Below are 57,671 nucleotides of genomic sequence, written 5' to 3'. Positions count from 1 at the left end.
TCTTAAGATTATGAATAAAATTGGTATCTCTACATTACATTCTTATAGGGCTGCACAAATTTTTGAAATCTTAGGATTAAATAAAACTTTTTCGACTAAATATTTCCCATACACGCCATCTCGAATTGAAGGAATTGGTTTGATGGAGATTGAAAAAGAAGTTAAGAAAAGATACCAAAAAGCATTTCCAAATTCTAAAATTGCAAATTTATTGCCATTAGAAATTGGAGGTATTTACAGATGGAGAAGATCAGGTGAAAAACACATGTTTAATCCAACTACAATTGCAAAATTACAACAGGCAGTTCGTTTAAACAGTCCTGAAAGTTACAAAGAATACTCGGATATGGTCAATGAGCAAAGCTCAAACCTTATGACAATTAGAGGAATGTTTGAATTTAATAATTTAGATCCAATTTCTATTGATGAAGTAGAACCTTGGACAGAAATTGTAAAAAAATTCAAAACAGGAGCAATGTCTTATGGATCTATTAGTAGAGAAGCACATGAGAATTTAGCGATTGCAATGAATAGAATTGGCGGAAAAAGTAATTCGGGAGAAGGAGGAGAAGATCCTAAACGTTTCCAGAAAGAAATTAATGGAGATTCTAGAAATAGTGCTATTAAGCAAGTGGCTTCAGGAAGATTTGGTGTATCTATCAATTATCTGACAAATGCTAAAGAGATTCAAATAAAAATGGCTCAAGGCGCAAAACCTGGAGAAGGAGGACAATTACCAGGTGAAAAAGTAGTGCCTTGGATTGCTGAAACTAGAAATTCAACACCTTATGTTGGGCTTATTTCTCCACCACCTCACCATGATATTTATTCTATAGAAGATTTATCTCAATTAATTTTCGATTTAAAAAATGCCAATCGTGAAGCACGTGTAAACGTAAAATTAGTTTCAGAAGTAGGAGTTGGAACAATCGCTGCCGGAGTTGCAAAAGCAAAAGCCGATGTGATCTTGATTTCTGGTTACGATGGAGGAACTGGTGCTGCACCATTAACATCTTTACAACATACAGGTATTCCTTGGGAACTTGGTTTGGCGGAAGCACAGCAAACATTAATCTTAAATGATTTAAGAAGTCGTGTAGTTTTAGAGTGTGATGGTCAGTTAAAAACAGGTCGTGACGTAGCTATTGCAGCTTTATTAGGAGCAGAAGAATTTGGTTTTGCGACAGCACCACTTGTAGCTTCTGGTTGTATCATGATGAGAGCTTGTCACTTAAATACATGTCCAGTAGGTATTGCTACACAGGATCCTGAATTAAGAAAAAATTTCAAGGGAACGCCAGAGCATGTAATCAACTTCATGTATTTTATTGCCGAAGAGTTAAGAGAAATCATGGCACAATTAGGATTCAGAACTTTAAAAGAAATGGTAGGTCAATCACAAAAATTAAATGTGAACAAAGCTATCAAACATTATAAAGCAAATGGATTGGATTTGTCTTCGATACTTTACAAACCGGAGAAAGCTAAAACGGTTCCGAATCACAATACGACTACACAAGATCACGCATTAGAAAACGTATTGGATTTTGCAATTATAAAAGAAGCAATTCCGTCTATTTATAGAAAAGAAAAAACAAGAGTTACTTTTAAAATTAAGAATACAGACCGTTCTGTTGGTGCAATTTTAAGTAATGAAATTTCAAAAATATATGGTGCTCAAGGATTACCTGAAGACACTATATTAGTTGATTTTGAAGGTTCAGCAGGACAAAGTTTCGGAGCATTTGCTACCAATGGATTGTCATTTAAAATTCACGGAAACTGTAATGATTATTTAGGAAAAGGACTTTCTGGAGGAAAACTGATTATTAAAGTTCCACCAACTGCTACTTTCAAACCCGAAGAGAATATTATTATTGGTAACGTTGCTCTTTACGGAGCTATTACTGGTGAAGCATACATTAATGGTATGGCCGGAGAACGTTTTTGTGTGAGAAATTCTGGAGCAACAGCAGTTGTAGAAGGAATTGGAGATCACGGTTGCGAATACATGACCGGAGGAACTGTTGTTATTTTGGGTAAAACCGGAAGAAATTTTGCTGCGGGTATGAGTGGTGGTGTTGCTTACGTTTACGACAAGAATAAAAAATTCGATTCTACTTTATGTAACATGGAAATGGTTGCATTCGATCCTATGGAAGTGGATGATTTTATCAAGTTAAGACGTTTGATAAAAAACCATTCGTTGTACACAAATAGCCCATTGGCAAAAAGACTTTTGGCAGACTGGGAAAACGAACAGGAACATTTCATCAAAGTAATGCCTACAGATTACAAAAAGGCATTACAAAGAATAGCAGAAGAAAAGCAAATTGAAGAACTAATAGCTTAATAAAACATCAATTTCAAAAATCAATTTCAATGGCAATGTCTTCCTCATCGTCCTGAGACCTTGGGAGAAGGATTTGGAATTTTAAAAATTGGAATTTAATTAAAATGTCATGGGTAAGATAGGTGGATTTAAAGAATATAATAGAGCAGACGAAAGTAATATTGCTGTTAAGGAACGTGTATCAAACTATAATGAGTTTACGATAACCTTAGAAAAAGATAAGATTAAAGAACAAGGTTCAAGATGTATGGATTGTGGCATTCCGTTTTGCCACAGTGCATGTCCGTTAGGGAATTTAATTCCAGATTTTAACGATATGGTACATCAGGAAGAGTGGGAGAGTGCATTAAAAATTTTGCAATCAACAAATAACTTTCCTGAATTTACAGGTCGTTTATGTCCTGCACCTTGTGAGAAATCATGTGTATTAGGAATTATCAAAGAACCAGTTGCGATTGAGAATATCGAGAAAAATATTATCGAAAGAGGTTTTGCAGAAGGTTGGATTAAACCACAACCTCCAAAAAAGAGAACTGGAAAAACAGTTGCGGTTATTGGTTCTGGTCCTGCAGGTTTAGCAGCAGCACAACAATTAAACAGAGCTGGACACACAGTTACGGTTTTTGAAAGAGACAATGCAATTGGTGGATTATTGCGTTACGGAATTCCTAATTTTAAATTAGAAAAAGGAATTATCGACAGACGTGTAGTAATATTAGAAGCCGAAGGAATTGTTTTTAAAACCAATGTAAATGTTGGAGTTAATTATAGTATCGAAGAATTAAATGCATTCGATTCGATTGTTTTATGTGGTGGAGCTACAGAAAGAAGAAGCTTGCCAACAAAAGGAATCGAAAGCAAAGGAGTTGTTCAGGCAATGGATTTCTTAACACAGCAAACAAAAGTTTTATTTGGCGAAGAAATTCCTAACCAAGTAAAAGCAACTGGCAAGGATGTAATTGTTATAGGAGGAGGAGACACAGGATCAGATTGTATCGGAACTTCAAACAGACATGGAGCAAAATCGGTTACAAATTTTGAAATTTTGCCTAAACCACCAGTTGGAAGAAGTGAAACAACACCTTGGCCTTTTTGGCCGTTGCAACTTAAAACATCATCTTCGCATGAAGAAGGTTGTGACAGAAACTGGTTAATTAATACCAAAGAGTTTCTAGCAAACGAAAAAGGAGAATTAGTAGGTTTAAAAACGGTAGAAGTTGCTTGGAAAATGACTCCGGGACAACGACCAGAACTTATAGAAAAAGAAGGTTCAGAGAAAATATGGCCATGTGATTTAGCATTATTAGCACTTGGATTTACAGGACCAGAAAAAACATTAAGCGATCAATTAGGATTACAGTTGGATATGAGAAGCAATTACAAAGCGACAAATTATCAAACAAATGTTCCACATATCTTTACAGCTGGAGATATGCGTAGAGGACAATCCTTAATCGTTTGGGCAATCTCCGAAGGTCGTGAGGCTGCGAGAGAAGTAGATTTATATTTAATGGGATCTACAAATTTACCAACAAAAGGAAGCGGAGACTTACCAAGTCTATAAACCAGCAAACAACACACTTTTGCTAAGCTGCTAAGGCACTAAGCGACTAAGATTCTAAGTTTTTTACTTAATCACCTTAGTAGCTTAGAATCTTAGCAGCTTTTTTTGCTACGAATTTCTCTGATTAAAGGGTTTTGTTGGTTTGCTACGATCCGAATAATAGCAAATAGGGACCAATTTCACAAATGACGCTTATTAAACAGGTACTTAGTAAAATTCCAAAAATAAAAATTAAAGAAAATTCGAGTCATTTGCGGCAAAAAAATATTATGCATTAAACACTCTGTGGCAAAAAACTTAGTATCTTAGATCCTTAGCAGCTTAGTACCTAAAGAGGATTTTATATAAATTTAAAATAGCGCACAAAATGTTTGATTTTAAACAAATTGTTATAATTTGTTATTATTTTGCATTTTATTGGTGGGTATTCAAAAGAGTAATAAATTTGTCAAAAATAGTTTAACAATGCAATCAAAAGATTTACTGCAATTAGCAGACCAATTTGGAAGTCCATTATATGTGTATGATGCTGAAAAAATCCAATCACAATACAACAGGTTAACTAAAGCGTTCTCTAAAGTAGAGAATCTTAGAATTAACTATGCCATGAAGGCTTTGTCCAATGTTGCAATACTTCAGTTGTTAAAGGATATGGGGTCTGGGTTAGACACAGTATCTATTCAGGAAGTATTACTAGGACTTCACGCTGGATATGAGCCTGAAAGAATATTTTATACACCAAACGGAGTTTCTCTTGAAGAAATTGAAGAAGTTGCTGCAATGGGTGTACAAATAAACATCGACAACCTATCTATTCTGGAGCAATTCGGAACCAAATATCCTAATACACCAGTTTGTATTCGTATCAATCCGCACGTAATGGCAGGAGGAAATACTAATATATCTGTAGGACATATCGATAGTAAATTTGGGATTTCTATTCATCAATTGCCGCATTTAGTGCGTATTGTAGAGAATACCAAAATGCATATCGTAGGTATTCACATGCATACAGGATCAGATATTCTGGATATTGAAGTGTTTTTATACGCTGCCGAAATTTTATTCGACGCTGCTAAAAATTTCAAAAACTTAGAATTCCTGGATTTCGGAAGTGGATTTAAAGTGCCATACAAAAAAGATGATATCGAAACGGATATTGAAGAATTAGGTAAAAAATTATCAAAAAGATTCAATTCGTTTTGTACAGAATACGGAAAAGATTTAACCTTGATTTTCGAACCAGGTAAATTCCTGGTAAGCGAAGCAGGTTTCTTCCTGGCGAAAGTAAATGTTGTAAAGCAAACGACATCTACTGTATTTGCAGGAATCGATAGTGGTTTTAACCACTTGATTCGTCCAATGTTATACGGTTCACAACATCATATCGAAAACATTTCTAACCCTAAAGGAAAAGAGCGTTTCTATTCGGTAGTTGGATATATTTGTGAGACAGATACATTTGCTAATAACCGAAAAATTTCGGAAATTAAAGAAGGTGATATTTTGAGTTTTAGAAATGCAGGAGCATATTGTTTCTCAATGTCTTCTAATTATAATTCAAGATACAAACCAGCCGAAGTTTTATGGATTAAAGGCGAAGGACATTTAATTCGTGCTCATGAAACATTCGAAGATTTATTAAGAAATCAAATCGCGTTGCCACAAGAAGTTGCTGCAACAGTTTAAAATAAAAAAAAGAATGTCAATTTAAAAGATCCCATTCCCGAAAGGTGAATGGGATTTTTTTTTACTCAATATTGTTATTCTAATTGTCAGGTTTAGCGATCCCGAAGCTTCGGGAGAAGTTCACGCAAAGTAACCACAAAGCTTAGAATTGAAATTTAATATTTTGGGCGTGTCCCTCCGGGTCAGGCTTTCGGCTTTATCTTTTGTTCCGTTTCTCTTCACAAAAGGATATCGCCTCTATCCTTCACGCAGTCCTTGTTTTCATAAGAAAAATATAAAATAATTAAAGATTTGTAAGTATTATTTTAATATTTTCGCAAGACAAGTCCAGCGCTTGCAAGACTAAATATATTAGAACTAATTATATAAAACTCAATAGAAAAGAACAATGAAAAAATATTTATTATTTATTAGTATTCTAATTCTGGTTTCTTGTAAGAAGAGCGAAAATATTGAAAAAAACAATACAAGGAATGTGGTTTCACAAGAAGAGAGTAGTACAATTAATAATGCGGTTTCTGACGAGAATGCAGATATTGAAGATAAACAAAATATAGGAGTACCTAAAGAGAGTAGAATAATCAAATCTAAATTTGATACAAAATTACTTTTTGGAATTTGGACTAATGATCCTGAAGGCCCACATGCTGATTTTGATTTAAGTAAAAAATCTTTTTATGTTGTAGATTATGATGGAGATGGAGACATGCCATACCTAATAAATGAAGATTCAATTAAAGTATATTATAATAATTTTATAAGTATTGGAATCATTCAGAATGTAACAAAAGACACCTTAAAAATAGATTGGGACAAAAATGGAATAACTGTTTATTCCAGATGGAAAGGATAAGTAGAGATTTAAAATATTCATCATTATAATTATTAAAAATTAAACCTAAACCAAAAACCAAAAAATGAAATTTGAATTCAATGATTTTTATCAAAATAATAAAAAATATTCATACGTATTTTGTTTGTTATTCGTGCTATTTTTTAATTGCAAAACCAAAGAGAGTAATATCCCAAAAACACACAAGAATCCTACATCAGATACCATAGCATCACAAAGTGATGATTCAATAGATCATAGTAGTGAAGACGAAATTGCTGCCAGGAAAAAATATATAGCTTTCCTAACTGATTTTTTAAATCAAAATGCATCGAAACAATCTATTGATACTTTAAATAATAGAGTAGAAGCTGCAATGGAAATTTACGCTAATTATAATGCACTTAAAGATTCAGAATTTATAGATGTAAACGACAAGTTAGTCAGTTTTATTGAGAGTAAAAATGATTTAAAAATACCTGAAAGTTTTTACACTGCAGGGTTAATGGAATCATATGGTTATTTTAGCATTGCTGATGGACATCCTATAAATCATTTTAAAACAGGAGCGAAATTAGGAAATGTAAATTGTGTAAAATATTTAGCGATAATCTATTTTGAGCGAATCCTAACGAAACATAATGCAACAGAATTATGTGATCCTGTTTGTATGTCTCATCGAGGCAGAAATTATATTGAAGATACCCATTTAGCAAGTTTAAGTAAAAAGGATATCTTAGGATTTACTTCCCCTTCGAATAATGTTTTATTAAAAACAATCAGTGATCACATTAACGCAAAAATGACTGATGAAGAAATATTAAATTATGTTATTCATTTACGAACCTATTCAAATCCTATTTTTAATTTGAATGACATACAAATTAAAGAAGCTTTAGATAATCATAAAGTAGATTCTAAATCATATCAGGGTAGTAAGAGTAATGAGGTGTTTAGAAAAATTTTAGACAATAATTCTAACATTGATATTAGCGACGTTGCAGAGCTCTACACTTTTAATTATCCAGCTTACGATAATGAAGCTGTATTTTTATTTTGGATTACATTAGATTTTGAGAAAAAAAGAATTGTAACCTACAATCAATTTATGGAGGAGTATGATTTACAAGAAAAGTACGGAATCATTGATTTAGGATCTCGAGAATTAATTAACGGTATATTAAAATATTTTATTGATCACGGAGATACTAAAAGTGAAGAATTATTAAAAGAATATGCTAATATTGATAATTCAAATTAAATCTGTAAGAAGGAGTATAAGTATTAAAACATAATTTATTAATAATTACCACCAATGAAAAAAGTATTTTATTTGAGCATCTTATTCTTATCTATTCAAAATTTATGTGCTCAGAATATTATAGATTTCTTTTATTCTATTCCATCACAATACGTAGATAGTCTAAGTTATGTTGAAAGAAAAAATTTGATTAAAAATAAAAGACTAGAAAAATATGATATGCTATACACAGTAGAGTATGATATTAAAAATGGGTATTTGCGGTTGGAACAAAGTTATACAGAAGGACAGTCAGGATATGGGATTTACGAAATAGCATATTGGAATGTGAAAAATAAAAAGTTGATTGCACTTTCTAGTATTTTGGGAAGTAATGGAGGGTTTCATCAACATAATTTTAAATTTTTTGAATACAAAGATGAAAACTTGACCGAAGCAAGAAATGGTTATTTAAAAAGTTACACTTCAAATTTTGAAGTTTTTATAAATAATCTTGTTACTGAATTCACTAAAAAAAATACTAGTCAATCGGTTAAAGAGGATTTGTCAAGTACTCAATTTACAATAGAGCTACCTCGTAAAGGGAAAAATATAAGTGTGTCTTTTAAAGATAACAATATGAGTGATCCGGATTATTTTAATAAAAATTATGCAAAGCATCTAAACTTCAGGGAGAAGGTATATAAATGGAATGATATTAAAGAAGTTTTTGAATAATAATATCGGCTGAAGAGAAATCCCGACTTCGTTGCGTATAAAGCTAAATACTAGATAACAAGAAAAAATAGAAAATTAGGAATATGAAAATTAGAATTTTAATAGTTGCTGCATTCATTTTTATCTCTTGTAAAAAAGAAGAAAAAACGAAAAACGATAAAGTTGAAAGTTTAAAAATTGATACAATACAAAAAACTAAAGAAGTAGAAACCAACAATTCTGATACAATTGTAGTTTCTAAAAAGCATAAAGTAAACAAGATTTCCTGTGATTTAGATGGAGATGGATTGAATGAAACTGTTGAAATTGTAAGAAGTACCAAAAATGAGAAAAGCGGTTTAAGAATCATATTCGGAAATGGAAAAAGAACCGACTATTTAGGAATGGGAAATGATATTCTCGGTCAGGGTTTTGATGAGATAGATTGGGCTGGAATATTTGAAAAAGCTCCCAAAAATGAATTGTATTGGAATAATGTAAATAACGAAGGCGAAATTATGACTGACGAAGAAGTTAATGAAGCCGATAAAATAAAATTATTGAATGACGGAATATTTATTCACGCCGAAGAAAGTTGTGGTGGCGGGGTAATTTATTTAAAAGACGGAAAATACGAATGGATTCAGCAAGAGTAAATTGCTATGATAATACTCAAGTCCTAAGTTTATAAAAAAAACATAAATCATTTTAATTTGAAGTTAAACACAAATATTTTTATCAAAACAAAACGATTGATCTTAAAACCAATTGAAGAAAAATATATCGATGATATTTATGAAAGCTTTACTAGTGAGGTAACTAAGTTTATGCCTTTTAATCCTCAAGGAAATAAAAATGAGATTATTGATTTTGTTCTTAATTCTAAAAAAGGCTTATTAGAAAAAACGGATATAGTATTTGTTGTTCTTGATATTGATGAAAGATTTATGGGTTGCTGTGGAATTCATAATATAAATCCAGAATCGATTGAAGTTGGTTTATGGTTAAAAAAAGAATCTCAAGGGCAAGGTTTTGGAACGGAGATAATTACCGAAATAATTGAGTTTATTGAAGATAATTTTAAGGTTGAATATATTTTATATCCTGTAGACGAAGAAAATATCGCTAGCCGAAAAATACCTGAAAAACTTGGATTTATTCCTTTTAAAACTTACAAAAAAACAAAAACGGATAAGATTGATTTAAATATAATTGAATATAGAAAATATTATAGTTAATAGTAATTCTGTATTTAATCCTTGCTTAATCCCATTTCTTCTGAAATGGGATTTTTGTTTTATGTTAATTTACTTGTTTGGGAGAGAGAATTCTAAGGTTTTCTACACAAACTTGTCTTTTAAAGAAATGACAAGATTGTGGATATTGAACTTAAATATTTAATAATTTGAGCGTCTACCAATGAAAAAGGGGCTATATTCTTTTCTTCGTTTCATTTTGTAAAAGGATGTTACCTTTATGGCTAATACACAATTGTTTTCATGAGAAAAAACGATAGAAATAGGCTCTCACTTGAGGACTTAGAAGACTCAATAAATAAAGTGTCTATTTAATTGTTTGTAAGAAAAAAAAGAATATTTTAGCTTCGTGTAAAAATCAATTTATGATACAAAACTATTCTAGATAGGGGGTATTAAAGTCTTGTTAGTATATATTTTGGGAAACGAAAAAAAATGAAAAAACAATTAATTCTAACATTTGTAATTTTAAGTTTATTTACTCAATGTAAAAAAGAAGCTTTAAAAGACTCAAAAATTGAGCAGGTTTTGGCAGAGAATAATTATGATTTAGGTGGAAGCCTAATATTTGAATTATATTCAGATAGTACTTATAATTTTACTTCAATTGTAAAAAGCCCAAATTATGAAAAAATAGAAAAGTTCAAGGGTTTTTGTGAAGTAAAAAACGATACTTTATATTTTAAGCCATTTGAATTTGAATATACAAACAGTAAGAAAGCTGTAATAAAAAATAACTTTATTGAATTCATAAGCGACAAAAGCTCTTTTAGAATTGAAATAAAAAAGAACTCTTTAAATATTAAAAGTAAAATAGATTTTACAAATTTTGAAGATTATGCGATTTTCACATTCAAGCCAGAAAGTGAAAAATCAGAATATAAGCCTTATGATATTAATCAAAAAGAACTTGAAGAAATAGATAAAATTTTGAGTAAATGTTTTACTGAAAACAAATCTAAACTCAAAAACAAAAATGAATATGTAAAACAATGCGTAATTGTAACAAATATCAATAATGAAAAAGAAGTTTGGGTAAGTTGTTATTGTAAAAACGAATATGATAAGTCAGGTTTCAAATACAGCTTAATTGAAATGAATGATGGTGGAGAATGTAATATTTCAGTAAAAATAAACTTGACAAAAAAACAATATTCAGAATTAAATATTGCAGGTTTAGCGTAGAAAAAAACTGTTAATACTTGCTATAAGGGCTCTCTAGGAGAAGACTCTCAACTTCGTTGAAGTATAACAAAAACTAAAAATGAGTATAGAGAACGCTGAAATATTATTCGAAAATCATTTTAAGATCTATGTTTTGTTTAAAGATAAAATTGTGTTTGAAAGTGAATTAGAAAAGAAAAATATCAAATACTATTGCGACATAGAGAATCAACTAAACTTAGGGAGTGGTATAAGGTATTTTATAAATGAAAATAATCGAGTAAAAGTTGATATAATATTTAAAGAAAATAAAATTATAGCTCATACAGAAACGATAATGGTTTCTGATTATCGAGATGGAAGAAAAGCTACAGCACTTTATTTTAAAGTAGCAGGAATTGTTATCGGGATAATGATTTTGATAATCTTGTTTGAAAAAATGCTAAAATAAATGGAATGTAGAATTTACATAGAAAATGAACTAATTGGAAAAGCTACTTTTGAAATTATTGACAGAAGTATGGGAGTAATTAGTGGTAAATTAATTTGTAACGATAATTATAGAAAATTTCAAAAAACTATTCAAAAGCAAACAGATGAAATAGGGATTTCAAATTCTGATAATTTTAATTACAGAATAATTACAATTAATAATGTCGAAATTAAGGCTGAAGGTGGAATTGGAATTTCTGATTCGGCTCAATTTAAAGAAATCATAATTGAATCTGCTGGAATAAATTTAGATTCATTATAAGAATAAAAAAAAGTACTGGACGAAGTCCCTGCTCTGCGAAGTCTCACGACTTCGTAGTGACAATAATAATAAAACCTCATCATAATGAAAAACATAATAATTCTGTTTTTTCTATTTAGTAATGTTTTAATTGCGCAAGAAAATATATTTCTTGATCCAGATAAAGAGCCAAATTGTGAAGAATTGAAGAACGGAAAATTTGCAAGCATAGGTTATAGTCCAAAAGAATATTATATGATTGTTAAGGACGGAATACAAACAGAATACATTGAAAATGGTCAATATGTTAAATCAAAAATGGAGTTTTTAAATGAGTGTGAATATAAAACTACAATTCTAGAAGTTACAATACCTAATTATTATGCTAAAGTAGGAGATTTTTTGACGACAAAAATATTACAAACACAATGTGAATACATTAAAGTTAAAAGTACAATGTTTGATAAAGATTATGAATTCGTTTATGTCAAGATGAATTAATCAGATAGTAAGGATCTGCAATTACTAAGAGGTGAACATGAAAAATTTAGAAAAAATAAATCTAGTTAAATTAAAACTAAATATAGGTCTAAGTGCTGCGAAAGAATTAATTGATAAATTTAATGATGTCGATTTGGCTATTGAATCTTGGGAAAAACAAATTGAAGACGAACAAAAAGCTAGTCTAGATAAGAAATATGATTCTCTAGAAAAATTCTATTATTTTGAAAATGAATATTGTTATCCGACTTTAACTGATTTTGATAAACCAGAAATACAAGCCTTCACAAATAATTATTGTTCCCAACTTTGGAATAAATATATTTCAGAAAGTCAAAAACATCTTATGCTCATAAATAATCCTGACCAATGGAAAATAAAAAATGAGATTAAAAAAGAATACAATTGGCAAAATGACTGGAACGAAACTAATACTGAAGCTTTCAACGAAATTGTTAAGCCATTAATTGATTGGGAGGAAGATGATGAGGTTATGTTTTTTTGGAATAAATATTCAGGAATAGAATCTAAATGGGGTATAATTTGCAAATATTGGATTTCGTTTTTATACGATGATGAATCAAACATTATTATAAATCCTAAAAATAAAAAAGTAATAATCTTGAGTACAAATGGAAACTTATCTATTGCTGAAAGAGATTAGCTCTCCTCTGGCGCGAGCGTCACGCTCGTGTCTATAATCTATTTCCCGTTTGCTTATCATATCATTTAGGTGACTTATGTTCACGAGCGGGACGCTCGCGTTAGTAAGATTGGGAACATATATTTATAACATGAATTATCAAGGTTAACCTAATCTAAGCTTCATTTTTAATTTGTAATTTTGGCAAATTAAAAAAATAACAAAAAATGAAATTACAAATACGCATTCTGATTTATTCCTTATTATTCTTTACTTATAGTTTTTCAACTTCATTTTTACTGACACTGGGCGAAAAATTAAAAGATCATAGATTTATAACTTTAGGCTGTGGTTTTCTTCTTATCAATTTAATTTTCTCTTTTAGGGTATTAAAATGGACTCCTTTACTAAATATAATATGCTCTGCTGTAATTGCATCTTTGGCCTTATATCTAGCATTGAAGTTTGGTGATTTACGTCTGTTTTCAAAATATGACCCTCATGGGATTAAAACGGCATTAATGGTTTACGCCTTTTTATCTATATTGTTTTGGGAAATTGTGTATCAAATAAAAAGTAGAAGGCAATTAAAATAGAACTATATGTTAGATGTACTTCGATGCATCTCTAGAATACATTGTTGTGTAAAACTAACATAATCTTATATCTAATCTGAATCCGTAGAGGTGCGCAATTGTGCATCTCTATTTTTTTTAATTTAAAAAGTCATAAATTTAGTGTGCGATTAATTTTTTAATAATCGGAATTAAACTCTAATTTTTAAAATGAATCTTATGGAAACTAAAAAAATATGGGCTAATTTGGGAGTAGAAGATTTAGAAAGAACAACCAAATTTTATAGCGATCTGGGCTTTAAACGAAACGGTCACGGTGTATCTGAAGAACTAACAAGTTTTGTTTTTGGAGACGATAATTTTATAATTCATTTTTTTATAAAAGATAGATTTAAGTGGGCTGTTGATGCTGAAATGACTGATTTAAAACTTGGAAATGAAATTATATTTTCACTTTCTGCCGAAAGTAAAGATGAAGTAGATCAATGGCTAAAGAACGTTAAAAAAGCAGGAGGAAGAATTTTTGCCGAACCACAAGATTATGGAAAAGGATATTTCTTTGGTTTTTCTGATCCAGATGGACATAAATTTAATGTTTTATATTGGCCAAAAAAAAAATATAATATATTTTTGATTAAATGCTGAAAGTCAAATTACTACGAGGTTACTATATTGAAAAAAAGCATCTCTAATTTAGCCCCGATGGGAGCGGTATCCTTTTTCTTGCCATCCTGACGGAGGAAGGATCTCAAGAAAAAGATTTAGCGTACAGCGGGAAGTTAGGTTGTTATGAAAATGAAAGTTTTTGCTTCTTAAATTTTAAATCATGATCCTATTTATCTGAATTGATCTAAAACAGATATATTTGCACTTTAAAAAATTAAGGAATGAAAAAGATTATAATACTTTTTTCAATATCGATTTTGGCGTTTTCTTGTGGTGTAAAAACTACTCAATCGTTGTTAAGTGATGGTGATTATGATGGAGCAATAAATCGTGCTGTTGAGGGATTAAGGAATAAAAAGGATTCTAAGGGGAAACAAGATTATGTTTATTTGCTGGAAGAGGCTTTTGCTAAAGCAAAAGAAAGAGATTTACGTAATCTAGATATGATGGCTAAGGAAGCTAATCCTGCTAATATAGAGCGTGTTTATAACACCTACATTCAATTAAATAATCGTCAGGAGAAAATAAGACCTTTGTTGCCATTACAATTAATGAAGCAAGGAAAAAATGCTTATTTCCCGTTTGATAATTATTCGGAACAAATTGTAAGTAGTAAAAATGCGTTGTCAAAATACCTATATGAAAACGCTTCGGTACTTTTAAAATCTAAAAACAAACTGGATTTTAGAAAAGCGTATGATGATTTTGCTTATCTGGAAAGTATAAATCCCGGATATAAGAATACTAAAAAGCTTATGGATGAGGCTTTGTTTAAAGGAACTGATTTTGTTGATGTTTATGCTAAAAACGAAACGAATATGGTTATCCCAAAACAGCTTCAAAATGATTTGCTAGATTTTAGCACGTATGGTTTAAACGATAAATGGACTGTTTACCATAGCGCCAGACAGAAAAATGTTATTTACGATTATAGTTTAGTACTGAATTTTAGAGAGATATTTATTTCGCCAGAGCAGATTAAAGAAAAGGAGTTTATTAAGGAAAGAGAAATTAAAGATGGTGTAAGAACTCTTTTGGATGGTAGAGGAAGACCAGTTAAGGATAGTTTAGGTCGCGAAATAAAAGTGGATAATTATAGAACGCTTCGAGCAAACATATATGAGTTCAGACAATTTAAATCTTGTCAGGTAACTGCAAAGGTTGATTATATTGATTTAAAAGGAAACCAGTTAATACAATCGTTTCCTATAACGAGCGAGTTTATTTTTGATTATACTTATGCAACTTATAGAGGGGATAGAAATGCTTGTGAGGATAGTTATATTGGCTATTTTAATAAACGTGCCGTGCCATTTCCTAATAACGAGCAAATGGTTTATGATACGGGCGAAGATTTAAAAGCCAAACTCAAGGATATCATCGTTCGGAATAGATTTAGATGATAGATACTTTATAAAAGTAAAAAAGAGCAGCAACTAAAATATAGTTGCTGCTCTTTTTTTTATGTATTGGAGTAGGTATGGACACTTTGTGCTGCTGAGGGCATATAGTTTACGCCGAACCAGCAAAGTAATAATACAACAAATGCTAATGCCAAGGTTATTAAAATGGGTTTAATACTATCTGGGTAACGATAACGCATGTGTATATAAATTAAGTATCCTAACCAGGTAAGCATTGCCCAGGTTTCTTTAGGATCCCATGTCCAGTAATGTCCCCAAGCTTCTTTTGCCCATAATGCGCCAAACAATAATCCTAAGGAAAGGAATCCAAAACCGACATATACTAGATTGTTTGCAAGTTGGAGTATAGCATCTTTATAAGTGCCTCTATAATATTCGTATAATCCATAACATGCTACAATAGAAGATGCTGCTAGTAAGGCATAAGAAAAAATGTAAACCAAAACATGAGGAACAAACCAAATACTTTGTAAGGCTGGCATTAAGGCTTTGTTGTAGGTATCTGGATTAAAATAGTTGATGGTTAAAAATACTATTGCCATAACCAAACTATAGTTTAAGAGCCATTTGTATTTCCATCGGGTATAGGTTATTACACCTATAATGGGTAAGAATACGGCATACCAAAGTCTTGTTTCGCCAAGTGTGCGCATAGGTGGTCGCCCCAAGTGTTGCCATAAGTTATAGGTAAATAGTACCATTGCCAAACCACCTAATGTTGCAAAAAGCAGTATAGGTACTGTTTTATTACGTGTGCTTTTTACAACTTGTAAAAGCATGCAGACTAACCAACAAATAATCGCCACAAGGGCATAGTGAGAAAAATAGATCCAATAATTCATTTAAAAAATCTTTATTTATATACAATTTCAAAACATTCATTTAAACATATAATTGCTTAAACTACGGTTCCTCTTCCTTTAAATATTAAATAAACAGCTCCTATTATCATCATGAAAATTCCGGAGTAAACAATAGGTAACCAAGGATCACGTACCAATTCTATGACGCTTAATTTAGACCATTTTCCGAATTTTTCATCATAACTTAATTGGTATACTTTCCATCCGTTTACTTTATAAGGTTTATTGACTTCGATTACTGTTTTATCGTTTTTCTCGTCTTTAACAAAAACATTTACATGCGAACTGTATTTTTTTGCTTCAGGCTGTAACATTACGATTGCTTCTTTATCGTTTAATTGTAAATAGGAATATTCGGTTGCAAAACTTCCGCAGCTAATCCATGCAGTAGTATCTATTGTAGCCGATTTTACTTCGATTAATGCAGCTGGTGTTGCGCCTTCTTCATTTACCTGAAAATAACCATTGCCAGTAAACTTGCTGTTTTCTATATAATTAATGATTTTAATTTTATAGCCCTTATAGTCGTAGCTATCTCCTTTATTAATCATTCTAAGTGCATTTACTCCTTTAGTTTCAATGCTATTGTTTGTAATATCGGCAAATGCAAGTTTTGGGGCAAAGGTTTCCATATCAAAGCTTGTAAGTTCAAATGCAATAGGCATGGGGATCATAACGCCTTTTTCGTTTTCGGCTCCCCATACAAGTTGGTTTTTATATAATTTCATGGTGTAGCGTTGTAAATCTCCGCTGCCTAAAATTCCTGCTGTCATTGCTATAAAAAGTCCCAAATGGTTTAATGTAAAACCCCAGTTTTTCCATTGCCAAGGAGTCATTCTATTAAGGGTTGCGAGACCAAGTGTAATAAGAAAATACAATTGCGCGATAATAAATGGCCAACTTGTTAATACAAATGAGAACCCGAATAAATCAGGTTTTACTCCTTCAACAAAATTTTGTTGAGGAAGCGTTCCCATGATAACAGCTTGTATTAAAACCAAAGTAATTGCACTAACAGATGCTGGAACTGATCTTAGCCATTTTACCCAAGGATGTGTCCTACTGGTAAAATGCAGCAAAAGTAACATGCCAATAAATAAACCACCGATGATATAATTTATAGGTGCTCCAATGGCTTTAATACTAGTTCTGGTTGTTATTTGTAACAAATAACCCGTTAGTAATAATCCGGCAGCGATTATAAAAGATTCTTTATAATCCCAAGGATATTGCCAAAGCTTTCTTTTTGGAATTTTATGTTTTTCAAAATTAACTAATCTCATTCTTTTCTTAATTTGGGACTTTTAATTAAAGAGGGTTGTAAGGTTGATAATAACTTATACAAACCCTCTTTATACTTATTGGTTGTTATTTGGCAGGATTAGAATATAGCAGTTGTTTTTTCTTAGCTTCATCTAGCCATTTAGGTAAAACTGTTTTTTTGAATTCGGTTTTATTGGCTTTCTCTTTGTCCATATCAAGACCTATGAATCTCTGCGCTTTTTCTTTGGTAGAAATATCAGGATATTGCATAGGTGTAGTTTGTCCTAATGAAGCCAATACTTTACTTAATTCAATCCTTGCTTCGGCAGCTTTGTTTAACCCATTTGTAATAACTCTTGCAGTTTCTAATGGTGCATGAAACGACCCTCCGTGAGAAGCTGCTGTAAAATCCCAACGCCATTGTGATTGACGAATTAATTTCAAGATACCTTTCATCTGAGCTTCTGTTGCTCCTTTATCCCAAGCTAGTTTTGCTTCTAGATGTGCTTTTACCAATTGGTCTTCTAGTTCAATACGTATTTGATGAATTTTTTGTTGACGCTCGTTTACGTTTGCAACCAATGTTTTTTCTTCTTCACGGTGACAAACCTGACAAGAATTTGCTACGTTATTAAGTGGAGATTGTATTTTATGATCAGTAAATTTTTGACCTCCTTCGCTTTTATATGGCATATGACAATCTGCGCAAGAAACGCCTCTTTGTCCGTGGATTCCCATTTGATGAATTTCATAATCTGGATGCTGTGCTTTAAGAATTGGTGCTTTACTTAATGCATGGACAAAGTCTGTAAAATCGATATCATCATAATATTTCTCCATATCCTCTACAGTCATACCGTTTTTCCATGGGAATTTTACTTTAACCGCGCCTTCTACAGATTTTTTATCAAAATAATATTCTACGTGGCATTGTGCACAAACTAATGAGCGCATCTCGTTATGTGTAGCTTTGGTAATATCTTTTCCTTGCTCTTTAAAAGCTTCGATTAATGCAGGACGTGTGATTTTTAGATTCATTGTTTTAGAATCGTGACAATCGGCACATCCTATAGGATTTACAATTTCTGGCCCTAAAGATGCCCATGTTTGTTTGTAAAACTCATCTATACCTAGTTTATCCATCATACGGGGCACATCTGGAGATTTACATACCCAGCAACTAGATGGCTGAGGTCCGTCTTGAGGTCCTTTAGGCGCTCCTGTTCTTAAGGAATTGTTGATGTCTTCTATGGCATAAAAATGTCCTCGACCTTGATTGTAATCTTTCGCGAAAGCATAACCTGCCCAAAGAACTACCATACGTGGATCTTCATGTAGCATATCTCTCATTTTTCCGCCACCGTACATACTTGTAAAACTGGTATCGGCAGTTTGGTAATAAGTTTGGAACTCACGAGGATAATTTGCTCCCCAAACTTCATTTCTTGATTCAAATTCACCAACAGGAGCTAATACTTTATTAACAAATAAAGCTTCTGTACGACGTTCCATTACGCTATTAACTAATAAGCCAAGCATAAACACAACTAACATGGTAATGCCAAACATTACCCATCCTAACCATGGTTTGCGTTTTATAATTTCTTTTAGTGGTGCCATAATTATATCTGTATTTAATTGAAAATTTTAATTCTTATTCTATTTTGTTTGATTTGATTCTTTCTTTTTTGCAGTTTTTGTACTATCGGTTTGTTTTTGTAGCCATTCAGGAATAGGAGATTCTAATAAAGGAACTCTGGCATTTGGTACAGACGATAAACTATTTACTCTACCATGAGGAACTTCGCGATGACAATCCCAGCATAGTTTTCCTTCTCCATGTTTTTTGCTTTCCAGAGTTACTCCTGTTGTACTAACATTAGCATTAAGATCACTATGACAACGTTGGCAGTTTTTTTGAACGACATCTGTACCTGCTTCTTTTATATGGATAACTTGTGGCTCTGCTCTCCATGTAAATATGGTTGCATGATAAATACCATCTTTTGCCTTAAAAAAGTATTTATTAAAGGCATTGTTGTGTGGTACATGGCAATCATTGCAATTGGTAACTCTTGCATGGGAGCTATGTTGCCAAGTAGCATAAAAAGGAGTCATTACATGGCAGTTAACACATGTTTTAGGATCGTCTGAGAGGTATGAGACTGCGTTAGATACATATAATAAATAAGCAAATAATCCCATTCCTATACCCACTGCCATTATAACAAAGGGTACCCATTTGCGTGGTGGTAATAAATAATTTAAAATCTTAATCATAATAATATCCCTTAATTGTAGTATTAAAAATATTCAGATATTTGCTACATTATGATGATATTTATCAGATAGTAAATTTTGATGTATATAGAAGTAAATTGTCTTAAAAACAAGGTAATCTAAGGTGTTTTAACAATTTATAAGAATATTGTTTTTTAAGTTTAAGAGATTTAACTGTTGAGGTTGTTTGCAAAGTGTAAAAAGAGTCTATAAATGAATATAAAATAAAGGAGTAAAATGTCTTTAATAGAGGTGTGTGATATAAAAAGTAGCAATTTAGCCGAAGTAATAAAGGGAACTATTGTATAGCAAAAAGGGCTGTATTTATATAAATACAGCCCTTTTTTAGGATTAAGAAAAAAGATTATTTTTTCTCTTTGTCTAAAACTTCTTCCAGAACATTTGCTTCTGTTCCGTTCGGGAACGTTACTTTTATTTTTTGAGCAATTGTTGGTGCAATTTGAGTAATCGTTTTCTTGTTGTATGATTCCCCTTTTTTAATATGCCAACCGTAAAAAATTGCTGGAACGTGTGTGTCATATGTATATGGTGTTCCGTGAGAAGTTCCCGTTCCCATATATTCGATATAACCTGGTTTGTCTAATACAATTAAATCCCCGTTTTGAGTTACATCATATCCTTTTACAATAAAGTTTAAGTAGTAATCATTACCTGTAGCATTTAAAATGTCTTCTTCGGTATATACTCTTTTTACGTAATCCTGAGCCATTAAATAATCTTTGAAAGCCTGTTTAACTTTCACAAAATCAAATTTTTTGTTTTTGATTATTTCTTTATTGAAGAATAAATTGAAGCTAGAATAGTTTAAAACTAAATCCTGACCAAAGGTCTTTACAGAAAAATCGGTTAGATTTTTACGGATATCTTTAGGGCTAATACTATTTACATTGTACTTACGATCTTTAAGATAATTTACATTTTCTGCTCCAGCATGATCAGCTGTTAAGAAAAGCAGGTAATTATCTTTACCAACAGTTTTATCTAAGTAAGCTAAAAAGTCGGCTATAGTTTGATCTAAACGTAAATAAGTATCTTGTAACTCCATAGAACGTGGTCCTAATAAATGCCCAACGTAATCTGTAGATGAGAAACTAACCGTTAAGAAATCTGTAATATTATCTTTTCCTAATTCTTCTTTTTCGATTGCTTTTTTAGCAAATTCGGCTAACAAGTCATTTCCAAATGGAGTAGAACGAATAACTCCAGCATCATTTTTATCATACATTTCTTTTAAGTTGTATGGAAAAACTGGAGCTGCACTATTGTATAATTTTCCTTCGTAAGGATTGTTGTCTGGTAAACTCTCGTTGTAAGTTGCAACTGGTTTATATAAATCCCAACCTTTGTTTATGTATGGTAAAAAATGTTTTTCGCTATTAAATTGTGTAACCCAATCAGGTAGTTTATCTCCATAAAAAGTACTAGAAATAAATGAACCTGTTTTGCTATACCAAAAAGCCCAATTAGCAAAGTGTCCAGCTGGTAAAATTGCACCGCGATCTTTAAGACTTACACCAATTACTTTTCCTTCAAAATTGGTAGCCATTCTTAACTCATCGGTAATAGTTGTGCTCAATAAGTTTTTTGGAGACATTTCGCCTTCTTCCTTTGTACCATCGCCTACAGTTACTACACCAGCATCATCAGTACAGTACATTTGTTTTCCTAATTTTCGGCTAAACCATTCATTACTTACAATTCCGTGTGTTGCAGGAGTTGTTCCTGTGTAAATAGATGCATGTCCAGGAGCAGTGTAAGTAGGCATGTAATTGTAATGCATGTTCTGAAATGTGTATCCATTATTCATAAGCCTTTTGAAACCATTAGGGGTAAAGTCATCTGAGAAGCGATAGAGATATTCCATCTTCATTTGATCCACAACAATTCCAACTACTAGTTTTGGACGCTCTTGTGCATTTATTTGGGTAACGAATACAAATGCTAAAAATAAAATAAGTCTTTTCATGTTTTAATATCTAATTTTAAACAAAAATACAGATTCGAATTCAAAAAGAATTCAGAATTGGGATTGAAAACACAAAAATGGTTTCACTTTAACATAATGGCATAAAAAAAATCCTAAGTGTGAGCTTAGGATTTTTTGTTTTTACCGAAGTTGAATTTTACTTTTTCAACTACTTGTATTTTTGGAGTAGACTTACTATTATTCTTTTTAAAAGGCTTTTTTGCACCAGTTCCAGATTTAGATGGCCTTTGATCTCCTCTGGCACTTTCTTCATCTTTTGGTTTAGCTTTAAATTCTGGTCTTTCCTTTGTGCTATCTTTAGCAGGAATTTCAGCTTTGTGTTTAGCTAAAACCTCATTAGGGTTTTTAGGATTTTCTTTTGTTCCTCTTAAATGAATTACCAATCCGTTTAAGAAGTTACGCAATACCTGATCGCCACACTCCATATAGTTCTCATGGTCTTCGGCTCTAAAAAAAGCGCCCAACTCTGATTTTGAAATTCTAAAATCTACCAATTCTAATATTTCAACTATTTGGTCGTCACGGAGCATTAAGGCTACGCGTAGTTTTTTTAGGATATCGTTATTTGTCATCGTTTAATTTTTTACAAAGGTACGTTTTAAAAGTAATTCAATAGTCACTTTCCTTATATTGAAATTACGATTAATATAAGATAACTCCCGTTCCGTTACCTTCGGCATATTTTATTTCTCCATTTTGTATCATAACACCACTTGCAATATCTTTTTCTAATAGCAAAGCACCGTCCATATCTACATAATCGAGTTCTGGTAATAAATGAGCAATTGCAGAAATTCCAACAGTAGATTCGGTCATACAACCTATCATTGTTTTTAATCCTAATTGTTTTGCTTCATGTAGCATTCGTCGTCCGGGTGTGATACCACCACATTTCATTAATTTTATATTTACACCATGAAAATGATTATGACACTTAGCAATATCGCTTTCTATAATGCAACTTTCATCGGCTACAATTGGCAAAACCGAATGTTTAAAAACTTCTCGATGTCCTTCCCAATCATCAGCTTTGAGAGGTTGCTCCAGAAATTCGACTCCTAGTTTTTTTAGTTCAATAGCATTTTTAATAGTTTCATCAACATTCCAACCACAATTGGCATCAATCCTAAAAACGGCATTACTGTGTTTTCTTAATTCAGTTACTATGGCGATATCCTCTGGAGTTCCTAACTTAATTTTATAAATAGGCCATGGGAGTTCTTTCATTTTTGAAACCATTTTTTCGATAGAATCAATTCCGATAGTATAATTGGTCAGTGGATTATTTTCGATAGTATAATTCCATAATTGATATAGCTTCTTACCTTGTTTTCTAGCATACCAATCATTATATGCATTGTCTAATGCGCATAATGCAAATTTATTTTCTTGTAATAATGGATTTATTTTTGTCCAAATTTCTTCGGGAGTTTCATTGTCGATAGTTTCAATTATCGGTCTGATCTTCTCGATATCATTTTCTAGTATCGGAATTGTAATATTATAATATGGATTGGATGTTGCTTCGCCAAAACCTGAAAATCCGTCTTTTTTTAATTCGACAATTACCGTTGGTTGGTAATCAATTGTTTTTCTTGAAATCCTAAATGTGTGTTTTAATTTAAGATCGTATGCTCTGATAATTAATTGCATTTCTGATGTTTTTGTATTTTAAATTTAAAAACAATATTTTAGCTAAAAATATGAATTTGATGAATACGGATGCCGAAAAAATAAGTTTACTTTTAGAAATGATTTCTTTCTCGACTGTTGATGGAGAATTACATAAGAGGGAATTTGATTTTTTGTCGCTAGTTGCTCAGGAATTAAATATTGACGAAGTAACTTTTAAAGATTTGTTTCATCAGGAAGTTCCTCCTGTTGTTATAAAATCGGAGTTTCAGCGCATTCAGCAATTTTATAGATTGGCTTTAATCATGCATTGCGACGGAATATTGCATAGTAAAGAGGCTGCTGCAATACAGCAAATTTCTATCGATATGGGATTGAATCCTATAGCAACTAAACGTATTTTAAATTTAATGAAGAATGCTCCAAATGCAATGATTGACCCTGAAATATTATTGAAAATTTTCCAGGAACAACACAATTAAGCCAATTGTTCTTGTAGCTTTTTAATATCGTCACGCAATTTTGCCGCCTGAAGAAAGTCTAATTCTTTAGCTGCTTTCTCCATCGATTTACGCTTTTCACGTATCATTTTCTCTAATTCGGCTTTGGATAAATAAGCAGTATCAGGTTCGGCAGCTACACTTAGGGTATGACCTAATTCATACTCTACCAATGGATTTTTGGTAAAAGCACTATCGATTTTTTTATTTAATGCTTGTGGAGTTATATTATTTTCAAGGTTGTAATTAATTTGTTTTGTACGACGATAATTGGTTTCATCAATGGTTTTCTGCATACTTGCCGTAATTTTATCAGCATACATAATTGCTTTTCCGTTGAGGTTTCTCGCCGCACGACCAATAGTTTGTGTTAATGATCTATGGCTACGCAAAAATCCTTCTTTGTCGGCATCAAGAATTGCTACTAAAGAAACTTCGGGTAAATCCAAACCTTCACGTAGTAAGTTTACTCCAATTAAAACATCAAAAATTCCTTTTCGTAAATCTTGCATGATCTCTATACGTTCCAGGGTATCTACATCGGAGTGAATGTAACGACAACGAATACTTACTTTGGTCAAGTATTTGGCTAATTCTTCGGCCATTCTTTTGGTTAATGTTGTAACCAAAACGCGTTCGTCTAACTCGCAACGAATTTGAATTTCTTCGATTAAATCATCAATTTGATTTAAACTAGGACGAATTTCGATAATTGGATCTAATAATCCTGTTGGTCGAATTACTTGTTCTACAACTACACCATCTGTTTTTTGTAATTCATAATCTGCCGGAGTAGCCGAAACATAAATTACCTGATTTTGCATGGCTTCAAATTCTTCGAATTTTAAAGGGCGATTGTCCATTGCCGCAGGTAAACGGAAACCATATTCTACAAGATTTTCTTTACGGCTCCTATCTCCTCCATACATGGCATGAACCTGAGATATGGTTACGTGACTTTCATCGACTACCATTAAATAATCATCGGGAAAATAATCTAATAAACAGAACGGTCTTGTTCCTGCTTCTCTTCCGTCCAGATAACGAGAATAATTTTCGATACCTGAACAATAACCTAACTCGCGAATCATTTCTAAATCAAAATTGGTACGTTCTTCAAGACGTTTGGCTTCAAGATGTTTTCCTATTTCTTTAAAATAATCAACTTGTTTTACCAAGTCTTGCTGTATTTGCCAAATCGCTCCTTGTAATACATCTGGAGATGTTACAAACATATTGGCTGGATAAATAGTTAGTTTATTGTATTTCTCGATTACTTGAGAAGTTTTTATATCAAATGATTCTATTTCTTCGATTTCATCTCCAAAAAAATGAATTCTAAATCCATCATCGGCATAACTAGGATATACCTCAACAGTATCTCCTTTTATCCTAAAACTTCCCGGATTAAAATCGGCTTCGGTTCTGGAATATAAACTTTGTACCAGACTATGTAATAATTTGGTTCTCGAAATAACCTGATCTTTTTCTATCGCAATAACATTCTTCTGGAATTCTACAGGGTTTCCGATACCGTATAAACAAGAAACGGAGGCTACAACTAATATGTCGCGTCGCCCTGAAAGTAGGGAAGATGTTGTGCTTAAACGCATTTTTTCCAACTCTTCGTTTATAGATAAATCTTTCTCGATAAATACTCCAGTTACTGGCATAAATGCTTCTGGCTGGTAATAATCATAGTAAGAAACGAAATATTCTACGGCGTTGTTTGGAAAGAATTGTTTGAATTCTGAATATAATTGTGCTGCTAATGTTTTATTGTGTGCCAAAACCAAAGTTGGCTTTTGTACTTCCTGAATAACATTGGCAACTGTAAATGTTTTTCCTGAACCAGTAACTCCAAGGAGAGTCTGGTATTTTTCGCCATCAATTATACCTTGGGTCAATTTTTCGATTGCTTGCGGTTGATCTCCTTTTGGGCTATAATCTGAGACTACTTGAAAATTCATTTATTTAATTTAGAATTGTTGGGATTGTAAAGTTACAAAGTAAAATCTTAAATTGAAATTTGTGGATTAAAAAAGGTTCTGAGTTGCAAAGGTCCAAAGGTTTTTTTTATAATTCTATGCGAAAGGAACGCGGATGAAACGGATTCGCTAAGGCGAAAACACTGATGAAACAGATTTTATATCTATTGATTTTTTAAAATCCGTTTTTAATCCGCGTCTTTACTTTTGTAAATCCGTTTCATCAGTGTTCCTTTATAGACAATTTAAGTTCATAGGTCTAGAGAAAGTTCGCAAAGTTTTTAAATCTGTCTAATCTTTTAATCTGTGGCAAAAAAATAACTGCTAGAGCTTTTATGCGTTAAAGAATTACTTTAAAAAGTCAATCATTAGTTTGTTTACTTTTTCAGATTGATCGATACTTAAAAAATGTCCTGCATTTTCGATAGTTTCGGTTTTACTATTACTCAATAACTCTTTGGCTCTAATTATACTTTCATCTGAATTAATTACATCATGATCTCCTATAAGGACTAAAACAGGAATGGTTATTTTTTTTAAATCTTCATCAGAGAATGGTTGCATTTGCAAAAAACTAGTGTTTGATTTTGCATATTTATTAGCTAGATAAAATTGCTTTTTATAAATAGGGTCTATTTTTTCGGGATAATAAGAAAAGGTTTCTAGCGTCTTTTTTAATTTTTTCTCATTTGGAAAAATTTTCAGAAAGAATGCCGATGATGCTTTTCTCATTTTATCGATGTTCTTAAATGTTTGTGCCGGACTTATTAAAACCAGTTTGTTGATTTTACTTTCTTTTTGAGTTGCTAATAATGTAGCAATCCAACCACCACGGGATGCACCAATTACATCAAAGTTTTTTAGTTTGTAATGAGTAAAAATCTCATTGTACCAAATAACAATTTCTTCACTTGTAAGGGATTTTTTGGGTGCTTGAGATTTTCCTGCTTCTATTAAAAAGTCTATTGCGTAAACCCGATGATTTTTTGATAATGCTTTAATATTAGGAAACCACATTGTCGAGCTGGCGTCCATTCCGTGAAGTAATACTAAATCTTTGCCGTCTTTTGGACCAGTCACAATTATATGAGCTGTACCATAACTGGTTTCGATATTTTCTTCCTGATAAGGAATACCCCAAAGTTTTAATGCAGCATTATAAGAATTGATGTAATCTTTTCTTTCGCTTTTTGTTTTGAAAACATAATTGTCAATCTTTTTTTCTTTTGTTGCGCTACAACTTGCGAATAAAAGAATTGCAATAACTTTTAAAAATAATTTCGGCATAGGAGTTACGTTCAATTAAGATTAAAAGTACTAAAAAGCTGATGATTATAGTATCAGCTTTTTAGTTATATCTATCATAATTACAATGTTTTGTAAAATTCTTTGTAATTATGATTTCGATTGGTTTATTTAAAGTTCGCTTTTAAAACTCCATTTACCTTGTTGTGCTTCGGTAAGGAAAGACCATGCTACAATACGACTTGTTTTCTGACCTTGTGCCATATCGATTGTTTTTACAATTGAAGCATTTACTTTATTTAATGTTTTATAGATACTCGACAGGTTTTCTCTTTTAGATACTAATGTAGTAAACCATAAACATTGCATTGGATATTTGGCACTTTCGTAAATCATTTGCGTTATAAATCCAATTTCTCCTCCATCGCACCATAGTTCGGCATTATGACCTCCGAAGTTTAAAACGGGCGCTGCTTTTCTGTTTGCTTTTGGATTTAGATTTGTTACTTTTCGAACGGCACTTTTATTAGCTTCTTCTGACGAAGAATGAAATGGTGGATTGCAAATCGTGAATGTAAATTTATCTTCGGGTGTAATTATATTTTTGAATATAAAACGTGATTCTGTTTGTTGTTGTAAACTGATAACATCAATTAGCCTAGGATTGGCTTCGATTATTTTGCTGCAATTCTCGATTGCTTTTTCATCAATATCGGTTCCAACAAAACTCCATCCGTAAGCAGCATTTCCTAATATTGGATATATACAATTGGCACCAACACCTATATCTAAGCCTAAAATGGCTTCTCCTTCTGGAATAACTCCATTATTTGTGGTGGCTAATAAATCGGCCAGGTAATGAATATAATCGACTCTTCCTGGAATGGGTGGGCAAAGATAATTTTTAGGAATATCCCAGTTTTGTATGTCGTAATAATGAATTAATAATGCTTTGTTAAGCGATTTTACAGCTTCGGGATTACTAAAATCAATTGTTTCGATATCATGCTCGTTTATAACGACGTGCTTCTTTAATTCGGGACAATCTGTGATTAGTTGTTCAAAATCATAGCGCAAACGATGCGGGTTTCTAGGATGCAGACTTGTTTTCTCGGGGCTATTTGTAGTTTTCATCATTCTTAATTTCGGTGCAAAGGTACGTAATCCTAATTTGTAAATAAGGGAAGTATTTCTTATGAAATGATTTGGCCTAGCCCTGATGGAAACGGCATCCTTTTTCTGGCTTCTTTAGACAGAAAAAGATATAGTGTACAGCAGGAAATTGCTCCTTATGCTTCTGCTTAATTCAGTAGAGTAAGGAAATTAATCCATGCATTCCATTAGCAATAAATCGCCGTCGGTATGGGTAATTGTAATAATTCCGTCTTTGGCAACGGCATTGCTGCTGCCAGTTCTATAACCTATTGTTAAGGTGTCATTTTGTAACGGATATACCAAATTATCTGAAAAGATACCATTTACAACTCCAATCGGTATGAGCGAAATAGGTGTGTTGGCGGTATACCATTTTTCGAATTTATTAGGCAATAAAAATATTTTGGAATGGTCGTCGAGAATTACAATCTTGAGTAAGTTTCGGTATCTAACAATATTGGTAAGATTTGTAATGGTATGATCGGCTCTTTTTCCTGTTGCCCAAACTACATTTGCAGCAGGAATTTTGCGTTCGATTAAGTAATCAAATGCTTTTTCTAAGTCGGTTTTGTCCTGATCTGGTGTATGTACAATCTCTATGGGATATTGAGTTGTTTTATATTTTTCGGGGTCAAATCCGCGATCGAAATCCCCAAGAAGAACATCGACTTTTATTCCTAACTTAACTACGCGCTCTATAGCCGAATCTAATACGATTACCAAAGGTGACCATTCTAATAATTGTCCTAATAACTCGGGATTACAGGCAGCTCCGTTGGCAATGATTAATGCAGGTTCTTGGTCGTCGCGTACGATATGGTGTGAGGACATTTATAGTATGGATTTATAATGTGCTGCAAATGTACGAAAGTAAAAAGTAAATGTTTTTCTACAATTAAGAGATTAAGGGAGTTTTTTACCATTAAGGGATTAAGTTTTTTTCAGCCACAGATTATAAAGATTAAAAGGATTATTTATGTTGTCTAAAAGTTGCAGTGATTTTTTTTACCATATAAGTTATTTAAGGAAATATAAGTTTGTGCAGTTTTCCTTAAATGAACTTACATAACTTATATGGTTAGCTTTTTTTTCAAAGATTATAGAGATTTGAAATTTGTTTGATCTGCGTGCAAGTCATTCAATCTTGAAAGTATTCTTAATTTTCCTTAATCTCTTAATGGTGAAAAAAGTTTTATTTTTTTGCTTTGAAAGCTACAGCATCGACTTCTATTTGCATTCCGTCGAGGGCTAATTTTGGAACGGGAATTAATGTGCTTGCTGGAAATGGTTTGTTTTTCCATACTTTACTGATTTCTTCATTCCAGATTTTTAATTTCTCTTCTGAATGGTCTACAATCAGAATGGTAATTTTCATGATATTCTCTGGTTTTAGATTGTAACTATCCAGAACTGTTATAATATTCTTTAATGCTACTTGAGTTTGTTCTCTAAAGCTGTTGCTCAGAAGATGTTCTTTGCCTAATCCGCCGCTTTGTCCTGATATAAAAACGAGTTCGCCAGGGGTAGAAACTGATGATGCATGACTAAACCCATATGGTGCTGGATTGAATAATGATTCAGGATTTTTAAAAGTTTGTGCTTTTGCACTAAATGCACAAAGTGAAAATAAGGTAAGAAGTATTTGTTTCATGTCTTGAAATTTGAATTAATTATTGGCAAAGGTTGATCAATTCTAATTCCGAAACATTTACATATGTTGAGAGGTGATATTTTTTTCAGAGTAATGTATAAAAAAATGCTCTCGTAATGGAGAGCATTTTTTATTGGTTTTAGTTTTTATGTTTAATAGGAATCCAAATTTCCTCTTCGGATGTTAGGTCTTCGTGTTTGTATTTTTCGCCCATCACGGCAAAGTGTGGTCTGTTCTCTAATGCATATTCGGACTTAGGCAACCAATCGGTAAAAATGTATTGATAGGTTTCGTTGCCATTACTCGCTGGTCCTTTATGTATGAAAACTGCATAAAGTCCGTTTGGAATTATGATAGTTTCCATATTTTGAGGAACGGAAAGAAAATCTGTTACTTCGATGCCTGCCCATTTTTCGAATTCATTACTCGGATTGAAATTAAGAAAATGGGATTCAGGATACACTTCTATAGAGTAGAGTTCAAAACCAATATTGTTTTTTATCTCTTTTCGGTTTGGCATAAATCCTTGCCATAGCTCTTTTGTTTTATTGGCTGTGAAAGATGTTGTTATTCGTTTTCCAACGATTTTCTTTTCTGTTAAATTTTCTATTCTTGGTTTCATATTAAATATTACTCAATCGTATATTTTTTAGTATCAACTTCTCCAATAGAAAAATAACCTAAAGGATAGTCATTTGCGTTGGTTGTGTTTATAACATTTCCTCTTAAAGTTGCTGGTGGAGATTGAAAAGGGCCACCACTATTATCACCAGAAATACTAGTTAATATATTCATGTAATTATAATAGCTTTTAGATGTTCCGATGTGACTTATTTCTACTTGATCTCCAGGTTTTAAATCTTCATTGTGTGAAGTACTAAAAAACTCATTTCCGTTAAAGAATCTATCATCCACAGAAGAATAGCTTGACAAGACTTGATTAGAGTAAGTATAATGGTATAAATAATAATTTGTTTCATCAGCAGGGTCATTATAATATGCTTTTACTTCGATTTCATCTTTTGAAATACCACCATCATTAGTTTGTACAATTCGAGTGATTGGCGCTACCGATTTTAAAGTTTCTGTCGCAACATATGTATTACCCCCACTAATAACAGTTAAGACATAGGTTTCGTTAATAACAGGTTCAAAATTAGTACAAACGTATTTTCCTGTTTGAGGAACTTCTAAAAAAGTGAATACTTTATTGGCACTGTTTCTTATAGTAATGGTAGCTCCGGAAACAACAGGAATTACAGGATTGTAATAATCAGTTGTAGTGGTTAATTTTATCATTTGTTGGTTTCCTGTAGTTCCTTTTAGCCAACTAATATCAGCTTCAACGACTAATTTAGGAGGTTGTGTTTTTAAGTCAACTTCAACAACTTCTTCGCAACTTGTAAAAAATAATGCGGAGAAAAACACAATTAATAAGCTTATTTTTTTCATATCAGTATATTTTTATTTCTCTTTGAGAGAAGTGAATTAAAATTTGAAATTATAACTAACAGCAGGAACCATTCCGAAAATTGAAGTTTTTACAGCTTCATTGTATCCTGTATCGCTGTTCTGTCTAAAATTAATAGAAGCTGCATTTTGTCTATTATATAGGTTATAAATACTAAATACCCATTCGCCTTTCCAGTTTCTGTCTTTGTTAGATCTAGGGGTTAATGTTGCCGAAATGTCTAAGTGATGGTAAGCAGGTAATCTGTTTTCATTTCGTAAACCATAACTAGGAACTTTTACACCACGATATTCATAATATCCAGTTGGATACGTTACTGGTTGTCCTGATTGTAAAGCGAAATTAGCACCAAATGACCATTTTTCGTTTAGCGAATAAGCAGCTGTAACAGCTAGATTATGTAGTTTGTCATAAGCTGAATTATACCATTGTCCGTTATTGATACCAGTTTCTTCCGGAGTTCTTCCAGGAGTTTGTTGTTCTGATTTTGATAAAGTATAAGAAACCCATCCAGTAAGTTTTCCTGCATTCTTTTTAAGCATTAACTCTACACCATAAGAACGCATTCTTCCGTTTAAGATAACTTGTTCAATGGCATCATTTGCTATTAAATCGGCTCCGTCAATATAGTCTAGTCTATTTTTAATTTTCTTATAGTAGGTTTCTACTTCAAGAGAATAGTCTCCATCTCTAAAGTTTCTAAAATAACCCAAGGCAACCTGATCAGCAAGTTGAGGTTTAATATACTCGTCACTTGGCATCCATACATCAAGAGGAGTAGGAGATGAGGTATTGGATATTAATTGTAAATACTGAGCCATTCTGTTATAACTAGCTTTTACAGCCTGATTTTCGTCAATTTGATATCCAATAGAGAAACGAGGTTCTAAATTGTTATAGCTAAACATTGATTTGTTTTTACCATAATACTCCGTTCCTATAGGAGTTGCTTTCTCATAAATTTGTTGAGCAGGATTAAAAAGAACAGGATTATTGTTTTCGTAAAGATTAAGAGTCGAAGCTCCTAAACGATAAAATAAACTAAAACGAAGTCCGTATGAAAGCGTTAGTTTTTTTGCGATTTGATTTTCGGCTTCAATATAAATAGCTGGTTCAAAAGCATATTTTTTATCTAATTGATCTGGGTTAACACCAGAGGTTTCATCTGTTGGTTTAATAGTTCCAGGGTTAAATTCATAGTAAATACCATTTAAACCATAATTCAATTTGAATTTATCTGAAATATAATTTTTGAAGTCATATTTAATATTGTAATTCTTGATACCAGAATCCCATTTAAATCCTGCAGTATCCAGATCAAGCCCGTAATAATAATCACTATAAATTAAAGATAGATTAGAAAATAATTTATCAGAGTATAAATGATTCCAACGCAGGTTGAAAGTAGTGTTACCGTAAGTATTAGAAAATATTTTACTTATTTTAAAAACATCACGTCCAAAATAACCAGATAAATACAAACTGTTATTATCATTCAATTTATAACTGAATTTAGCATTCAAATCATAAAAATAAGCAGAGTTGTCTTTCATGTCATCCGTTAGTTTCAGGAATAAATGTGCATAAGAAGCTCTACCACCAATTAAGAATGATCCTTTATCTTTTACTAATGGACCTTCGGCAAGAAGACGGCTCGAAATTAATCCGATTCCACCATTCATATGGAAATCTTTACTATTTCCATCTTTTTGATAAATATCCAAAACAGAAGATGCTCTACCACCGTAACGAGCAGGAATTCCACCTTTGTATAATTTTAAATCTTTAATAGCATCAGGATTAAATACAGAGAAGAAACCAAATACGTGAGAAGAGTTAAAAATAGTAGCTTCATCAAGAAGAATTAAATTTTGATCTGCACCACCACCACGCACGTTAAAACCAGATGCACCTTCGCCGGCATTAGTAACACCAGGAAGTAATAAAATAGATTTTAATACATCGACTTCACCCATGACAACAGGTATTTTCTTTATTGCCGAAATAGAAAGTTTATTTACACTCATCTCGGGAGTACGTGTATTTGCTCTTCCTCTATTATCGGTAATAACTACCTCTTGGAGTTCTTCGCCACCTTCTTTTAATGAGAAATTGTTTTTAACATTTTTCGTTAAAGAAATGGTGTTTTCAAAAGACTGGTAACCAACGTAACTTATTTCTACCTGATACTCTCCTTTTGGAGCAGTAATAGAGTAAAAACCATATTCGTTTGTTGTAGTGCCAATTTTTAATGAAGGGATGTAAATGTTGACTCCGATTAGGGTTTCATTATTTTTAGAGTCAGAAATGGTACCGCTTAAGGTAAATTTTTCTTGCGCGAATGAAGAAAAAGCAATGAGAAATACAATAAGAAACGAGCTAACTTTTTTTGTGATCATTGTTTAAATTTTGAATTCCCTAGTATGACGGTAGAAGGTGGGAAATATTACAAAACTAATGTTAAATGTGCGTTAAAAAAAAGACAGCCGTTTCGGGCTGTCTTTAATGTGAGAAATATAATGAGAACTTATATTTTAGCTATTTTAGCCAAGATTGCATTAAATGTTGGACTAGGACGCATTGCTTTACTAGTTAATTCAGGATTTGGTTGGTAATATCCACCAATGTCTTGAGGTTTTCCTTGAGCAGCAATTAATTCAGTATTTATTTTATCTTCATTCTCAGCAAATTCTGTTGCAATAGGAGTGAAGATAGCTTTTAACTCAGCATCTTTATTTTGAGCAGCCAAAGCTTGAGCCCAATAGAATGCTAAATAAAAATGAGAACCACGGTTATCGATTTGTCCAATCTTACGAGCTGGAGATTTATCGTTTGCAAGGAACTTGTCATTTGCCTCATCAAGAGTTTCAGCAAGAACAATAGCTTTAGAGTTGTTTAATGTTTGACCTAAATGCTCTAATGAAGCACCAAGAGCCAAAAATTCTCCTAATGAATCCCAACGTAAGTATCCTTCTTGAGTAAATTGCTCAACGTGTTTAGGAGCAGAACCTCCAGCACCAGTTTCAAACAAACCACCACCATTCATTAAAGGAACTATAGATAACATTTTGGCAGAAGTACCAACTTCAAGAATTGGGAACAAATCTGTAAGGTAGTCACGTAATACGTTTCCAGTTACAGAGATAGTATCTAATCCTTTAATGATTCTGTCAAGAGTAAAGTTTGTAGCTTCGATAGGGTTCATGATACGAATATCTAAACCAGTAGTTTCATAATCTGTAAGATATCTTTTTACTTTTTGAATTAATTCTCTATCGTGTGCTCTGTTTTCGTCTAACCAGAAAACAGCAGGAGTATTAGATAAACGAGCTCTGTTTACAGCTAGTTTTACCCAGTCCTGAATAGGAGCATCTTTTGCCTGACACATTCTGAAGATATCTTTATCTTCAACAGCTTGTTCCATTAAGACAGTTCCGTTAGCATCAACAACACGTACAACACCATCAGCTTTCATTTGGAAAGTTTTGTCATGAGATCCGTACTCTTCAGCTTTTTGAGCCATCAAACCTACGTTTGGTACACTTCCCATTGTAGTTGGGTCAAAAGCACCATGTTTTTTACAAAAATCGATTGTTGCAGTATAAACACCAGCATAAGAGCGGTCTGGAATAAGAGCAACAGTATCTTGTTGTTTTCCTTCTTTGTTATACATCTGTCCAGAAGTACGAATCATTGCAGGCATAGAAGCATCTACAATTACATCCGATGGAACGTGTAAGTTAGTAATCCCTTTATCAGAGTTTACCATTGCCAATGCAGGACCGTTAGCAATAGCTGCGTCTAGAGCTGCTTCAACTTCTGCTTGTTGAGGAGTTCCTGCAATTTTTGCATAAACATCACCCAATCCGTTTCTTGTATCAATATTTAATTCGCTAAATAAAGTAGCGTATTTTTCAAATACATCTTTAAAGTAAACTTCTACAATAGCACCAAAAATAATTGGATCAGAAACTTTCATCATTGTAGCTTTCAGGTGAACCGAAAGTAATAAGTTTTCTTTTCTTGCTTCTTCGATAGTTGTAGCAACAAAGCTTTTTAAAGCATTTACGTTTAATACAGCACTATCAATAATTTCTCCAGCTTTAAGAGGAGTACTTTCTTTTAAAATAGTAGATGTTCCGTCTTTAGCAACAAATTCAATTTTTACATCAGTAGCATTAGGAACAGTAAGTGATTTTTCACTTCCGTAAAAATCACCATTTGGCATAGATGCTACACGAGTTTTAGAGTCAGCAGACCAAGCACCCATAGAGTGAGGATTTGCTTTAGCAAAATTCTTCACTGCTCTTGGAGCTCTACGATCAGAGTTACCTTCACGCAAAACTGGGTTTACTGCAGAACCTAATACTTTAGCGTATTTAGCTTTAATTTCTTTTTCAGTATCGTTTTGAGGATCCTCAGGAAAATTTGGAATTTTATACCCATGAGATTGTAACTCAGCAATAGCCGCTTTTAATTGCGGAACCGAAGCCGAGATGTTTGGCAACTTAATAATGTTTGCCTCCGGTTTAGTAGCAAGTTGTCCTAACTCAGCCAAGGCGTCCCCTGTTTTTTGAGAATCGGTCAAGTACTCCGGAAAATTAGATAAAATTCGAGACACCAACGAAATGTCTCTAGTTTCAATAGCAATACCCGCTGTAGCAGTAAATTCTTGTACAATAGGCAAGAAAGAATAAGTCGCTAATAACGGCGCCTCATCAGTTAAGGTGTAAACAATCTTTGAATTCTGTGTCATTTTTTTTCTTTTTTAATATAATCGTATCGCTAGGAACGGCGATGTAAAAGGTATGGTTGGCTCAAAACGAGCGGAGCAAATATAAGAAAAACAGTCCGAAAACGGTTGCGTTTTTCTTAGAATTCCTTAAATTAACAGATTGCTATTTAAAGGAGTTATAATTAACAAATCGGTGGTTTTCAGGCCAAAGAATTATTGTTTTGTTATTTTGTTTAGAACAAAAAAAATCCCGATTCACAAATAATGAATCGGGATCTTTATGGTAAAGAGATAAATAATTATCTTCTTTTGTCTCTAATCTTAGCTTTTTTACCAGTAAGTTCTCTGAAGTAGAAAATTCTAGCTCTACGTACAGCACCTTTTTTGTTGATTTCAACTTTTTGTAAAGCAGGTAAGTTAACTGGGAAGATACGCTCAACACCAATAGCACCAGACATTTTACGAATAGTAAAAGTTTCTGTGTTACCAGAACCTCTTCTTTGAATAACAACTCCTTTAAAAAACTGAGTTCTTGTTTTTTCACCCTCTCTAATTTCGTAGAAAACAGTGATAGTATCTCCAGCTGCGAAAACTGGGAAATCTTTTTTTGCAACAAATTCGTCTTTAACGAATTTCATTAAATCTGCCATGATATCTTTAATTATGGTTTTGTGATAGAGCAACATACACGGACTTCGCCAGAGGTTGGTCTAATTTGGCTGCAAATGTAGATAAAAAAAATTGAATTCCAATAAAATTGAATTCCAAATTCCAATTTATTAACTACTTGATTAATTGGAATTTGGAGTTTTATAAATTTGAAATTTATTCTAATAAATCCGGTCTTCTATTTTTAGTATGTTCATACGCCATATCTTCCCTCCATTTATCAATTTTGGCAAAATGACCGCTGGTTAAAACCTCAGGAACTTTCCAGCCTTTATAATCGGCAGGACGTGTATAAATAGGTCCCGACAATAAATTATCCTGAAAACTATCCGTTAGAGCCGAAGTTTCGTCGCTTAAAACACCAGGAATCAAACGAATCAAAGCATCAGATAAAACCAAAGCACCCAATTCGCCACCAGATAAAACATAATCACCAATCGAAATTTCTTTAGTAATAAAATGATCACGTACACGCTGATCCACACCTTTATAATGACCACACAAGATGATAATATTTTTTAGCATCGACATCGTGTTTGCCATTTTCTGGTTTAGTGTTTCACCATCCGGAGACATATATATAATTTCATCGTACTCTCTCTCGCTTTTTAAATGTGTGATGCAAGCGTCAATTGGCTGAACCGTCATAACCATTCCGGCACCACCACCAAAAGGGTAATCATCAACACTCTTCTGTTTATTGGTTGTATAATCGCGTAAATTATGAAAATGAACCTCAACAATTCCCTTGTCAATAGCACGTTTCATAATCGAAGCTTCAAACGGGCTTCGCAATAACTCAGGTAAAACAGTAATAATATCTATGCGCATTTTTTCTCTTCAAAAGGTTTAAGGCTGCAAAGATACAAAGTAAATATTTGAGAAATTTAAAGATTAAAGAATATAGAATCAAGATTTAGAGAAACAAGAGAAGAGATTTAAAAGAATTAAACAAATTACCTAATCAGCATTTCCCAATTAAACGATTAACCAAATCAATAATTAAACTTTTTTAAATCAACAATTCACAATTAATAATTCACAATTAAAATAAGGAGCTATTTCCTGCTGTCCGCTATATCTTTTTCTTGAGATCCTTCCTCCGTCAGGATGACAAGAAAAAGGATGCCGCTTCCATCAGGGCTAGACCTATCAGGAATCATGATTTTTGAACGGATATATTGTTTTTAATTGTATTTTCGATTGAAGAAAAGAGAAGCGACTTATATTAAAAATAAAAATGAATAGCGATTACACAAAAGATTATATAGCGTTATCTAATGAATTCAGAAAATCTAATGCCTCAACAGAAAGTGTCGAGAAGCTTTATGATTTGCTTTACGAATTAGAAAATACAAATAGAACAAAACAGAATGATATAGTTCTCTCTAATATTTATAGTTTGTTAGGATTTCATAAGTCAGCTTATGAAGTTTTTAAGACAGTTGCCGATTTAACTAATAGAAAAGATGCAACCAAAATGTATGTGATGGAACAAAAGGCCAAATCACATAAAGATAATTTTATCATAAAAGATATTAGAAAATATCGGGAAAAGAAAATACAACCCAAACTAGAGCTGAGCGATTTTGTAGCATCAAAGAATCATAAAACCCAATTTGGAATCGTTAATAAAGGAATTATCATATTTAATAAAATAATTAAAGAAGATGCAATTTCAATTCAGATCCCTAGCGAACATATTGAAGATTACTCAGGTAAAATCATCCATTATATTAATTGGTTAAATGATTGTAAGACAAATTTAATCGATTTTTATAATAAAGAATACAATGAAGACAAAGCAAATGAAGATTGGTACGATACTTTAGTAATTTATAGCACAAGAATAATAATAGAAGAATCAGAAGCTATTTTTTGTACAATTTCAGGAGGAGATGATTTTTATCAAGACCATTTATTAGATATAGAAATAACCAACGATGTAATAACATCAATGAATTATAACGGGTAAAGAATATTGATATGTTTACAACAGTAAAATTATAGCTAGACTTTTATGAAAAAACTAATACTCTTATTATTCCTGACTATCTGTTCGTGTAATCAGAACAAGGAAGATCAATACTTTGATGATATAGCAGATAATGATGTAAAATTATCAAGACCAGTTGAAGGGGAATGGCTCTTTACGCATAAAGAAAAAGGACAGAGCTTTGAGCAATTTATAAATTCCAGGCACGTAATTCCAACAAATAATTCTAATATTATTTATATAAGACCTATTGGAGATTTTAATGCCTTACAAAAGAAACAAATTGAATTAGTTAGAGAATATCTTGAGATTTTCTTTCAATTAAAAACTAAAACTTTAGAGAAACTTTCTAATGATATAATTCCTAGTTCTGCCAGACGAATTGGACATGAAGATAATGAACAGTTCTTAGCAGGTTATATTTTAGACAGCGTACTTAAAAAAGAAAAGCCATTAAATAGAATTGCTTTAATGGCATTAACAGAAGTAGATTTATATCCTAAACCCGAGTGGAATTATGTTTTTGGATTAGCATCCTACAGAGATAAAATAGGAGTGAGTTCAATTTATAGATTACAAGATGAGGTATTAACGCCAACTAATTTTGATTTATGTTTATCTCGATTACTTAAAACCTGTTCCCATGAAATAGGGCATATGTTCGGATTGTATCATTGTATTGAAGCAGATTGTGTAATGAATGGAACGATTAGTTTGCCAGAAACAGACAACAGCACAATTAGGCTATGTTCATCTTGTCAAAGAAAATTAAATTCGAGTATAAAATATGATAATAAGAAAAGATTAATCGAGTTAGAAAAATATTTTGAGTATGTTAAACTCAACGATGCAACTCAATTAATGAAGAAAGATCTTGAAAAGATTCAATAAAAATAAATCAAATCCCCTTTGCTAGCGTGAGCGTCCCGCTCGTGTCTATTCCAGCATCGTAAAAATAATAATAAGTTAACAATTGAAAAATCACAAAAACTGCCCAAAATGAAAACTCCCGCACTAATCCTATCTCTTTTTCTATTGATAAACCTAACCGTAAGTTGTCAATCTAAAAACAAAGAAACTAAGACCGAAACTAACAAAGAAACAGGAAAAGACAAAGAAGTCATTGTGGCTGAATTTGGTAAAATCTTAGATAGCTTAAAAGTAAAAGGCTCAATATTAATTTATGATCTTAATAAAAAGACCTATTATTCCAATGATTTTGCTTGGGGTAAAGAAGGGCATATTCCGGCATCGACATTCAAAATTCCTAATTCGATTATTGCACTAGAGACTGGTGTAGTAAAAAGTGATTCGACAGTTTTTAAATGGAATGGAGAAAAACGATGGATGAAAGCTTGGGAGCAGGATTTAACACTCAAGCAAGCCTTTCGAGTTTCGTGTGTTCCTTGTTATCAGGAAATCGCAAGAAAAGTTGGTGTGAAAAGAATGAAAGCCTATCTAAAAAAGCTAGATTACAATACAATGGTTTTTGACACCTTGACGATTGATAATTTTTGGTTAGAAGGAAAATCTAGAATATCTCAATTCCAACAAATTGATTTCTTAAAAAGACTGTATTTATCTGAATTGCCTATTTCTAAAAGAACCGAATCGATAATGAAAGACATCATGGAAGTTGAAAAGACTAATGATTTTGTTTTAAGAGGAAAGACAGGTTTATCTAATACTAACGAAATCAAAAATGGTTGGTTTGTAGGTTATCTTGAAAACAAGAATAGAGTTTACTTTTTTGCAACAAATATAGAACCAAGTAAAGAGACTAATCAGGATGATTTTATAGCTATTCGACTTAATGCAACCAAAGCGGCATTAAAAAATCTTCAAAAAAGATAAGTTTTTAGTCTTCTTTTTGCTAAATATCCTGAATTAACAAGTGAAATTTAGGAGGATTTATTATTTAAAAATATTTTTGTTTTATTAAATAAAATACTACTATTTTAGCGAAAAATTAGAAAATTAACTAACCACATAAACCACATTGAAAAAAGCCCTTAAAATTATTGGTAAAATACTACTTGCATTCGTAGCATTTATTTTACTGTATATCGTCCTTGCTTATTCTATTTCGAAAATTACAGTCGAAAGAGAACCAAACACCAAAGAAGAAGTTACTATTTATATCATGACAAATGGTGTTCATACAGACATTGTAGTTCCAACCCGTAATGAATTTATGGACTGGAGCAAAGAGGTAAAGTATGAGAACACGATTTCTAAAGATACAACCTATCAATACCTGGCGATGGGTTGGGGAGACAAAGGGTTTTATCTGGAAACTCCAAACTGGTCAGACCTTAGAGCATCTACAGCTCTTAAAGCCGCATCTGGATTGAGTAATACTGCAATACATGCAACCTATTTTTCGAATATAAAAGAAAACGAAAGCTGCAAAAAAATCATAATCAGTAAAGAGCAATACGTTCGCTTGGCAGATTATATAAAAAACAGTTTCAAGAAAGATGAAAAAGGGCAATTTATACATATAAAAACAGACCAGAACTACGGGAAAAGAGATGCTTTTTATGAAGCAACCGGAAGTTATAGTTTGCTTCATACGTGCAATACCTGGGCAAACAACGCATTAAAAGTAAGCGGACAAAAATGCTGCTTTTGGACACCAATAGACTCAGCTATTTTTGCGAAATACAGTAATAAATAAATTAACTCAACTATAAACTAAAATTAAAAAATGGTACAAAAAACGTCGAATGCGTTTGTCGCAGCTTCATGGATTGCTATGGGAGCAGGAATTATTGGTTATTTAGTAGGACTTGCCAGAGCCGAAATGTTATTAAATGAAAAAGGATATTACTTTACAGTTTTAATGTTCGGATTGTTTGCAGTAATCTCATTACAAAAAAGTGTGCGAGATAGATTAGAAGGATTTCCTGTAACCGATATTTACTACGGAATTTGTTGGTTTGGAACAATTTTGTCAATTGCATTGTTAACGATTGGACTTTGGAACGCTACTATTTTACCTAGCGAAAAAGGATTTTATGCTTTTGCATTTTTATTAGGGATTTTTGGTGCAATTGCAGTTCAAAAAAACACCAGAGATAATTTAGCAATTAAGGAATAAAAAAAATACTTTTACAATAGCGGTTTCAAGCGATTTGAGTCTTAGACTTATTTTTTAATCGTTTGAAACCGTTTTGCTTTGGCGATAAGCTATAATTAGATAAATAAATATGTAGTCATGAAAAAAATTGGGCTTGTTGGTGGTATTAGTTGGGTTTCGACAATAGATTATTATCGTTTTATAAACGAAGGAATAAATGAAAAACTTGGTGGACTTAATTTTGCAGAATGCATAATTTATTCCTTGAACTTTGATGATTTTCAAAGAAACAACACAGCCAATAATTGGGATTTAACATTCGAACTGATTACTAATGCTTGCAAAAGCTTAGAGAAAAGTGGAGCAGAAGCAATTGTTTTGTGCGCTAATACAGCACATGCCGTTGTAGAAAGAGTTGAAAAAGAAATCTCTTTACCTATTATTCATGTTGCAACAGCTACAGCAAACGAAATAAATAAGAAAGGATTAAAAAAAGTAGGTTTGTTGGGAACAAAGTTCACGATGGAAATGGATTTTTACAAAGACAAACTTGCCGAACATAACATCGAGACAATCGTTCCTTTTCTTCAGGATGAGCGAGATTATATTCAGCACACATTAAAAGAAGAATTGGGAAGAGGAATAATCAATGAGCAGACCAAAAGAGCTTATATTATGGTCATCAATAAATTAATAGAAAATGGTGCTGAAGGAATTATTCTTGGTTGTACCGAAATTCCAATGATTATAAGTCAGGATGATATCTCCGTGCCAGTTTTTGATACAACAAAAATTCATTCGGCTGCAGCAGTGAAATTTGCTTTGTCATTGGATTAAATATTAAATGATGATGGATAAAAAGAAAAAGATTTTTGCTGTATCTGGAAGTACGAGAAAGAATTCAAGCAATTTTAAAATTTTGAAATTTATTTCGGAACATATTAATGATCAATTTGAAATTGAGATATTCGAAGACTTAGAGAGTATTCCTCATTTTAATCCAGATTTAGATAATGAGAATGTTCCAGAGATTATAACCGTTTTTAGAAATAAAATTATAGCAGCAGTTGGAGTAGTAATTTGTACGCCAGAATATGTTTTTAGTTTGCCTGGGAGTTTAAAGAATGTATTAGAATGGTGTGTCTCGACAACGGTTTTCTCGAATAAAAAAGTGGGTTTAATAACAGCTTCTGCGTCTGGAGAAAAGGGACAAGAACAATTAAGCTTAATCATGAAAACGATCGAAGCTAAATTTGATAATGATACACAACTTTTGATACAGGGAATTCGAGGAAAATTAGATTTAGATGGAAATATTATTGATGAAAAGACGTTAGTTAGTCTTTTGGCATTCATCAGAAGTTTTGAAAAACAAGTAGAAGAGTAGAACTAAAAATATAGAGATTATGCAAAGTTTTGGAGCAAGTGAAAAATTTCTCTTTAATGATGAAATTGAGTGGGAAATTGTCGGTGAAGGAATTAAACGTAAGATAATGGCATACGATGACAAGATAATGTTAGTTAATGTTCAGTTTGAAAAAGGAGGCATTGGAGTTTTACACGAACATTATCATTCGCAGGTAACCTATGTCGCAAGCGGAAAATTTGAAGTAACCATTGATAACGAAACAAAAACATTAAAAGGAGGAGATAGTTTTTATATTCCGCCGCATGCAATACATGGAGTTGTTTGTTTAGAAAGTGGTCTTTTAACAGATGTTTTTAGTCCGATTCGTGAAGATTTTTTGAAAAAATAAGATAGTTTTAATTCAAAGTACTTATCCAAATATGGTTTCAAGAAGAAATTTTATAATCAATACGAGTATGGCTGCGGCTACAGTTTGTTTAGTTCCGTCATTGGCATTTGCATCTAATAAAAAAACAATTGGATTGCAGTTGTATACTTTAAGGGATGAATTGCCAAAAGATGTAAAAGGAATTCTGGAGAAAGTAGCACTAGCAGGATATACAGAAGTTGAATTATATGGATTCTCGATTAAAGATAAATTTTGGGGATTAGAACCTCAGGAATTAAAGAAAATATTAGACACAAATAAATTAAAAGCAGTAAGTGGACATTACGGATTAGGAACGTATTTGTCTGATGGAAATACAACCGAACTTGAAGCTGCGATAAAAGCTGCCAAAGTTTTAAAGAGTGAATATATTACCATTCCTTGGCTCGATGAAAGTTTGAGGAAGAATGCCGACGATTACAGAAAAATTGCTTCATTATTAAATAAAGCAGGGGAAATGTGTAAAGCGGCAGGTTTAAAATTAGCCTATCATAATCATGATTTTGAATTTAAGAAACTAGGAGATATAACAGGTTATGAAATTCTGCTAAAAGAGACAGATAAAAATTTAGTCTTTTTTGAAATGGATTTATATTGGATTGCATATTCAAAAATTAATCCGGTAGAATTGTTTAAACAAAATCTGGGACGTTTTACGATGTGGCATGTAAAAGACATGGATAAAAACACTAAGACTTTAAATACAGAGATAGGTTCTGGTGTTATTGATTTCAAATCTATTTTTGCAGAAGCGAAACTTTCGGGTATGAAATATTTTTTTGTAGAACAAGAAACAAACTATAAACTAAATGCTATTGAGTCTATAAAAACCAGCTGTGAGTTTATAGCAAAAAAGCTAGTTTAGACTAGTAGTTTACAAAAGATTACAGTGCAGTTGAGGTTTGTTAGGAAAAAATTATACTTTTTTTTAAGTTTTGATAAAAAGGAGAATGGTATTTTTGCAAAATGAATTTATCCAAAACTAGTGTCATGTTTATGGCAGTTTGCACTGGACTTATAGTTGCAAACCTTTATTATTGTCAGCCTTTAATTGTTTTAATTGCCAATGAATTTAAGATTCCCGAAGCCGATGCAGGAACAATAACCTATCTTACTCAAGCAGGTTACGCTATCGGACTTTTCTTTATGGTGCCACTTGGCGACAAAATCGAACGAAAAAAACAGATTTTGATTACCACTCTTGCAACAGTAATTGCATTAGTAATTGCGGCTACTGCCCAAAGTTTTTTTGTATTAGAAATTGCCTCACTTCTTATCGGAATCACCTCTATAGTTCCTCAGTTAATTTTGCCCTTGGCAGCTTCGTTAAGTGAACCTAGTCAGCGTGGTAAAGTGGTCGGAACCATTATGAGTGGTTTGCTTGTCGGGATTTTATTATCAAGAACTTTAAGCGGTATTATAGGCGATATTTGGGGTTGGAGATCCATGTTTTGGATTGCTGCCGGAATATGTTTGCTTATGTTTTTTGTTATGCAAAAACAATTCCCATACAATAAACCAGTATTTCATGGTTCATACGGGCAATTATTACAGTCACTTTTTACACTTATAAAAACACAACCATTATTAAGAGAAGCAACATTAATCAATGCATTTTGTTTTGCACAATTTGGTGCTTTCTGGACAACAATGGTATTATTGCTATCAGATTCTCCTTTTAATTTTAGTAGTTCTACAATCGGGCTTTTTGGTATTGTAGGAGCCACAGGTGCTTTGGCAGCTCCATTGGTAGGGAAGTTAGGAGATAAAGGAAGCTCAAGAATTGCAGTAGGTTATGGTTGTTTATTAATGTTAATAAGCTTTATTATTTTCTATTTTTCAGGAAGTAGCATTGTTGGAATCATTATAGGAATTGTTTGTATAGATATAGGAATTCAAGGCGTACACATTTCAAATCAAACAAGAGTATATTCGTTATTACCAGAAGCAAGAAATAGATTAAATACAGTATTTATGTCATTTAGCTTTTTAGGAACAGCGGCAGGTTCAGCTTACGGATTGTTTTTATGGAAACTAGGAGGTTGGCACGCAGTAACTATAGGATGTGCAGTTTTGTCACTATTATCATTAACAGTTTACGGACTTACATATAAATCTAAAAAATAGAAAGGATAAACGAATATCAAATTAATTCGTAAATTTGCTCATCAATAAAAAAAATATACAATGGAAAACGGAATATACGCTAAATTCAACACTAGTAAAGGTTCGATTTTAGTAAAATTAGCTCACGATTTAACACCTGGAACAGTTGGTAACTTCGTAGGATTAGCTGAAGGAAATTTAGAGAATAAAATTAAACCACAAGGAAATAAATTTTATGATGGATTAAAATTTCATAGAGTAATTCCTGATTTCATGATTCAAGGTGGTTGTCCACAAGGAACTGGAACAGGTGGTCCTGGTTATAAATTTGATGATGAATTTCACCCAAGTTTAAAACATGATCGCCCAGGAGTTTTGGCAATGGCAAATTCTGGACCAGGAACAAATGGTTCTCAATTTTACATTACTCACGTTCCTACTTCTTGGTTAGACGGAAAACATACTGTTTTTGGTCACGTAGTAGAAGGTCAGGATATCGTTGATGCAATTGCTCAAGGAGATGATTTGACTAATATAGAAATCGTAAGAGTAGGTGAAGAAGCTGAAAAATGGAATGCTATCGAAGCGTTTATTGCTTTTAAAGGAGAACGTAACAAACGTGATGCTGCTATGAAAGCTGAAGCAGAAGCTGCTATAGAAAAACTTGCTGCAGGTTTCGAAAAAACTGAAAGTGGTTTACGTTACCAATTTATCCAAAGAGGTGATGGTAAACAAGCGGAAAGCGGAAAAACTGTTGCAGTTCACTACGAAGGTTCATTAGATAACGGTAAAGTATTTGATTCTTCTTACCCAAGAAAAAAACCAATCGAATTTAGATTAGGTCAAGGTCAGGTTATCGAAGGTTGGGATGAAGGTATTGCTTTATTGAAAGTTGGAGACAAAGCACGTTTTGTAATTCCATCTCATTTAGGATACGGTCCAGCAGGAGCAGGAGGAGTTATTCCACCAAACGCAAACTTAATTTTCGACGTTGAATTAATGGACGTTAAATAATAAAAAATATTCAAAATTATATTTTGTAATATCAGAATCCCAAAGCGAGAGTTTTGGGATTTTTTTTATATTTACTACAAAAAAACTAAAAATGAAATCAAGAATTTTAACCGTAGCGGCTCTAGCTGTAATAGTATTTTCGTGTGCTGCCAAAAAGGATGCTCCTAAAGTTGTGGAGACAGCCGAACCTGTAAAAATGATAGAATTAACTCCGGCAGTAGCTACAGGACAAAATCTTTATGATAACAATTGCGGTAAATGCCATAAATTATTCAAAGCAACAGATTTTACAAAAGAAGATTGGAAACCTATTTTAGTTCGTATGCAAAAGAAAGCACATCTTGATGATGCACAAATGGCATCGGTTTCAGATTATATCACTTCTCAGTTGTAAAAGCATTTATATATAATCAATATTGTAAAACTATTCGGTGAGATATCTGGATAGTTTTTTTGTTTTAAATCAGGCATAAAAAAACACCTTCACGAGTGAGGTGTTTAAAAAATATTAATTGCTTACAGGTAGTACGTTAGATACAGCAATTATTTTTAAAGTCTTTATTCCAGCAGGTAGTTCCCAATCAACTTCGTCATTTTCTTTAAAGCCAATTATAGCTACACTTAAAGGTGCCAGGATAGAAATTCTTCCTTCTTTTACGTCAGCGTGTGAAGGTAGAACAATCTGAATTTTCATTTGTTTTTTTGCCTTAACATCTTCAATCGTAACATGCGAATTAATTCTTATAATCGATTCGTCTAGAGTATCGCCTTTGCTAATAACAGCTCGGTCTAATTCTTGAGCAAGTTGTCCAGCTTCTTTAGAATTTGTAGAGTTTTTACTCTTTAGTATCAATTCCCTTAAGAGTTGATAATCTGTTGAACAGAAAGTGGGTGTTGGTTTCATATCTATTATATTATTTTTATTAGAATGAGATTTTTGTTTTAGGCAATCTCAAAAGCCTTGTATTTGTTTTAATTTAAAATACAGGATTAATGTTTATTGTAAATCTGAAAAATGTAAAAATGTAAAAGGCGTGGAAAAAGTAAATTTTAATACAAAGGAAAATCCTATTGTAAATAAAATAAATAATTAAATTTTAAAATGTAATCCTCCGCCTGAAAGAAGAAATTGAAATAGACGGAGGCCTAATTTACGAAGGCCTTGGTGTGCGAATTTAATACAACGACACGTGGTTTTCTTGTAGAAGAAAACAACAACGAAATGATTGTCAATTGTATAATGCTCAACATGAGATGAATTATTGTGATTTGCAAAGTTAATCAATCTTTTTTAATGATTGGTTTTTATTTCCATTTAATATTGCAACCGATGCTTGGCTTCTGCGGATTTTTGATATTTCGGTTATAAATTAGGGAGTCTATGGCGTTTCTTAAATCGCTTCCGCTAAGAGTAATTCCGTTACCAGGTCTTGAATCGTCTAGTTGTCCACGATAGAACAATTTATCCTGATTATCAAATAAGAAAAAATCTGGAGTACAAGCAGCGTCAAAAGCTTTGGCAACTTCTTGGGTTTCATCATATAAATATGGGAAATCTATTTTATGAGTAAAAGCAAACTCAGTCATAAAATCAGGACCATCTTGAGGATATGCATTGGCATCATTGCTAGAAATAGCTATAACGCCTATTCCTTGTACACGATAGTCATTGGCAATCATAACAACCTCCTCGATTACATGAAGCACAAATGGGCAATGATTACATATAAACATAACAAGAGTTCCCTTTGTGCCTTTTAAATCATTATAAGAGTATTCAAAATTAGAATTGGTATCTTTTAATTTAAATTGAGGTGCCAAAGTACCTAATGGTAACATATTTGAAAGAGTTCGTGCCATTTTGTAGAAAATTTAGTATTCAAATTTAACTTTAAAATTCTGCATAAGAGGGCATAACTATCAAAAAAATATCCAAAGAAGCTTTTATTTGTTAGTATTTAGCTCTTTGGATATTTATGTGTAATTTATGAATTTAAAAAACTTAATAAATCGGCATTTAGTTTATCTTTTTCCGTATAAAATAATCCGTGAGGTGCGCCTTCATAAATAATATAAGTAGTATCATTAATTGATTCGGCTGCTTTTTTTGACGTAAGTTCAATAGGAACTATTTTGTCGGCATCACCATGAATAATTAAAGTAGGTACATTTATAGAGTCAAGTTCATCTCTAAAATCAGTTGTAGAAAACGATTCAGCACATTTTAAGGTGGCTCTCGGAGAAGCAAAGGAACATAACATCTTGTAATAATCTAATAAGGAATTACTTAATGGACGGTTGATAATTGTTATCCCAAAAAAAGTTTTTCCAAAATTATCTAGAAATTCTATTCTGTCCTCTTTGATTGCGCTTGCCGTTGCTTCACTTTTTTCTTTCGGACGACCTTCAGGATTATCATCGGTTTTTGGTAGATAAGGTATAACCGAAGAAATTAAAGCAGCTTTAGTTACTCCTTTTCCGCCGTGACGACTAAAATAACGGACTACTTCGCCACCACCCATAGAAAAACCTACAAGAGTTGCGTCTTCCAATTCCAGTTGTTCGATAATTTCTTTTAAATCATCAGTCAGAGTATCATAATCATATCCGTCCCAAGGCTGCGAAGATTTACCAAATCCTCTACGATCATAGGCAATTACCCGACAATTGTTTTGAACTAAAAAGTCTATTTGGTATTCCCACATTTCATTAGAAAGGGGCCAACCATGAATAAGAATAACGGGTTTTCCTTGCCCATAATCTTTTACATATAGTTTTACATTTGATGCGGTTTCTATATATTTGTCTGTAGATGGTTGAGTTAAGTTAAACTGAGAATCTCTAAGAGATTGGTTAGGGCTAATTTGAATATTTTCCATTTTTATATTTTTTAAATTAGAGCTTGTTATTTGATTTTAGTAAAAGTAAAAGCTATAAAAAAATATATGTTATATAATTAATTGTAATACTTACAATATTAATAGGTTGCAAAATAATCATTCAATAAAATATGGATTTAACTTGGTCAGAATTTGAAAGAGTAGAAATGAGAGTGGGAACAATTACGCAAGTAGATGATTTTCCCGAAGCTCGTAAACCAGCGTATCAGCTTACAATAGATTTTGGAACAGAAATCGGAATCCGAAAATCATCGGCACAAATTACCAAACGATATTCAAAAGAAGATTTACTAAACAGACAAATCGTTGGTGTGGTTAATTTTCCGAGAAAACAAATAGGGAAATTTATGAGCGAATGTCTAGTAATTGGCGCGGTAGGAGAGGACGGTGATGTTATTTTATTAGCACCAGATTTTAAAATTGAAAACGGGTTAAGAATTGGGTAATTAGTTTTCAGTCGCAGTTTCAGTTTGCATTTTAGGTTTGTAATCTCAGTTTGAGTTATTGTAATCCGAAACTGCGACTGAATACTTAACTCAAGTTAATCTTCGCAATCAATTGCTTTAATATTTCTTGTCCTTCTTCCCAATATTCCAGGTCTGATGCTGAATTGATATGTCCTTTTAAGCCAACGTCGATAAAATCACTTCCCCACATTTCGGCAAAATAGGCGGTTCTTTCTATAGTGGCATATTCGTCATTTTGGCTTCCTACGACAATAGACGGGAATTGTAATTTTATAGTTGGTATTGGAGAGAAATTACGAATAGAATCGGGTGTATGTATAGGAGAATCTACATCGGCAGGAGCAACAAGTAATGCGCCTATAATGTGTGGATTATTATTAGTCTTTGCCCAATGCATAACAAGAGAAACAGCAAGGCTATGAGCAACTAAAATAGTTGGACTATCTATTTTAGAAATTATTTCGTTTAATCTTTCGAGCCAATCTTTTAATACAGGTTCCTCCCAATTATCCTGAACGAGTTTAGTAGCATTTTTAAATTTTTTAAGCCAATAAATTTGCCAATGTTTTTCGCCAGAATCACCAAGACCTGGTAATATTAATAGATTTGCTTCCATTGTAGATGTTTTTGAAATTTAAAAGATATAAAAAAAGTCCAAAAATTGACTAGATTTTGGACTTTCTACTTCTTATCAGTGATTTGATTAAATGTCATCAAAATCAATATCTGTAAAACTCGACCTGTGAGATACAACTTCTTCTTTTTCAGAACTGTATTCTTTTTTAAAATCTTTCTGATGTCTTTCTGAGATTACTTCTTCTCCTTTATGGTTTAAAACATAAGAAGTCATTTCTCCTAGAATTTCAGCGAAAGCGTTAAAATCTTCTTTATACAAGTAAATTTTATGTTTCTTAAAATGGAAAGAACCGTCTTCTTCTGTAAATTTTTTGCTTTCGGTAATCGTGATATAGTAATCGTCTGCTTTTGTAGCTCTTACATCAAAGAAATAGGTCCTTCTTCCTGCTCGTAGTACTTTAGAAAAAATCTCTTCTTTTTCTAACATGTCATTTTCTCTCATAATCCGTTCTATCAATTTTTTTATTTAATAGCAATCAAAAATCTTAAAAAAATATCTATTATACAACAATTAAAGTAATTCTTTTTCGGAAAGTTGTTTTAAATATAGTGCCGAATAATACCCTTCTTGATTTATCAATTGATTATGAGAACCTTGTTGAATGATTTTTCCTTCCTCTAGTATGATAATTCTATCTGCGTTTTTGGCAGACGACACACGGTGACTCACAATTATGGTAGTTTTGTCTTTACAAATCTCAAATAAGTTGTTTAAAATCGTTTCTTCGGTTTCAGTATCTACAGCAGATAAACAGTCGTCAAAAAGTAAGATAGCTGGGTTCTTGATGATAGCTCTGGCGATAGAAACACGTTGTTTTTGTCCGCCCGAAAGAGTAATTCCTCTTTCTCCTAATATTGTGTCGTACTGTTTGTTAAAACCAATAATATTATCATGTACAACAGCGTTTTTTGCAGCCTCAATAACTTCTTCGTCGGTTGCGTTTTGGTTACCAAACTTAATGTTGTTTTTAATACTATCCGAAAACAAGAATGCATCCTGAGGTACAATCCCAATGTTGTTGCGTAAATCGTTGAGATTTAATTTGCTTATTTCATTACCGTCTATCGTGATTTGTCCTTGAGGAACATCATATAAGCGCGAAATTAAAGATAATATCGTTGATTTTCCTGAGCCAGTTTTACCTAAAATAGCCAAGGTTTCGCCTTTTTTTACTGTAAACGATACATCTTTAAGAGCTGTTATATTAGTGTCTTCGTAAGTATAGGTCACATTCTCAAAAGCAATTGTACCATCGATAGGTGAATGGTTTGGATTATTGTTCTTGATCTCTGGTTCGATTTTCAGGAACTCATTTAATCTTTTTTGTGATGCTTCGGCTTCTTGTACCATTGATGAAACCCAACCAAGAGAAGCTACAGGCCAGGTAAGCATGTTTACATATAAAATAAACTCAGCTATTGTTCCAAGGCTTTTGATGCTTCCGTTAATGTACATTACCCCACCAAAATAAATTACGACAAGATTACTGATTCCTATTAAAGCAATCATTAATGGGCCAAATAAGGATTGTACTTTGGCAAGGTTTAAACTTTTGCTTTTGCTTTCATTTGCTAAATCAACCATATTGTTTTGGTGTTGATTTTCTAGTGAATAGGCTTTAATAACTCGAATCCCTGAGAAAATTTCTTGGGTAAAGCTTGAAACTTTCGATAAATATTGTTGAAAAACAGTACTACGTTTATTGATTTCGGTACTTAATTTAAAAATACAATACGATAATATTGGTAATGGTAAAATGGTGTATAAAGTTAAAAGAGGCGAAACATTATACATATATATAATTACGATTGCAAAACGAATAAAGGTGTTAATCGTGTACATTACCGCTGGACCTACATACATACGTACTTTAGAAACATCCTCGCTAATACGATTCATTAAATCTCCGGTTCGGTTTTGTTTGTAGAAATTCTGAGATAGTTTTTCGTATTGCTGAAAAACCTCATTTTTCAGGTCAAATTCGATATGACGAGACATAACAATTAAGGTTTGTCTCATTAAAAAAGTAAGGAAACCGGCAACAATAGTTGTAGCGATAATTAGTAAAACGTTGTGTATGAGTTCTTCTCTGTAAAATGACAATACAGCTTCAGATGCTTTCTCGGCTTTTGGGAGTTTATCAAACTTCTCAATAGCACTTAATGATTTACTTATAAGTTTAGGCGTAAATAACGAAAATATTTGTGCGATTATTGTGATAAAAATTCCTAAGGAAAAACTGTATTTATATTTAATAAAATATTTGTTTAAATAACGTAATTCTTTCATTTTTTTAAGATATTCTATGTTGAAATAAAATTATTTTGCTAATAAGTGTCGATTTAAAGCAATTTACAGGATTTTCGTTAGAAAATATTTAATTGTTGGATTGTTATTTTTTAATTAAAAAAATGCTGTATGTATATTTTTTGTATAAATTTGAAATGTCTTTTTGACAAATTCGTAATTTTAACTAATAAAAATTATTGCTATGAATGCAGCTTTTGCAACTGGAAAGGAACTTCAAAAAATGGATCCCGTTTTTGGTCAACTATCGTTTGATGATCACGAACAAATTGTATTTTGCAACGACAAAGATACAGGTTTAAAAGCAATTATTGGTATTCATAATTCAGTTATGGGACCTGCTTTGGGAGGAACAAGGATGTTTAATTATGCTAACGAATGGGAAGCATTAAATGATGTTTTGCGTCTTTCTAGAGGGATGACTTACAAAGCAGCTATTACGGGATTAAACATTGGTGGAGGTAAAGCCGTTATTATCGGGGATGCTAAAACTCAGAAAACACCAGAATTGATGCGTAAGTTTGGAGAATTTGTACATTCTTTAAGCGGAAGATATATTACTGCCGAAGATGTTGGTATGGAAACCAGAGATATGGACATTGTAAGAGATGTTACTCCTTATGTTACTGGAATTTCTGAAGAAAGAGGTGGTTCAGGTAACCCTTCTCCTGTTACAGCTTACGGTGTGTTTTTAGGAATGAAAGCTGCAGTAAAACAACAATTTGGTTCGGATAGTGTAGCTGGTAAAAAAGTATTGGTACAAGGAATTGGACACGTAGGAGAAACTTTGGTTGATTATTTAACTAAAGAAGGTGCTATCGTTACTATTACAGATATCAACGAAGAAAAATTGTATGAAGTAGCGGCTAAATACGGTGCGACTATTTTTGCAGGAGATGATATATATAGTGCAGATGTTGATGTTTATGCACCATGTGCAATGGGAGCAACATTAAACGATGATACTGTAAAGAAAATAAAAGCTAAAGTTATTGCTGGTGCGGCTAATAACCAATTGGCAAACGAGAATGTTCACGGTTTAATATTACAAGAAAGAGGAATACTTTATGCTCCGGATTTCTTGATTAATGCTGGTGGAATTATTAATGTTTACGCTGAGTTAGAGCATTATGACAAAGCTGAGATCATGCGTAAGACAGAAAATATTTACAATACAACGCTTGAGATTTTTGATTATGCTATTAAAAATGGTATAACTACACATCAAGCTGCGTTAACAATTGCTCAAAATCGTATCGATTTAAGAAAAATTGAGAATAGCAAAAAATAAGAATTTATCTTTCTTTAAAGTTTAGAGTTGCAGTGAGAGTCGCAGTTTTCATAATTATTACGGAAACTGCGACTGAAAACTGCGACTCTTTTTTATTGGTACAAACTGCGACTGCGGCTGAAAACTATTCTTAAATAAAGTAAATATAAATTTTATTATAAGGCATGAAATTCTTATTTTTGCAAACTAATTTTTAAATGTTCTTACAAGGTGGTAAATAGAAGACACATACGCGTTAAAGTAATGCAGTCCATTTATGCGATGCATCAAAACGGTTCTGATAATCTTGAAAAAGAAGAAAAGTTTCTTTTTTATAGTATTGACAATATTCAGGATTTATATCTTGTGATGCTTTCTTCGTTAATCGAAATTTGTAAAAAAGAAACTATATTTTTACACTTATCAAGCAAAAAACATCTTGCAACTCCTCAAGAGCGTAATCCAAATGAAAAATTTGTTAAAAATGCAATTTTTCAAATCCTAGCCGAAAATAATTCTCTTAGTATAGCGATGGAGAATCGTAAAATTGATAATTGGACATTAAATGACGATTATATTTTATTACTTCTTAACGATATAAAAGCGAGTAAGCAGTATGCTAAATACATGAGTAATACAGTGAACACGTTTGAAGAAGACAAACAGTTTATTGTTGATTTATTTACAGAAGTAATCGTTCCTAATGAAAAATTATACGAGTATCTAGAAGATGATAAGCTTACTTGGGTAGATGATATTCCTGTTGTAAATACACATATTATCAAACAATTAAAAGCGATTACGGCTGGAGAAGATGATAATTTTAGAGTTCCGAAATTGTATAAAGACAATGAGGATAGAGATTTTGTAAAAGACTTGTTTAGAAAAACAGTTTTAAACGAAACCGAATTTGCTAAAGAATATGTAGATAAAACACCAAACTGGGATAGTGATCGTATTGCCGAAATTGATACTATTATTTTGAAAATGGCAATTTGTGAATTTTTGAAATTCCCTTCAATTCCAGTAAAAGTAACTCTTAACGAATATTTAGAAATTGCAAAAGAGTATTCTACACCAAAAAGTAGTATTTTTATCAACGGGATTTTAGATAATCTTGTAAAAGAACTAGAGGCTAGCAAAAAGCTAATTAAAGCTGGTCGTGGTTTAATGTAATAATCAATTAAATAAAAACAGAATTTAAATTATGGAACAATTAACTCAATTTGCACCGTTTCTATTAATGTTTGTGGTAATCTATTTCTTTATGATTAGACCGCAACAAAAACGTGCAAAAAATGAAAAAGAATTCGAAAGTAGCCTAAAAGTAGGTGATAAGATAATAACAAAAAGTGGTCTTCATGGTAAAGTTTCAGAACTTGCAGAAACAACTGTAGTTATCGAAACAATGTCAGGAAAATTAAAGATGGAGCGTTCAGCAATTTCTATGGAAATGAGTGCAGCTTTAGCTAAGAAATAGTCAGCTTTAAATAAATAGTAAAGTCCCAATCCGAATTTTCGGATTGGGACTTTTTTTTGCTCAAAAATAATCCTCTTCTTTTTGTAATTCCCATTCTGGGAGATATTCTCTTTTAATCTTTTTAGATAGTGTTTTTGTCTATTAATAGATCCCTTAGGTTGTTTTATTAATGCATAGTTGTGATGCTGTATCTGTGAGCATTTTGGATTTTTATTATCTATAATATTTAATAGGTAGGATTTTCTCCTTTTTAGTTAGTTAGATTTCGCTCTTTTAAAATGCATTTTTAGAGGCGTGATTGTGTATTTTGTGTCTTTTGTTTTTTGTAGGAATTATGGTTAAGTGTTTTTATGTGTGTGTTTAGATTGATGATTTTTGTTATTTTTAATTAAAAATAATTGTACCTGTGTTTTTTATGGGTGCAAACTATTTATAGTGCTTATTTTTTTACAATAACCCCTATTTGTTTTTGGGTAAATTTGTGTTTTTTGTGTTAAAGTCGATGTTTTTTGCTTTTGTTGATTATTATATTTTTTAAAAACGTACCTGTAAAATGTAAAATAACAATAATTAAGTAGTGTAATTTTTGTAATCCGTAATTCTTTCAAAAACGCATCAAAAAAATAATTTTTATATGATTATCTAATCTAAAAGTTAATAAATTCGCCTCAGAAACATGTTTTAAGTTACTGCAGTTCTTTGATATCATATAGAATATAAATGGCATTTATAAAATAACCAAACCAATTATTAACTATAACCAAATTATTAACTAAAACCATCTTAAACATGAAAAAAGTAATACATATTTTAGCTTTGATGTTAACGAGTTCTTTTGCTTTTGCCCAAGAAGATAAAGAAACTACTGCTCCAGCAACTACATTTGGAGGGTCAGCAGATGTTTATTACAAATATGATTTTTCTAAACAACAAAACGGTTTAACTAGTTTTACAAATTCTCAGGACTCATTCGAACTAGGAATGGCGTCACTTGAAGCCTCGCATAAATTTGGAAAGGCTTCTGCTTTTGTCGATTTAGGATTTGGAACAAGGGCGGCTGAGTTCTCTTATAATGAGTATAATAATAATGAACCGTCTTTTTTAATTAAACAGTTATTCCTTAAATATGATTTATCGGATAGTTTTTCAATAACAGCAGGTAGTTTTGGTACTCATATAGGATATGAGTTATTAGATGCCGTAGATAATAAAAATTACAGTATGTCTTATGCGTTTTCATACGGGCCGTTCTTTAATACAGGAGTAAAAGCACAATATACAAACGGAGAATTCAGTGCTATGTTTGGTATCACCAACCCAACAGATTTTAAATCGGCAATGGAAGCGGGTTCTAGTCAGAAAACGTATATTGGACAATTGGCATATATAGCTGATACTGGAAGTGCTTATTTGAATTTTACTTCAGGAAGTACAAATCCAACTCCAGGAACTACAGTTGTGCCAACTGGGGAAAATAAAACGCAAATTGATTTTGTAGGAACAAAGGCAATTAACGATGCATTTTCTTTAGGATTTAATGCTACTTATGCAAAAACTACAAACGATTTTGATAGTGATCTTGATGGAGAGTGGTTTTCATTAGTAGGATATGCATATTATAAGTTCAAGGATAATCTTGGGCTAGCTTACAGAATAGAATATTTTGATGCTAAAGATGCTGCCGTAAGTTTAGGAACGCTTGCGGGTTCTAGTGTTTTTGCAAATACGTTATCACTTAATTATAAAGTTGGAAATATGACGATAATTCCAGAGGTAAGATTAGATAGCGCTTCCGAAGA

At 32.2% G+C, this 57,671-nt stretch carries 58 protein-coding genes (1 of these 58 running past the window's edge); 34 read left to right on the top strand and 24 right to left on the bottom strand.

Annotated features, from left to right (window positions below; translation table 11 throughout):
- The 16 genes from gltB to OA93_RS19550 all read left to right on the top strand — a co-directional run.
- A protein-coding gene (gene gltB, locus OA93_RS19625) for a glutamate synthase large subunit (RefSeq protein WP_039115580.1) crosses the window boundary here: on the top strand, positions 1–2,353 show its 3' portion. Its footprint begins 2,162 nt before the window's first position; 2,353 of the gene's 4,515 nt are visible here — the last part of the coding sequence; its start codon lies beyond the left edge, outside the window; the stop codon is at positions 2,351–2,353.
- 109 nt (positions 2,354–2,462) lie between these two features.
- The gene (locus OA93_RS19620; protein WP_039115557.1) at positions 2,463–3,917 is read left to right on the top strand and encodes a glutamate synthase subunit beta; all 1,455 of its coding nucleotides are present in this window, start codon (positions 2,463–2,465) and stop codon (positions 3,915–3,917) included.
- 465 nt (positions 3,918–4,382) lie between these two features.
- Positions 4,383–5,606: a diaminopimelate decarboxylase gene (lysA, locus tag OA93_RS19615; protein WP_039115555.1), complete on the top strand. Its 1,224-nt coding sequence runs from the start codon at positions 4,383–4,385 to the stop codon at positions 5,604–5,606.
- A 388-nt stretch (positions 5,607–5,994) separates the two neighbouring features.
- Positions 5,995–6,459: a hypothetical protein gene (locus OA93_RS19610; protein WP_039115554.1), complete on the top strand. Its 465-nt coding sequence runs from the start codon at positions 5,995–5,997 to the stop codon at positions 6,457–6,459.
- A gap of 64 nt (positions 6,460–6,523) precedes the next feature.
- Complete coding sequence (locus OA93_RS19605) at positions 6,524–7,699, top strand: hypothetical protein (protein ID WP_039115551.1); 1,176 nt, start codon at positions 6,524–6,526, stop codon at positions 7,697–7,699.
- A 54-nt stretch (positions 7,700–7,753) separates the two neighbouring features.
- Entirely contained in the window at positions 7,754–8,416 is a 663-nt protein-coding gene (locus OA93_RS19600; RefSeq protein WP_039115549.1) for a hypothetical protein, read from the top strand.
- A gap of 83 nt (positions 8,417–8,499) precedes the next feature.
- A complete protein-coding gene (locus OA93_RS19595; protein WP_039115548.1) occupies positions 8,500–9,051 on the top strand; it encodes a hypothetical protein in 552 nt (183 codons plus the stop codon).
- Between the two features lie 57 nt (positions 9,052–9,108).
- Positions 9,109–9,633, top strand: coding sequence for a GNAT family N-acetyltransferase (locus tag OA93_RS19590; RefSeq protein WP_039115546.1), 525 nt, complete (start codon positions 9,109–9,111; stop codon positions 9,631–9,633).
- 453 nt (positions 9,634–10,086) lie between these two features.
- Positions 10,087–10,836, top strand: coding sequence for a hypothetical protein (locus OA93_RS19585; RefSeq protein WP_039115544.1), 750 nt, complete (start codon positions 10,087–10,089; stop codon positions 10,834–10,836).
- Between the two features lie 79 nt (positions 10,837–10,915).
- Positions 10,916–11,266, top strand: a complete 351-nt coding sequence (locus tag OA93_RS19580; protein WP_039115543.1) for a hypothetical protein — start codon at positions 10,916–10,918, stop codon at positions 11,264–11,266.
- A complete protein-coding gene (locus OA93_RS19575; protein WP_052259531.1) occupies positions 11,267–11,569 on the top strand; it encodes a hypothetical protein in 303 nt (100 codons plus the stop codon).
- 84 nt (positions 11,570–11,653) lie between these two features.
- A complete protein-coding gene (locus OA93_RS19570) occupies positions 11,654–12,049 on the top strand; it encodes a hypothetical protein (protein ID WP_039115541.1) in 396 nt (131 codons plus the stop codon).
- Positions 12,050–12,086: 37 nt separating this feature from the next.
- Positions 12,087–12,713 carry a DUF2947 family protein gene (locus OA93_RS19565; protein ID WP_039115539.1) on the top strand — a complete coding sequence of 209 codons (627 nt, stop codon included), beginning with the start codon at positions 12,087–12,089 and terminating at the stop codon, positions 12,711–12,713.
- Between the two features lie 206 nt (positions 12,714–12,919).
- Complete coding sequence (locus OA93_RS19560) at positions 12,920–13,288, top strand: hypothetical protein (protein ID WP_039115537.1); 369 nt, start codon at positions 12,920–12,922, stop codon at positions 13,286–13,288.
- Positions 13,289–13,486: 198 nt separating this feature from the next.
- Entirely contained in the window at positions 13,487–13,912 is a 426-nt protein-coding gene (locus OA93_RS19555; RefSeq protein ID WP_052259534.1) for a VOC family protein, read from the top strand.
- Between the two features lie 242 nt (positions 13,913–14,154).
- Positions 14,155–15,336, top strand: coding sequence for a hypothetical protein (locus tag OA93_RS19550; protein WP_039115535.1), 1,182 nt, complete (start codon positions 14,155–14,157; stop codon positions 15,334–15,336).
- Between the two features lie 59 nt (positions 15,337–15,395).
- Here the strand turns inward: OA93_RS19550 and ccsA are convergent, their stop codons facing one another.
- From ccsA to OA93_RS19515, 7 genes are all read right to left on the bottom strand, one after another.
- Positions 15,396–16,199 (bottom strand): cytochrome c biogenesis protein CcsA, encoded by an 804-nt coding sequence (gene ccsA, locus OA93_RS19545; protein WP_039115533.1) that lies wholly within the window; start codon positions 16,197–16,199, stop codon positions 15,396–15,398.
- Positions 16,200–16,255: 56 nt separating this feature from the next.
- Positions 16,256–17,503, bottom strand: coding sequence for a cytochrome c biogenesis protein ResB (locus OA93_RS19540; protein WP_039115532.1), 1,248 nt, complete (start codon positions 17,501–17,503; stop codon positions 16,256–16,258).
- Between the two features lie 85 nt (positions 17,504–17,588).
- Complete coding sequence (nrfA, locus tag OA93_RS19535; protein ID WP_205625791.1) at positions 17,589–19,082, bottom strand: ammonia-forming cytochrome c nitrite reductase; 1,494 nt, start codon at positions 19,080–19,082, stop codon at positions 17,589–17,591.
- Positions 19,083–19,142: 60 nt separating this feature from the next.
- A complete protein-coding gene (nrfH, locus tag OA93_RS19530; protein WP_039115528.1) occupies positions 19,143–19,763 on the bottom strand; it encodes a cytochrome c nitrite reductase small subunit in 621 nt (206 codons plus the stop codon).
- 364 nt (positions 19,764–20,127) lie between these two features.
- A complete protein-coding gene (gene pafA, locus OA93_RS19525; protein ID WP_039115526.1) occupies positions 20,128–21,750 on the bottom strand; it encodes an alkaline phosphatase PafA in 1,623 nt (540 codons plus the stop codon).
- Positions 21,751–21,875: 125 nt separating this feature from the next.
- Positions 21,876–22,343, bottom strand: coding sequence for a DUF1456 family protein (locus OA93_RS19520; protein WP_039115525.1), 468 nt, complete (start codon positions 22,341–22,343; stop codon positions 21,876–21,878).
- A gap of 70 nt (positions 22,344–22,413) precedes the next feature.
- Positions 22,414–23,424 (bottom strand): dipeptide epimerase, encoded by a 1,011-nt coding sequence (locus OA93_RS19515; protein WP_039115522.1) that lies wholly within the window; start codon positions 23,422–23,424, stop codon positions 22,414–22,416.
- A 50-nt stretch (positions 23,425–23,474) separates the two neighbouring features.
- Between OA93_RS19515 and OA93_RS19510 the strand changes: the two genes are divergently transcribed.
- Positions 23,475–23,885 (top strand): excinuclease ABC subunit B, encoded by a 411-nt coding sequence (locus OA93_RS19510; RefSeq protein ID WP_346425754.1) that lies wholly within the window; start codon positions 23,475–23,477, stop codon positions 23,883–23,885.
- Here OA93_RS19510 and uvrB read toward each other — a convergent pair.
- The 11 genes from uvrB to trmD all read right to left on the bottom strand — a co-directional run bounded on the left by uvrB (position 23,882) and on the right by trmD (position 37,648).
- The gene (uvrB, locus tag OA93_RS19505) at positions 23,882–25,873 is read right to left on the bottom strand and encodes an excinuclease ABC subunit UvrB (protein ID WP_039115520.1); all 1,992 of its coding nucleotides are present in this window, start codon (positions 25,871–25,873) and stop codon (positions 23,882–23,884) included. The two genes, OA93_RS19510 and uvrB, sit on opposite strands and share 4 nt — an antisense overlap.
- Before the next feature lie 366 nt (positions 25,874–26,239).
- Positions 26,240–27,178 (bottom strand): alpha/beta hydrolase, encoded by a 939-nt coding sequence (locus OA93_RS19500; RefSeq protein ID WP_039115518.1) that lies wholly within the window; start codon positions 27,176–27,178, stop codon positions 26,240–26,242.
- A gap of 129 nt (positions 27,179–27,307) precedes the next feature.
- A complete protein-coding gene (rlmF, locus tag OA93_RS19495; protein WP_039115516.1) occupies positions 27,308–28,270 on the bottom strand; it encodes a 23S rRNA (adenine(1618)-N(6))-methyltransferase RlmF in 963 nt (320 codons plus the stop codon).
- A gap of 189 nt (positions 28,271–28,459) precedes the next feature.
- Positions 28,460–29,122 (bottom strand): thiamine diphosphokinase, encoded by a 663-nt coding sequence (locus tag OA93_RS19490; RefSeq protein ID WP_039115515.1) that lies wholly within the window; start codon positions 29,120–29,122, stop codon positions 28,460–28,462.
- 361 nt (positions 29,123–29,483) lie between these two features.
- Positions 29,484–29,942 carry a RidA family protein gene (locus tag OA93_RS19485; protein WP_052259530.1) on the bottom strand — a complete coding sequence of 153 codons (459 nt, stop codon included), beginning with the start codon at positions 29,940–29,942 and terminating at the stop codon, positions 29,484–29,486.
- Between the two features lie 139 nt (positions 29,943–30,081).
- Positions 30,082–30,564, bottom strand: a complete 483-nt coding sequence (locus OA93_RS19480) for a GyrI-like domain-containing protein (RefSeq protein ID WP_039115513.1) — start codon at positions 30,562–30,564, stop codon at positions 30,082–30,084.
- A gap of 8 nt (positions 30,565–30,572) precedes the next feature.
- Positions 30,573–31,394 (bottom strand): DUF4249 domain-containing protein, encoded by an 822-nt coding sequence (locus OA93_RS19475; RefSeq protein ID WP_039115512.1) that lies wholly within the window; start codon positions 31,392–31,394, stop codon positions 30,573–30,575.
- Between the two features lie 36 nt (positions 31,395–31,430).
- On the bottom strand, positions 31,431–33,812 hold the full coding sequence (locus OA93_RS19470) for a TonB-dependent receptor (protein ID WP_039115510.1): 2,382 nt from the start codon (positions 33,810–33,812) through the stop codon (positions 31,431–31,433).
- 128 nt (positions 33,813–33,940) lie between these two features.
- On the bottom strand, positions 33,941–36,169 hold the full coding sequence (locus OA93_RS19465; RefSeq protein WP_039115509.1) for an NADP-dependent isocitrate dehydrogenase: 2,229 nt from the start codon (positions 36,167–36,169) through the stop codon (positions 33,941–33,943).
- A gap of 278 nt (positions 36,170–36,447) precedes the next feature.
- The gene (gene rplS, locus OA93_RS19460; protein ID WP_039115571.1) at positions 36,448–36,798 is read right to left on the bottom strand and encodes a 50S ribosomal protein L19; all 351 of its coding nucleotides are present in this window, start codon (positions 36,796–36,798) and stop codon (positions 36,448–36,450) included.
- A 175-nt stretch (positions 36,799–36,973) separates the two neighbouring features.
- Positions 36,974–37,648: a tRNA (guanosine(37)-N1)-methyltransferase TrmD gene (gene trmD, locus OA93_RS19455; RefSeq protein ID WP_039115508.1), complete on the bottom strand. Its 675-nt coding sequence runs from the start codon at positions 37,646–37,648 to the stop codon at positions 36,974–36,976.
- 409 nt (positions 37,649–38,057) lie between these two features.
- Here trmD and OA93_RS19450 point away from each other — a divergent pair, with 409 nt between their 5' ends.
- The 12 genes from OA93_RS19450 to OA93_RS19395 all read left to right on the top strand — a co-directional run bounded on the left by OA93_RS19450 (position 38,058) and on the right by OA93_RS19395 (position 47,205).
- Complete coding sequence (locus tag OA93_RS19450; RefSeq protein ID WP_052259529.1) at positions 38,058–38,792, top strand: hypothetical protein; 735 nt, start codon at positions 38,058–38,060, stop codon at positions 38,790–38,792.
- Positions 38,793–38,837: 45 nt separating this feature from the next.
- On the top strand, positions 38,838–39,704 hold the full coding sequence (locus OA93_RS19445) for an archaemetzincin (protein ID WP_039115506.1): 867 nt from the start codon (positions 38,838–38,840) through the stop codon (positions 39,702–39,704).
- 108 nt (positions 39,705–39,812) lie between these two features.
- The gene (gene blaOXA / locus OA93_RS19440) at positions 39,813–40,667 is read left to right on the top strand and encodes a class D beta-lactamase (RefSeq protein WP_039115504.1); all 855 of its coding nucleotides are present in this window, start codon (positions 39,813–39,815) and stop codon (positions 40,665–40,667) included.
- A 145-nt stretch (positions 40,668–40,812) separates the two neighbouring features.
- Positions 40,813–41,493, top strand: coding sequence for a TIGR02117 family protein (locus OA93_RS19435; RefSeq protein WP_039115503.1), 681 nt, complete (start codon positions 40,813–40,815; stop codon positions 41,491–41,493).
- A 30-nt stretch (positions 41,494–41,523) separates the two neighbouring features.
- Positions 41,524–41,916 (top strand): inner membrane protein YiaA, encoded by a 393-nt coding sequence (gene yiaA / locus OA93_RS19430; RefSeq protein WP_035622373.1) that lies wholly within the window; start codon positions 41,524–41,526, stop codon positions 41,914–41,916.
- Positions 41,917–42,033: 117 nt separating this feature from the next.
- Positions 42,034–42,732, top strand: coding sequence for an aspartate/glutamate racemase family protein (locus tag OA93_RS19425; protein ID WP_039115501.1), 699 nt, complete (start codon positions 42,034–42,036; stop codon positions 42,730–42,732).
- Between the two features lie 7 nt (positions 42,733–42,739).
- Entirely contained in the window at positions 42,740–43,282 is a 543-nt protein-coding gene (locus OA93_RS19420) for an NADPH-dependent FMN reductase (protein ID WP_346425753.1), read from the top strand.
- A 19-nt stretch (positions 43,283–43,301) separates the two neighbouring features.
- On the top strand, positions 43,302–43,652 hold the full coding sequence (locus OA93_RS19415) for a cupin domain-containing protein (RefSeq protein ID WP_039115500.1): 351 nt from the start codon (positions 43,302–43,304) through the stop codon (positions 43,650–43,652).
- A 31-nt stretch (positions 43,653–43,683) separates the two neighbouring features.
- Complete coding sequence (locus OA93_RS19410; RefSeq protein WP_039115499.1) at positions 43,684–44,556, top strand: sugar phosphate isomerase/epimerase; 873 nt, start codon at positions 43,684–43,686, stop codon at positions 44,554–44,556.
- 131 nt (positions 44,557–44,687) lie between these two features.
- Entirely contained in the window at positions 44,688–45,818 is a 1,131-nt protein-coding gene (locus OA93_RS19405) for an MFS transporter (RefSeq protein ID WP_240474767.1), read from the top strand.
- Between the two features lie 60 nt (positions 45,819–45,878).
- Positions 45,879–46,811, top strand: a complete 933-nt coding sequence (locus OA93_RS19400) for a peptidylprolyl isomerase (protein ID WP_039115497.1) — start codon at positions 45,879–45,881, stop codon at positions 46,809–46,811.
- Between the two features lie 91 nt (positions 46,812–46,902).
- Positions 46,903–47,205, top strand: coding sequence for a cytochrome c (locus OA93_RS19395; RefSeq protein ID WP_039115495.1), 303 nt, complete (start codon positions 46,903–46,905; stop codon positions 47,203–47,205).
- A 114-nt stretch (positions 47,206–47,319) separates the two neighbouring features.
- On the opposite strand, the gene OA93_RS19390 is transcribed toward OA93_RS19395, so the two are convergent.
- The 3 genes from OA93_RS19390 to OA93_RS19380 all read right to left on the bottom strand — a co-directional run bounded on the left by OA93_RS19390 (position 47,320) and on the right by OA93_RS19380 (position 49,690).
- A complete protein-coding gene (locus OA93_RS19390; protein WP_039115494.1) occupies positions 47,320–47,715 on the bottom strand; it encodes a GreA/GreB family elongation factor in 396 nt (131 codons plus the stop codon).
- Between the two features lie 401 nt (positions 47,716–48,116).
- Positions 48,117–48,671, bottom strand: coding sequence for a thioredoxin family protein (locus OA93_RS19385; RefSeq protein WP_039115493.1), 555 nt, complete (start codon positions 48,669–48,671; stop codon positions 48,117–48,119).
- Between the two features lie 125 nt (positions 48,672–48,796).
- Complete coding sequence (locus OA93_RS19380; RefSeq protein WP_039115492.1) at positions 48,797–49,690, bottom strand: alpha/beta hydrolase; 894 nt, start codon at positions 49,688–49,690, stop codon at positions 48,797–48,799.
- A 131-nt stretch (positions 49,691–49,821) separates the two neighbouring features.
- Here OA93_RS19380 and OA93_RS19375 point away from each other — a divergent pair, with 131 nt between their 5' ends.
- Complete coding sequence (locus tag OA93_RS19375; RefSeq protein WP_039115491.1) at positions 49,822–50,157, top strand: tRNA-binding protein; 336 nt, start codon at positions 49,822–49,824, stop codon at positions 50,155–50,157.
- An 85-nt stretch (positions 50,158–50,242) separates the two neighbouring features.
- Here the strand turns inward: OA93_RS19375 and OA93_RS19370 are convergent, their stop codons facing one another.
- The 3 genes from OA93_RS19370 to OA93_RS19360 form a co-directional block, all read right to left on the bottom strand.
- Positions 50,243–50,794, bottom strand: a complete 552-nt coding sequence (locus OA93_RS19370) for an alpha/beta hydrolase (protein ID WP_039115489.1) — start codon at positions 50,792–50,794, stop codon at positions 50,243–50,245.
- Between the two features lie 87 nt (positions 50,795–50,881).
- Positions 50,882–51,256 (bottom strand): PUR family DNA/RNA-binding protein, encoded by a 375-nt coding sequence (locus OA93_RS19365; RefSeq protein ID WP_039115487.1) that lies wholly within the window; start codon positions 51,254–51,256, stop codon positions 50,882–50,884.
- 69 nt (positions 51,257–51,325) lie between these two features.
- Positions 51,326–53,104: an ABC transporter ATP-binding protein gene (locus tag OA93_RS19360; protein ID WP_039115486.1), complete on the bottom strand. Its 1,779-nt coding sequence runs from the start codon at positions 53,102–53,104 to the stop codon at positions 51,326–51,328.
- Between the two features lie 202 nt (positions 53,105–53,306).
- On the opposite strand from OA93_RS19360, the gene OA93_RS19355 reads away from it, so the two are divergent.
- From OA93_RS19355 to OA93_RS19340, 4 genes are all read left to right on the top strand, one after another.
- Positions 53,307–54,413 carry an amino acid dehydrogenase gene (locus tag OA93_RS19355; protein ID WP_039115485.1) on the top strand — a complete coding sequence of 369 codons (1,107 nt, stop codon included), beginning with the start codon at positions 53,307–53,309 and terminating at the stop codon, positions 54,411–54,413.
- A 243-nt stretch (positions 54,414–54,656) separates the two neighbouring features.
- On the top strand, positions 54,657–55,568 hold the full coding sequence (gene nusB, locus OA93_RS19350; RefSeq protein WP_039115565.1) for a transcription antitermination factor NusB: 912 nt from the start codon (positions 54,657–54,659) through the stop codon (positions 55,566–55,568).
- 31 nt (positions 55,569–55,599) lie between these two features.
- A complete protein-coding gene (gene yajC / locus OA93_RS19345; RefSeq protein ID WP_039115484.1) occupies positions 55,600–55,872 on the top strand; it encodes a preprotein translocase subunit YajC in 273 nt (90 codons plus the stop codon).
- A gap of 789 nt (positions 55,873–56,661) precedes the next feature.
- Positions 56,662–57,671 (top strand): outer membrane beta-barrel protein (locus tag OA93_RS19340; RefSeq protein WP_039115483.1); only part of this gene is annotated, 1,010 nt, incomplete at its 3' end.

The sequence above is a fragment of the Flavobacterium sp. KMS genome, from assembly GCF_000813005.1.
Lineage (GTDB): Bacteria > Bacteroidota > Bacteroidia > Flavobacteriales > Flavobacteriaceae > Flavobacterium.
This window is presented reverse-complemented; position numbering and strand designations above follow the sequence as displayed.

Excerpts from the sequence above, each read along its gene's own strand:
- OA93_RS19555 (WP_052259534.1), top strand. The coding sequence starts at position 13,487 with ATGGAAACTAAAAAAATATGGGCTAATTTGGGAGTAGAAGATTTAGAA.
- OA93_RS19585 (WP_039115544.1), top strand. The coding sequence starts at position 10,087 with ATGAAAAAACAATTAATTCTAACATTTGTAATTTTAAGTTTATTTACT.
- OA93_RS19360 (WP_039115486.1), bottom strand. The coding sequence starts at position 53,104 with ATGAAAGAATTACGTTATTTAAACAAATATTTTATTAAATATAAATAC.
- pafA (WP_039115526.1), bottom strand. The coding sequence starts at position 21,750 with ATGAAAAGACTTATTTTATTTTTAGCATTTGTATTCGTTACCCAAATA.
- OA93_RS19560 (WP_039115537.1), top strand. The coding sequence starts at position 12,920 with ATGAAATTACAAATACGCATTCTGATTTATTCCTTATTATTCTTTACT.
- OA93_RS19390 (WP_039115494.1), bottom strand. The coding sequence starts at position 47,715 with ATGAAACCAACACCCACTTTCTGTTCAACAGATTATCAACTCTTAAGG.
- OA93_RS19410 (WP_039115499.1), top strand. The coding sequence starts at position 43,684 with ATGGTTTCAAGAAGAAATTTTATAATCAATACGAGTATGGCTGCGGCT.
- OA93_RS19380 (WP_039115492.1), bottom strand. The coding sequence starts at position 49,690 with ATGGAAAATATTCAAATTAGCCCTAACCAATCTCTTAGAGATTCTCAG.
- OA93_RS19515 (WP_039115522.1), bottom strand. The coding sequence starts at position 23,424 with ATGCAATTAATTATCAGAGCATACGATCTTAAATTAAAACACACATTT.
- OA93_RS19565 (WP_039115539.1), top strand. The coding sequence starts at position 12,087 with ATGAAAAATTTAGAAAAAATAAATCTAGTTAAATTAAAACTAAATATA.
- OA93_RS19445 (WP_039115506.1), top strand. The coding sequence starts at position 38,838 with ATGAAAAAACTAATACTCTTATTATTCCTGACTATCTGTTCGTGTAAT.
- OA93_RS19605 (WP_039115551.1), top strand. The coding sequence starts at position 6,524 with ATGAAATTTGAATTCAATGATTTTTATCAAAATAATAAAAAATATTCA.
- OA93_RS19450 (WP_052259529.1), top strand. The coding sequence starts at position 38,058 with ATGAATAGCGATTACACAAAAGATTATATAGCGTTATCTAATGAATTC.
- OA93_RS19470 (WP_039115510.1), bottom strand. The coding sequence starts at position 33,812 with ATGATCACAAAAAAAGTTAGCTCGTTTCTTATTGTATTTCTCATTGCT.
- OA93_RS19610 (WP_039115554.1), top strand. The coding sequence starts at position 5,995 with ATGAAAAAATATTTATTATTTATTAGTATTCTAATTCTGGTTTCTTGT.
- OA93_RS19485 (WP_052259530.1), bottom strand. The coding sequence starts at position 29,942 with ATGAAACAAATACTTCTTACCTTATTTTCACTTTGTGCATTTAGTGCA.
- nusB (WP_039115565.1), top strand. The coding sequence starts at position 54,657 with ATGCAGTCCATTTATGCGATGCATCAAAACGGTTCTGATAATCTTGAA.
- OA93_RS19385 (WP_039115493.1), bottom strand. The coding sequence starts at position 48,671 with ATGGCACGAACTCTTTCAAATATGTTACCATTAGGTACTTTGGCACCT.
- OA93_RS19365 (WP_039115487.1), bottom strand. The coding sequence starts at position 51,256 with ATGAGAGAAAATGACATGTTAGAAAAAGAAGAGATTTTTTCTAAAGTA.
- OA93_RS19550 (WP_039115535.1), top strand. The coding sequence starts at position 14,155 with ATGAAAAAGATTATAATACTTTTTTCAATATCGATTTTGGCGTTTTCT.
- nrfH (WP_039115528.1), bottom strand. The coding sequence starts at position 19,763 with ATGATTAAGATTTTAAATTATTTATTACCACCACGCAAATGGGTACCC.
- uvrB (WP_039115520.1), bottom strand. The coding sequence starts at position 25,873 with ATGAATTTTCAAGTAGTCTCAGATTATAGCCCAAAAGGAGATCAACCG.
- OA93_RS19475 (WP_039115512.1), bottom strand. The coding sequence starts at position 31,394 with ATGAAAAAAATAAGCTTATTAATTGTGTTTTTCTCCGCATTATTTTTT.
- OA93_RS19500 (WP_039115518.1), bottom strand. The coding sequence starts at position 27,178 with ATGCCGAAATTATTTTTAAAAGTTATTGCAATTCTTTTATTCGCAAGT.
- OA93_RS19400 (WP_039115497.1), top strand. The coding sequence starts at position 45,879 with ATGGAAAACGGAATATACGCTAAATTCAACACTAGTAAAGGTTCGATT.
- OA93_RS19375 (WP_039115491.1), top strand. The coding sequence starts at position 49,822 with ATGGATTTAACTTGGTCAGAATTTGAAAGAGTAGAAATGAGAGTGGGA.
- OA93_RS19420 (WP_346425753.1), top strand. The coding sequence starts at position 42,740 with ATGATGATGGATAAAAAGAAAAAGATTTTTGCTGTATCTGGAAGTACG.
- OA93_RS19415 (WP_039115500.1), top strand. The coding sequence starts at position 43,302 with ATGCAAAGTTTTGGAGCAAGTGAAAAATTTCTCTTTAATGATGAAATT.
- OA93_RS19575 (WP_052259531.1), top strand. The coding sequence starts at position 11,267 with ATGGAATGTAGAATTTACATAGAAAATGAACTAATTGGAAAAGCTACT.
- OA93_RS19540 (WP_039115532.1), bottom strand. The coding sequence starts at position 17,503 with ATGAGATTAGTTAATTTTGAAAAACATAAAATTCCAAAAAGAAAGCTT.
- OA93_RS19570 (WP_039115541.1), top strand. The coding sequence starts at position 11,654 with ATGAAAAACATAATAATTCTGTTTTTTCTATTTAGTAATGTTTTAATT.
- OA93_RS19595 (WP_039115548.1), top strand. The coding sequence starts at position 8,500 with ATGAAAATTAGAATTTTAATAGTTGCTGCATTCATTTTTATCTCTTGT.
- yajC (WP_039115484.1), top strand. The coding sequence starts at position 55,600 with ATGGAACAATTAACTCAATTTGCACCGTTTCTATTAATGTTTGTGGTA.
- OA93_RS19355 (WP_039115485.1), top strand. The coding sequence starts at position 53,307 with ATGAATGCAGCTTTTGCAACTGGAAAGGAACTTCAAAAAATGGATCCC.
- OA93_RS19480 (WP_039115513.1), bottom strand. The coding sequence starts at position 30,564 with ATGAAACCAAGAATAGAAAATTTAACAGAAAAGAAAATCGTTGGAAAA.
- OA93_RS19465 (WP_039115509.1), bottom strand. The coding sequence starts at position 36,169 with ATGACACAGAATTCAAAGATTGTTTACACCTTAACTGATGAGGCGCCG.
- OA93_RS19580 (WP_039115543.1), top strand. The coding sequence starts at position 10,916 with ATGAGTATAGAGAACGCTGAAATATTATTCGAAAATCATTTTAAGATC.
- blaOXA (WP_039115504.1), top strand. The coding sequence starts at position 39,813 with ATGAAAACTCCCGCACTAATCCTATCTCTTTTTCTATTGATAAACCTA.
- rlmF (WP_039115516.1), bottom strand. The coding sequence starts at position 28,270 with ATGAAAACTACAAATAGCCCCGAGAAAACAAGTCTGCATCCTAGAAAC.
- OA93_RS19395 (WP_039115495.1), top strand. The coding sequence starts at position 46,903 with ATGAAATCAAGAATTTTAACCGTAGCGGCTCTAGCTGTAATAGTATTT.
- yiaA (WP_035622373.1), top strand. The coding sequence starts at position 41,524 with ATGGTACAAAAAACGTCGAATGCGTTTGTCGCAGCTTCATGGATTGCT.
- OA93_RS19510 (WP_346425754.1), top strand. The coding sequence starts at position 23,475 with ATGAATTTGATGAATACGGATGCCGAAAAAATAAGTTTACTTTTAGAA.
- OA93_RS19370 (WP_039115489.1), bottom strand. The coding sequence starts at position 50,794 with ATGGAAGCAAATCTATTAATATTACCAGGTCTTGGTGATTCTGGCGAA.
- trmD (WP_039115508.1), bottom strand. The coding sequence starts at position 37,648 with ATGCGCATAGATATTATTACTGTTTTACCTGAGTTATTGCGAAGCCCG.
- OA93_RS19600 (WP_039115549.1), top strand. The coding sequence starts at position 7,754 with ATGAAAAAAGTATTTTATTTGAGCATCTTATTCTTATCTATTCAAAAT.
- OA93_RS19405 (WP_240474767.1), top strand. The coding sequence starts at position 44,688 with ATGGCAGTTTGCACTGGACTTATAGTTGCAAACCTTTATTATTGTCAG.
- ccsA (WP_039115533.1), bottom strand. The coding sequence starts at position 16,199 with ATGAATTATTGGATCTATTTTTCTCACTATGCCCTTGTGGCGATTATT.
- OA93_RS19620 (WP_039115557.1), top strand. The coding sequence starts at position 2,463 with ATGGGTAAGATAGGTGGATTTAAAGAATATAATAGAGCAGACGAAAGT.
- lysA (WP_039115555.1), top strand. The coding sequence starts at position 4,383 with ATGCAATCAAAAGATTTACTGCAATTAGCAGACCAATTTGGAAGTCCA.
- rplS (WP_039115571.1), bottom strand. The coding sequence starts at position 36,798 with ATGGCAGATTTAATGAAATTCGTTAAAGACGAATTTGTTGCAAAAAAA.
- OA93_RS19490 (WP_039115515.1), bottom strand. The coding sequence starts at position 29,122 with ATGTCCTCACACCATATCGTACGCGACGACCAAGAACCTGCATTAATC.
- OA93_RS19425 (WP_039115501.1), top strand. The coding sequence starts at position 42,034 with ATGAAAAAAATTGGGCTTGTTGGTGGTATTAGTTGGGTTTCGACAATA.
- OA93_RS19520 (WP_039115525.1), bottom strand. The coding sequence starts at position 22,343 with ATGACAAATAACGATATCCTAAAAAAACTACGCGTAGCCTTAATGCTC.